At 64.1% G+C, this 55,015-nt stretch carries 56 protein-coding genes (2 of these 56 cut by a window edge); 29 read left to right on the top strand and 27 right to left on the bottom strand.

The window, feature by feature from the left end; genetic code table 11:
- The 9 genes from E8F06_RS24045 to E8F06_RS24005 form a co-directional block, all read right to left on the bottom strand.
- Positions 1 to 24 carry the 5' portion of a Rieske 2Fe-2S domain-containing protein gene (locus E8F06_RS24045; protein ID WP_179058877.1) on the bottom strand. Its footprint begins 993 nt before the window's first position, so only the first 24 of its 1,017 coding nucleotides appear in the window; its start codon is at positions 22 to 24; its stop codon lies beyond the left edge, outside the window.
- Positions 25 to 59: 35 nt separating this feature from the next.
- Positions 60 to 875, bottom strand: coding sequence for an SDR family NAD(P)-dependent oxidoreductase (locus tag E8F06_RS24040; RefSeq protein ID WP_280371749.1), 816 nt, complete (start codon positions 873 to 875; stop codon positions 60 to 62).
- A 25-nt stretch (positions 876 to 900) separates the two neighbouring features.
- On the bottom strand, positions 901 to 1,317 hold the full coding sequence (locus E8F06_RS24035; protein WP_199824582.1) for a VOC family protein: 417 nt from the start codon (positions 1,315 to 1,317) through the stop codon (positions 901 to 903).
- A 28-nt stretch (positions 1,318 to 1,345) separates the two neighbouring features.
- Positions 1,346 to 2,419, bottom strand: coding sequence for a C45 family autoproteolytic acyltransferase/hydolase (locus tag E8F06_RS24030; protein WP_280371747.1), 1,074 nt, complete (start codon positions 2,417 to 2,419; stop codon positions 1,346 to 1,348).
- Positions 2,419 to 3,255, bottom strand: a complete 837-nt coding sequence (locus E8F06_RS24025; protein WP_280371745.1) for a polysaccharide deacetylase — start codon at positions 3,253 to 3,255, stop codon at positions 2,419 to 2,421. Before E8F06_RS24025 ends, E8F06_RS24030 begins: the two co-directional genes overlap by 1 nt.
- A gap of 29 nt (positions 3,256 to 3,284) precedes the next feature.
- Positions 3,285 to 4,700: an APC family permease gene (locus E8F06_RS24020; RefSeq protein ID WP_280371892.1), complete on the bottom strand. Its 1,416-nt coding sequence runs from the start codon at positions 4,698 to 4,700 to the stop codon at positions 3,285 to 3,287.
- 458 nt (positions 4,701 to 5,158) lie between these two features.
- The gene (locus E8F06_RS24015; protein WP_280371743.1) at positions 5,159 to 5,629 is read right to left on the bottom strand and encodes an Lrp/AsnC family transcriptional regulator; all 471 of its coding nucleotides are present in this window, start codon (positions 5,627 to 5,629) and stop codon (positions 5,159 to 5,161) included.
- Positions 5,630 to 5,851: 222 nt separating this feature from the next.
- The gene (locus tag E8F06_RS24010; protein WP_280371741.1) at positions 5,852 to 6,664 is read right to left on the bottom strand and encodes a class I SAM-dependent methyltransferase; all 813 of its coding nucleotides are present in this window, start codon (positions 6,662 to 6,664) and stop codon (positions 5,852 to 5,854) included.
- A gap of 8 nt (positions 6,665 to 6,672) precedes the next feature.
- Entirely contained in the window at positions 6,673 to 6,945 is a 273-nt protein-coding gene (locus tag E8F06_RS24005; RefSeq protein ID WP_280371739.1) for a DUF4242 domain-containing protein, read from the bottom strand.
- Between the two features lie 221 nt (positions 6,946 to 7,166).
- On the opposite strand from E8F06_RS24005, the gene E8F06_RS24000 reads away from it, so the two are divergent.
- Positions 7,167 to 8,150, top strand: coding sequence for an AraC family transcriptional regulator (locus E8F06_RS24000; protein WP_280371738.1), 984 nt, complete (start codon positions 7,167 to 7,169; stop codon positions 8,148 to 8,150).
- Here the strand turns inward: E8F06_RS24000 and E8F06_RS23995 are convergent.
- From E8F06_RS23995 to E8F06_RS23975, 5 genes are all read right to left on the bottom strand, one after another.
- The gene (locus tag E8F06_RS23995) at positions 8,140 to 9,681 is read right to left on the bottom strand and encodes a DHA2 family efflux MFS transporter permease subunit (RefSeq protein ID WP_280371736.1); all 1,542 of its coding nucleotides are present in this window, start codon (positions 9,679 to 9,681) and stop codon (positions 8,140 to 8,142) included. The genes E8F06_RS24000 and E8F06_RS23995 overlap by 11 nt on opposite strands.
- A gap of 5 nt (positions 9,682 to 9,686) precedes the next feature.
- On the bottom strand, positions 9,687 to 10,760 hold the full coding sequence (locus E8F06_RS23990) for an HlyD family secretion protein (RefSeq protein WP_280371734.1): 1,074 nt from the start codon (positions 10,758 to 10,760) through the stop codon (positions 9,687 to 9,689).
- A 19-nt stretch (positions 10,761 to 10,779) separates the two neighbouring features.
- The gene (locus tag E8F06_RS23985; RefSeq protein ID WP_280371732.1) at positions 10,780 to 11,208 is read right to left on the bottom strand and encodes a MarR family transcriptional regulator; all 429 of its coding nucleotides are present in this window, start codon (positions 11,206 to 11,208) and stop codon (positions 10,780 to 10,782) included.
- A gap of 582 nt (positions 11,209 to 11,790) precedes the next feature.
- Complete coding sequence (locus E8F06_RS23980) at positions 11,791 to 12,210, bottom strand: group II truncated hemoglobin (protein ID WP_280371730.1); 420 nt, start codon at positions 12,208 to 12,210, stop codon at positions 11,791 to 11,793.
- A 31-nt stretch (positions 12,211 to 12,241) separates the two neighbouring features.
- A complete protein-coding gene (locus E8F06_RS23975) occupies positions 12,242 to 14,185 on the bottom strand; it encodes an alkaline phosphatase D family protein (RefSeq protein ID WP_280371728.1) in 1,944 nt (647 codons plus the stop codon).
- Positions 14,186 to 14,588: 403 nt separating this feature from the next.
- Between E8F06_RS23975 and E8F06_RS23970 the strand changes: the two genes are divergently transcribed.
- The 8 genes from E8F06_RS23970 to E8F06_RS23935 all read left to right on the top strand — a co-directional run bounded on the left by E8F06_RS23970 (position 14,589) and on the right by E8F06_RS23935 (position 22,147).
- A complete protein-coding gene (locus E8F06_RS23970) occupies positions 14,589 to 15,071 on the top strand; it encodes a 2Fe-2S iron-sulfur cluster-binding protein (protein ID WP_280371726.1) in 483 nt (160 codons plus the stop codon).
- Positions 15,068 to 17,236 (top strand): xanthine dehydrogenase family protein molybdopterin-binding subunit, encoded by a 2,169-nt coding sequence (locus E8F06_RS23965; protein ID WP_280371724.1) that lies wholly within the window; start codon positions 15,068 to 15,070, stop codon positions 17,234 to 17,236. The genes E8F06_RS23970 and E8F06_RS23965 overlap by 4 nt, the downstream gene beginning before the upstream one ends.
- A 229-nt stretch (positions 17,237 to 17,465) precedes the next feature.
- A complete protein-coding gene (locus tag E8F06_RS23960; protein WP_280371722.1) occupies positions 17,466 to 17,822 on the top strand; it encodes an OB-fold domain-containing protein in 357 nt (118 codons plus the stop codon).
- On the top strand, positions 17,819 to 18,964 hold the full coding sequence (locus E8F06_RS23955) for a thiolase family protein (RefSeq protein ID WP_280371720.1): 1,146 nt from the start codon (positions 17,819 to 17,821) through the stop codon (positions 18,962 to 18,964). Before E8F06_RS23960 ends, E8F06_RS23955 begins: the two co-directional genes overlap by 4 nt.
- 1 nt (position 18,965) lies before the next feature.
- Positions 18,966 to 19,730: an SDR family NAD(P)-dependent oxidoreductase gene (locus E8F06_RS23950; protein WP_280371719.1), complete on the top strand. Its 765-nt coding sequence runs from the start codon at positions 18,966 to 18,968 to the stop codon at positions 19,728 to 19,730.
- 10 nt (positions 19,731 to 19,740) lie between these two features.
- A complete protein-coding gene (locus tag E8F06_RS23945) occupies positions 19,741 to 20,547 on the top strand; it encodes an enoyl-CoA hydratase-related protein (protein WP_280371717.1) in 807 nt (268 codons plus the stop codon).
- 18 nt (positions 20,548 to 20,565) lie between these two features.
- Positions 20,566 to 20,961 (top strand): PaaI family thioesterase, encoded by a 396-nt coding sequence (locus E8F06_RS23940; protein WP_280371716.1) that lies wholly within the window; start codon positions 20,566 to 20,568, stop codon positions 20,959 to 20,961.
- Positions 20,951 to 22,147, top strand: a complete 1,197-nt coding sequence (locus tag E8F06_RS23935) for a CoA transferase (RefSeq protein WP_280371714.1) — start codon at positions 20,951 to 20,953, stop codon at positions 22,145 to 22,147. Before E8F06_RS23940 ends, E8F06_RS23935 begins: the two co-directional genes overlap by 11 nt.
- Before the next feature lie 157 nt (positions 22,148 to 22,304).
- On the opposite strand, the gene E8F06_RS23930 is transcribed toward E8F06_RS23935, so the two are convergent.
- Together E8F06_RS23930 and gcvA are read right to left on the bottom strand one after the other, a co-directional pair.
- On the bottom strand, positions 22,305 to 23,195 hold the full coding sequence (locus tag E8F06_RS23930; RefSeq protein ID WP_280371712.1) for an NAD(P)-dependent oxidoreductase: 891 nt from the start codon (positions 23,193 to 23,195) through the stop codon (positions 22,305 to 22,307).
- Between the two features lie 119 nt (positions 23,196 to 23,314).
- The gene (gene gcvA, locus E8F06_RS23925; protein ID WP_280371710.1) at positions 23,315 to 24,220 is read right to left on the bottom strand and encodes a transcriptional regulator GcvA; all 906 of its coding nucleotides are present in this window, start codon (positions 24,218 to 24,220) and stop codon (positions 23,315 to 23,317) included.
- 263 nt (positions 24,221 to 24,483) lie between these two features.
- On the opposite strand from gcvA, the gene E8F06_RS23920 reads away from it, so the two are divergent.
- A complete protein-coding gene (locus E8F06_RS23920; RefSeq protein ID WP_280371890.1) occupies positions 24,484 to 25,665 on the top strand; it encodes an OprD family porin in 1,182 nt (393 codons plus the stop codon).
- 259 nt (positions 25,666 to 25,924) lie between these two features.
- Here the strand turns inward: E8F06_RS23920 and E8F06_RS23915 are convergent, their stop codons facing one another.
- The gene (locus E8F06_RS23915; RefSeq protein WP_280371708.1) at positions 25,925 to 27,361 is read right to left on the bottom strand and encodes an aldehyde dehydrogenase family protein; all 1,437 of its coding nucleotides are present in this window, start codon (positions 27,359 to 27,361) and stop codon (positions 25,925 to 25,927) included.
- Positions 27,362 to 27,679: 318 nt separating this feature from the next.
- Between E8F06_RS23915 and E8F06_RS23910 the strand changes: the two genes are divergently transcribed.
- Positions 27,680 to 29,023 carry an MFS transporter gene (locus E8F06_RS23910; RefSeq protein ID WP_179058852.1) on the top strand — a complete coding sequence of 448 codons (1,344 nt, stop codon included), beginning with the start codon at positions 27,680 to 27,682 and terminating at the stop codon, positions 29,021 to 29,023.
- 169 nt (positions 29,024 to 29,192) lie between these two features.
- Here E8F06_RS23910 and E8F06_RS23905 read toward each other — a convergent pair whose 3' ends face one another.
- The gene (locus tag E8F06_RS23905) at positions 29,193 to 30,089 is read right to left on the bottom strand and encodes a LysR family transcriptional regulator (protein WP_280371706.1); all 897 of its coding nucleotides are present in this window, start codon (positions 30,087 to 30,089) and stop codon (positions 29,193 to 29,195) included.
- Between the two features lie 152 nt (positions 30,090 to 30,241).
- On the opposite strand from E8F06_RS23905, the gene E8F06_RS23900 reads away from it, so the two are divergent.
- The gene (locus tag E8F06_RS23900) at positions 30,242 to 31,042 is read left to right on the top strand and encodes a lipase family protein (protein ID WP_280371704.1); all 801 of its coding nucleotides are present in this window, start codon (positions 30,242 to 30,244) and stop codon (positions 31,040 to 31,042) included.
- Between the two features lie 7 nt (positions 31,043 to 31,049).
- Here E8F06_RS23900 and E8F06_RS23895 read toward each other — a convergent pair whose 3' ends face one another.
- Positions 31,050 to 31,739 (bottom strand): alpha/beta hydrolase, encoded by a 690-nt coding sequence (locus tag E8F06_RS23895; protein WP_280371702.1) that lies wholly within the window; start codon positions 31,737 to 31,739, stop codon positions 31,050 to 31,052.
- Between the two features lie 188 nt (positions 31,740 to 31,927).
- Between E8F06_RS23895 and E8F06_RS23890 the strand changes: the two genes are divergently transcribed.
- Positions 31,928 to 32,821, top strand: a complete 894-nt coding sequence (locus E8F06_RS23890; RefSeq protein ID WP_280371700.1) for a hypothetical protein — start codon at positions 31,928 to 31,930, stop codon at positions 32,819 to 32,821.
- 6 nt (positions 32,822 to 32,827) lie between these two features.
- On the opposite strand, the gene E8F06_RS23885 is transcribed toward E8F06_RS23890, so the two are convergent.
- From E8F06_RS23885 to E8F06_RS23875, 3 genes are all read right to left on the bottom strand, one after another.
- Positions 32,828 to 33,727 (bottom strand): bestrophin family protein, encoded by a 900-nt coding sequence (locus tag E8F06_RS23885; RefSeq protein WP_280371698.1) that lies wholly within the window; start codon positions 33,725 to 33,727, stop codon positions 32,828 to 32,830.
- 197 nt (positions 33,728 to 33,924) lie between these two features.
- The gene (locus tag E8F06_RS23880; RefSeq protein ID WP_190833631.1) at positions 33,925 to 34,404 is read right to left on the bottom strand and encodes a nuclear transport factor 2 family protein; all 480 of its coding nucleotides are present in this window, start codon (positions 34,402 to 34,404) and stop codon (positions 33,925 to 33,927) included.
- 59 nt (positions 34,405 to 34,463) lie between these two features.
- The gene (locus tag E8F06_RS23875) at positions 34,464 to 35,027 is read right to left on the bottom strand and encodes a TetR/AcrR family transcriptional regulator (RefSeq protein WP_280371888.1); all 564 of its coding nucleotides are present in this window, start codon (positions 35,025 to 35,027) and stop codon (positions 34,464 to 34,466) included.
- Positions 35,028 to 35,349: 322 nt separating this feature from the next.
- Here E8F06_RS23875 and E8F06_RS23870 point away from each other — a divergent pair, with 322 nt between their 5' ends.
- Genes E8F06_RS23870 through E8F06_RS23850 form a run of 5 tightly spaced genes read left to right on the top strand, consistent with a single transcriptional unit; the run spans position 35,350 to position 40,339 of the window.
- Entirely contained in the window at positions 35,350 to 36,804 is a 1,455-nt protein-coding gene (locus E8F06_RS23870) for a c-type cytochrome (protein ID WP_280371696.1), read from the top strand.
- Between the two features lie 35 nt (positions 36,805 to 36,839).
- The gene (gene ctaD, locus E8F06_RS23865; protein ID WP_280371695.1) at positions 36,840 to 38,615 is read left to right on the top strand and encodes a cytochrome c oxidase subunit I; all 1,776 of its coding nucleotides are present in this window, start codon (positions 36,840 to 36,842) and stop codon (positions 38,613 to 38,615) included.
- Positions 38,612 to 39,301, top strand: coding sequence for a cytochrome c oxidase subunit 3 (locus tag E8F06_RS23860; RefSeq protein WP_280371693.1), 690 nt, complete (start codon positions 38,612 to 38,614; stop codon positions 39,299 to 39,301). Before ctaD ends, E8F06_RS23860 begins: the two co-directional genes overlap by 4 nt.
- Positions 39,302 to 39,305: 4 nt before the next feature.
- On the top strand, positions 39,306 to 40,004 hold the full coding sequence (locus E8F06_RS23855) for a heme-copper oxidase subunit III family protein (RefSeq protein WP_280371691.1): 699 nt from the start codon (positions 39,306 to 39,308) through the stop codon (positions 40,002 to 40,004).
- Positions 40,005 to 40,021: 17 nt separating this feature from the next.
- The gene (locus tag E8F06_RS23850) at positions 40,022 to 40,339 is read left to right on the top strand and encodes a cytochrome C oxidase subunit IV family protein (protein ID WP_190833640.1); all 318 of its coding nucleotides are present in this window, start codon (positions 40,022 to 40,024) and stop codon (positions 40,337 to 40,339) included.
- 168 nt (positions 40,340 to 40,507) lie between these two features.
- Here the strand turns inward: E8F06_RS23850 and E8F06_RS23845 are convergent, their stop codons facing one another.
- Positions 40,508 to 41,062, bottom strand: a complete 555-nt coding sequence (locus E8F06_RS23845) for a magnesium transporter (RefSeq protein WP_280371687.1) — start codon at positions 41,060 to 41,062, stop codon at positions 40,508 to 40,510.
- 262 nt (positions 41,063 to 41,324) lie between these two features.
- Between E8F06_RS23845 and E8F06_RS23840 the strand changes: the two genes are divergently transcribed.
- Positions 41,325 to 41,666, top strand: a complete 342-nt coding sequence (locus tag E8F06_RS23840) for a hypothetical protein (RefSeq protein WP_280371685.1) — start codon at positions 41,325 to 41,327, stop codon at positions 41,664 to 41,666.
- A 68-nt stretch (positions 41,667 to 41,734) separates the two neighbouring features.
- On the opposite strand, the gene grxC is transcribed toward E8F06_RS23840, so the two are convergent.
- The gene (grxC, locus tag E8F06_RS23835; RefSeq protein WP_280371684.1) at positions 41,735 to 41,989 is read right to left on the bottom strand and encodes a glutaredoxin 3; all 255 of its coding nucleotides are present in this window, start codon (positions 41,987 to 41,989) and stop codon (positions 41,735 to 41,737) included.
- 134 nt (positions 41,990 to 42,123) lie between these two features.
- Between grxC and E8F06_RS23830 the strand changes: the two genes are divergently transcribed.
- From E8F06_RS23830 to E8F06_RS23820, 3 genes are all read left to right on the top strand, one after another.
- On the top strand, positions 42,124 to 42,960 hold the full coding sequence (locus E8F06_RS23830; RefSeq protein WP_280371682.1) for an AraC family transcriptional regulator: 837 nt from the start codon (positions 42,124 to 42,126) through the stop codon (positions 42,958 to 42,960).
- A gap of 74 nt (positions 42,961 to 43,034) precedes the next feature.
- The gene (locus tag E8F06_RS23825) at positions 43,035 to 44,078 is read left to right on the top strand and encodes a sensor domain-containing diguanylate cyclase (RefSeq protein WP_280371680.1); all 1,044 of its coding nucleotides are present in this window, start codon (positions 43,035 to 43,037) and stop codon (positions 44,076 to 44,078) included.
- Positions 44,079 to 44,251: 173 nt separating this feature from the next.
- Complete coding sequence (locus tag E8F06_RS23820; protein WP_280371679.1) at positions 44,252 to 44,683, top strand: cupin domain-containing protein; 432 nt, start codon at positions 44,252 to 44,254, stop codon at positions 44,681 to 44,683.
- Between the two features lie 128 nt (positions 44,684 to 44,811).
- Here E8F06_RS23820 and sulP read toward each other — a convergent pair whose 3' ends face one another.
- Complete coding sequence (gene sulP / locus E8F06_RS23815; protein WP_280371677.1) at positions 44,812 to 46,572, bottom strand: sulfate permease; 1,761 nt, start codon at positions 46,570 to 46,572, stop codon at positions 44,812 to 44,814.
- Positions 46,573 to 46,883: 311 nt separating this feature from the next.
- Between sulP and E8F06_RS23810 the strand changes: the two genes are divergently transcribed.
- Positions 46,884 to 47,357 (top strand): ATP-dependent zinc protease, encoded by a 474-nt coding sequence (locus E8F06_RS23810; protein WP_280371886.1) that lies wholly within the window; start codon positions 46,884 to 46,886, stop codon positions 47,355 to 47,357.
- A 56-nt stretch (positions 47,358 to 47,413) separates the two neighbouring features.
- Here the strand turns inward: E8F06_RS23810 and E8F06_RS23805 are convergent, their stop codons facing one another.
- Together E8F06_RS23805 and E8F06_RS23800 are read right to left on the bottom strand one after the other, a co-directional pair.
- Complete coding sequence (locus tag E8F06_RS23805) at positions 47,414 to 48,469, bottom strand: 3-keto-5-aminohexanoate cleavage protein (RefSeq protein ID WP_280371675.1); 1,056 nt, start codon at positions 48,467 to 48,469, stop codon at positions 47,414 to 47,416.
- Between the two features lie 49 nt (positions 48,470 to 48,518).
- Positions 48,519 to 49,367, bottom strand: a complete 849-nt coding sequence (locus E8F06_RS23800) for a TauD/TfdA family dioxygenase (RefSeq protein ID WP_280371673.1) — start codon at positions 49,365 to 49,367, stop codon at positions 48,519 to 48,521.
- Positions 49,368 to 49,670: 303 nt separating this feature from the next.
- Here E8F06_RS23800 and E8F06_RS23795 point away from each other — a divergent pair, with 303 nt between their 5' ends.
- The 6 genes from E8F06_RS23795 to E8F06_RS23770 all read left to right on the top strand — a co-directional run.
- Complete coding sequence (locus E8F06_RS23795) at positions 49,671 to 50,048, top strand: LuxR C-terminal-related transcriptional regulator (protein WP_280371671.1); 378 nt, start codon at positions 49,671 to 49,673, stop codon at positions 50,046 to 50,048.
- 115 nt (positions 50,049 to 50,163) lie between these two features.
- On the top strand, positions 50,164 to 51,999 hold the full coding sequence (locus tag E8F06_RS23790; RefSeq protein WP_280371669.1) for a sensor histidine kinase: 1,836 nt from the start codon (positions 50,164 to 50,166) through the stop codon (positions 51,997 to 51,999).
- 6 nt (positions 52,000 to 52,005) lie between these two features.
- Positions 52,006 to 52,386 (top strand): response regulator transcription factor, encoded by a 381-nt coding sequence (locus E8F06_RS23785; RefSeq protein ID WP_077524628.1) that lies wholly within the window; start codon positions 52,006 to 52,008, stop codon positions 52,384 to 52,386.
- 4 nt (positions 52,387 to 52,390) lie between these two features.
- Complete coding sequence (locus tag E8F06_RS23780) at positions 52,391 to 52,585, top strand: hypothetical protein (protein ID WP_280371666.1); 195 nt, start codon at positions 52,391 to 52,393, stop codon at positions 52,583 to 52,585.
- A complete protein-coding gene (locus E8F06_RS23775; RefSeq protein WP_280371664.1) occupies positions 52,569 to 54,251 on the top strand; it encodes a GspE/PulE family protein in 1,683 nt (560 codons plus the stop codon). The genes E8F06_RS23780 and E8F06_RS23775 overlap by 17 nt, the downstream gene beginning before the upstream one ends.
- 139 nt (positions 54,252 to 54,390) lie before the next feature.
- Positions 54,391 to 55,015, top strand: partial view of a patatin-like phospholipase family protein gene (locus E8F06_RS23770; protein ID WP_280371662.1) — the 5' portion only. The gene runs 587 nt beyond the window's last position; only the first 625 of its 1,212 coding nucleotides appear in the window; it begins with the start codon at positions 54,391 to 54,393; its stop codon lies beyond the right edge, outside the window.

The raw sequence follows: 55,015 nt of genomic DNA, 5'->3' as shown, positions 1-55,015 counted from the left end.
GCGCTGGGGGAGTGCAGTAGTCATGGGTGAATCCTCACGGCGTAATTCTTGTTGTGGGGTCAGATGCCGACGACCAGGGCGCCACCATTCACCGGCAGAGCCTGGCCGGTGATGAACGCGGCTTCGTCGGAGGCGAGGAAGGCCACGGCGGCGGCGATTTCCTCGGGGTGGACCAGGCGGCCCAGCGGGATGTTGGCCTTCTCGCCCTGGATGTATTCCTCGGGGACCATGCGGGTGAGGATGGCGCCGGGGGTGATGGCGTTGACCAGGATTCCTTCGCTGACGAATTCCTTGGCCATGGTCTTCATCAGGCCTAGCTGCGCGGCCTTGCCCACCATGTAGCCGTAGGAGTGGCCATCCGGCACCTGGCCCCATTGCGAGTTGATGAAGATCACCCGCGGGGCGCGGCTCTTGCGCAGGTGCGGCAGGGCGGCGCGGGTGAGGTAGAGCGGGGCGTGGACGTTGATCGCCAGCAGGCGGTCGAAGTTGGCGTCATCGGTGTCGGCGAGCCCTTTGAGCGAGTACATCATCCCGGCGTTGTGCACGAGGATGTCGATCCCGCCGAGGGTTTCGGCCACCTCGGCCACCAGGCGTTCGGCCAGATTGCGCTCGGTGATATCGGCCACCAGGGCGATGGCGCGGCCACCGGCGGCTTCGATTTCAGCAGCGGTGGCGCGGGCCACGTCTTCGTCGATATCGACAATGGCCACCGCCGCGCCACGGGACGCCAGCAGGCGGGCGTGGGCACGGCCGGCGCCACGGCCGGCTCCGGTGATGAGGGCGACACGGCCTTCCAGGCGTTGGGCGGCCGGCGACAGGGCGAGCACCGCCTCGGGCGCCTGGGTAGCCAGGGCCCCTTGGGTTGCAGCAGTCATGGGATTTCTCCGGTGGTTGAGGCGGTCAGACGGTCTTGTGCGGTTCGGTGACGTAGAGCATGTTGCCGTCCGGGTCGAACATCGGGCGGTAGCGGTAGTGGGTGCCGTTGGGATGCTGCCACTCGATGGGCTCGGCGGTGACCCATTCCACTTTGCCGTGGAGGTAGTCGAGGGCGGCGTCGAGGCTCTCCACCTCGAAGGCGAAGGAGTCGAAGCCCGGTTTGTCTTCCAGGTTCACGGCGGTGCGACGTTCCACAGGCGTCGTATCGGTGGTGTGGAAGATGTACAGGGTGACGTTGCCCATCTCGATGGCGGCCCACTTCTCTTCGGCCACGTAAGGCAGGAAGAAACCGAGGCCCAGGGTGCCGTGGTAGAAGTCCACCAGGCGCTGAACGTCGTTGGTGAGGATGTCCATGTTGTCGAGGCGTTTGAGCTTGAGCATGGGATGGCTCCTTTGTTGTTGTCTGGGTTCAGTGGTTGTCGAGCCAGTCCGGATGGCCACAAGGGCCGCCGGGCAGGGCGGTGAGGGTGCCGTTGGCGACATCGATGACGATGCTCGCCAGGGTGGCGTACTGGCCTGCAGCCGGTTGCGCCGGGTCCGGGTGGCAGCACAGGGCGGCACCGCCACCGAGGTGGCTGTTCAGTGCGGCCAGCAGCTTCTGCGGCGTCAGGCCCTGGCGGCCGGACAGGCGACGCACCAGCAGGTCGTGGCGAATCAGGGTGTCCGGGTAGGCGGCGGGTTCGGTGTCGAACTCCCGCGCCGGGCTGGAAAGGAAATGGTTGGTGTGCACCAGTAGGCCATCGGCATCGGGGAACACCAGGCCCGGACCGCCGGGGTGGAGTTCCACCGAGACGGCAGCGCTGGACTGGTCCTTCGCGGCGATCAACGTCAGGGAGCTGGATGCCGATACCTTGGCCGAGCCCAGTAGTTGCAGGGCCTGGTTGATGTCGTTGCAGCTGTCCAGCATCCAGCGCGAGGCCACGTGCACCGGCACACCGATTCCCTGGCCGTCGTGGGCGTGATGAAGGATGTTGAAGTGCACGCCCAGGCCACGGCTGTTGACCCCCGCCTTGCCGACGATGCCGAACTCGGTGACGGTGGTGGTCAGGCTGCCGTCCGCGTGGGGGATTTCCCAGGTCAGCCAGTGGTCGGCGAACTCCGCGTACCAGTCCCAGGTTTGCGCCGTTGCCGGTGTGCCGCTGAACGGCTCCAGGCGGACCACGGTGGAGCATTCGCCACGCAGCTGGGCACCCAGGAAGGCGAGGATCTCCGTCCTCGCATTGATGGCGCCCAGGTACGACGGCTCGATTGCGGCGCCTTCGGCCATGGCGAGGATTTCGTCATACAGCGGCGGGGCGAACGCGGCGATGCGCACCAATGCCTGGCTGCCCAGGGCACGCAGGTCGTAGGGGCGGGTGGCAACCCGCTCGAACAGCGCGTGGTAGCGTTCGACGGTTGCCTGGATCTTCTCGGCATGCGCGCGGCCGAATTCCAGGCCACGGGCAGCAGGCGCGACGGCGGTTGAACGGAAGCGAATGCTCATCAGGCCACCTTCTTCAGTTGCGGGGCCACGTGCTTCGCCACGTCGTCCAGGCGGGCGAACCAGACATCGCCGTCACTCACCAGGCGCTCGACGAAACGCTCCAGCTGCTCGAAGCGCGCGGCGCGGCCAATCACCTCCGGGTGCATGGTGAAGCTGGTGTGGCGACCGTCACGACGGGCCGATTCGTACTCGGCCAGCCAGGTGTCGGCGAGGGTGCGCGGATGGGTGAAATTGCCGCCGTTGTCGATGCCCCAGCCAAACATGGGCCAGTCGTCCAGGGACCAATGCACCGGCAGTTCGAGGATCGACTGGCCGTTCCAGGTCTCGTAGTAGGGGCGGTCGTCGCCCATGCAGCTGGAGTCGTAGGCGAAGCCCTTGGCCAGGACCAGCTCGAAGGTTTCCGGGGTCAGTTCCCAGGACGAGGAACGGTAGCCGGCGGGTTTCGGCGCGCCGGCTCGGGCCAGGGCTTCCAGGCCCCGTTCCATTTCATCGATCTGCTCGGCGCTGGAGATGCGGTCGCTGCGCAGGTGCATGTGACCGTGGTGGCCGACTTCGTGACCGTCTTCAAGCAACTGCTCGATCAGCCCGGGGTGAAGGTCGGCGGTATGACCGGGCACGAAGAAGGACGCCGGAATCTTGTGGCGGCGCAGCAATTCGAGGATGCGCGGCACGCCACGGGTGACGCCGAAGCGGCCCTCGGAAAGGCTGGTCAGGCGTCGGGCGAAATTCGGACTGTCACCCAGCAGGCCAGCTTCCGCGTCCACGTCGAAGGTCAGTGAAACGGCAACAGGGCGCTTGTTTGGCCACGCAAGGCGGGCCTTGTTATCGATGCTCATCAGGGCGGTTCCTTCTGGCGTTATCAGGATCAGTGAAAGGGCGCGGTGGCGGGCAGGGTGCGGTCCTGCAGGCGGCGCAGACGGAACAGCACCTGGGAAATGGCGAGCACGGCGATGGCGATGCCGACTTCCTTAAGGCCGCCGTAGCCGGTGATGGAGGCGCTGGTGGTGCCGACCACGAGGATCAGTCCATCGAACAGGGCGAGGCCGGTGGCGATGGCGATCCAGCCACGACCCAGGCGGATCGGGCGGGCGGCATCCGGACGGTCCTTGCGCAGCACCACGAAACCGGCCACCGCCAGCAGGTGGGCCAATACGTAGCCGACGTTGCCGGCGACGATCACCGCCAGGGCGTTACCCACGAAAAGCACCAGGGCGATGTTGATCAGCAACTGCACGGTGACGGCGCGGGCCGGCACGCCGGAGCGGTTGAGGGTGCCGAACTGGCGGATGGTCAGGCCGTCCAGCGAACTCTGGTAGAGGGCGCGGCCGGCGTCGGCGGTACCCATCACCGAGAGCACCAGGATGCCGGCGATCAGCACCAGGGTGATCAGCGCGGCACCACCACCCAGCAGCGTCTGGGCACCGATCTGGAGGAAGCCGTAGGGGTGGTCGGCAAGCACCTGCTCACCGAGCAGGCCGGCCAGGCCCAGCGGCGTGAGGGTGAACACCAGCAGCAGGATCAAGGCGGAAATACGCAGGGCCTTGCGGGTATCGCGCACGGTGTCGCGGAACTCGGGAATGAAGGACGCGGCGGCTTCCACGGCGTAGGCCGACCAGGCCATGACGAACAGCCAGGCGAACACGGTGCGTAGGCCCTCGGCGTCGCCGCTGATGCGCCAGGTGAAGCTGCCGGTATTCCAGCCGCTGGCCAGGAGGCTGCCACCGAAGATCAGTACCGGAATCATCAGCAACACGCCGGCGGCAGTGATGATGATCATGGTGAAGCGCAGGTTGACCATGCTCAGCGCCCAGGAAAACAGCGCCACGCCCAGGGCGATCAACTGCGGCAGGTCGAGTTGCATCACGCCCAGGTCCAGGCTGTAGCTGGCGTTGGGGAAGAACTGCTCGGTGAGGATCTGCGCCACTGCCAGGCCCCAGATGGCGGGAGCCGTGGCCCAGGCAAACCAGTAGGCGTAGGTGGCGAGCGGCCCTAAGCAGGGAATGCGCTGGCTCCAGGCTTCATTGACGTAGAGCGCGATGCCGCCGGACTTCTCGCAGAACATGGCGCCCATTTCCGAATAGACCCAGTTATGCAGGACCGCCACGGCGGCGATGGCCGCCCAGAGTGCCAGTGCCGCCCAGGCACCGATGGCGCCGATGGAGTAGCCGAGGCCGACGAAAAGGGCCGCTGGCAGGCTCAGGGTGATGGCCACCCCGTCCCACCAGCGAATGGTTTTTGCGAGTGCCGCCGAATGTTCGGAGCCTGGATTGGCCTGGTGCATGTGCATCGCCCTCATCTTGTCTTGTGTTTGTAGGAAGGTCGCGCGATGAGTGGATGCTAAGTCGTTTATTTGCGCATGTATACGTTTATGTCGATTGAAAATACGCATTGCGCAATCATGACTTAATAAAAATACGCATTGCGCCACAATGGCACGCCTGATGCACCAAGGCGGAATCCGGCTGGAAAGGCCCGTGCTAAAGCGGGTGGCGGCGAGAGAGGGGGCGGATCAGTGGATGCGATGCGCGAAAATGGCGCGGAGAGAAATGCGCAATGCGCGAAGAGTTGCAGCGTGAAATGCGCAAAGTGCGGACGAATGGTCGAGCGAATTGTGGCGTTGCAGAGGGGGTTCAACCCGTAGGGTGCGCCATGCGCACCGGTTCGGCGTCAATTGACGGGGCAGGAGTAGACCCAAACATCGCTGGTGCGCGCGGCGCACCCTACGAGTCTGAATTCAGCTCACTCTTCGGCCGGCTGCGCCGAAGGAATGGTGAAGCGGATCTTGTGCACCTTCACTTCCTGCATCATCTGCACGTCCTGCACGCCGGGCAGGCTGCGTACTTTCTGTTGCAGGCCCCAGAGCGTCTCGTCGTCACGGCAGAGCACCTGCACGCAGATATCGGCTGAACCGAGGGTGGTGGAGAGGTAGCTGACTTCACTCCAGCGGCCGAGGGTGTCGACGACGCGGTCGTGGTCCTGCGGGGCGACGGTGACGAAGAACAGTGCGAGCTTTGCCTGACCCAGCTTGGAGGGGTTGGTGAAGGCGAGGATTTGCAGGATGCCCTGGTCCTGCAGCCGCTTCACTCGGGTTCGGACCGTGGCTTCGGGGACCGACAGGTTGCGCGCGACTTCGCGGAAGGCCCGGCGCCCGTCCTCCTGCAGCTCGCGAACGATTTCATAGTCCAGTGGGTCGAGAATCGAGGTGGGCATGGGTCCTGGGCTTCCATGGCTGGGCCGGTACGGCGGAAAGCCCCGAGGCTACCAGAAATGCGCCGATTCAGAAGCGGGTCCTGCCTCGTCGGGCTCGCAAGATCGTGGGGGGGAATTCATTCGCTAACCGGACCGAGGGGACGGCCCTCGAAATCTCAGGGGGACGCTGCGCGTCCCTTTGCGAATGAATTCGCCCCCACAGGAGCAAGTACGACCTTCACCTCAGCGGCGGGTGATCACCACCTCCAGGTATTCGCTGGGCACGATGAGCGACTCGGGCCCGGCGCGGTTGTAGCGCTCCAGCAGCTCGGTCAGGTCCCGTTCGAGGGCGGTGGCGGCGTCAGCGGGGAGGGCCGCGAAGGCCTTGTGCACCGGGCCGTACCATTTTCGGAACACCTCGATGAAGTGCGCTGGCGATTGGTAGCGGAAGTTGAACAGGCGCCGTGCCACGGAAATCTCGCGGGCGGTGTCGTCGAACAGTTCGCGCAGGTGGCTCTCCACGCCCCAGAGCGACGGCGGCTGCACGCCGGGCGGCGGCGGCAGGTGGCGGCCGAGGGTCTTGAACACCTGGCCGATGAACCCGTCCGGGGTCCAGTTGGCCAGGCCGATGCGCCCACCGGGTCGGCAGACCCTGGCCAGCTCGGAGGCGGCCTTGGCCTGGTCGGGGGTGAACATCACGCCGAAGGTGGAGAGCACGACGTCGAAGCTGGCGTCAGCGAAGGGCAGGTTCTCGGCATCGGCCGCCTGGAAGGTCACCTCCAGCCGCTCGGCACGGGCGCGTTCCTGGCCACGTTCCAGCAGGGCCTCTACATAGTCGGTCGAGGTTACCCGTCCACCTCGGCGCGCAGCGGCCAGGGTGGCATTGCCGTTGCCGGCCGCGACATCCAGCACGGTCTCGCCGTTGCGCAGGTCGCAGGCTTCGGCGAGCAGTTCGCCGACCAGTTGCAGGGTGGTACCGACGACGGCGTAGTCGCCGCTGGCCCAAGAGGCCATCTGCTTACTTTTAAGTACGTTCAGATCAATAGCGGAAGTCATTTCAGGGCTCATTCGGCGGTGGTCGGGTCGATGATCGAGCTGATGCGGGAGATGCGGTTGACCGGGAAACCGCCCTGGTGGGCGTGCTCCCTGACCTGCTCCTCGCTGGCGGCGATGTAGACGCAGTACAGCTTGTCGTCGGTGACGTAGCTCTGTATCCACTGCACCTCTGGTCCGAGCTCTCTGAGCACCCGGCAGGACTTCTGTGAAATGGCTTTGAGGTCTCGCTCCGTGAGTTTTCCAGCTTCCGGTATCTCTCTTTCAATGAGGAACTTGGGCATGGTGACCTCGTTTTCTTGGCTTTCTGGGTAGTGCGGACACGCCGTCGTTCGATTGGGCAGAAGCGGCGTGCAGGGGAACTATCCGCCCGTTCCGGCATGCCGTCCTGCCCGAGCGTCGGCAAGGGCTGTCCGATCGTCCGCGCACCACCGCTTATCCGACGATCCGCTGCGAAATTCATACGCCGCCCAGAATTTCAGGAATGCGCCGGAGGTGAGGACTGATGGACGCTTTGTCGGAAACCCTGCGCGTCGTCCGCCTTGTCGGCGCGATCTTCATCAACGCGCGCTTCAGTGCGCCCTGGTGCTACCAGTCGCCCCGCGCCGATTCGGTGGCGCCCCTGCTGGAGCCCGGTGCTGAGCGCGTGGTGATCTTCCATCTCATCACCCAGGGCGAGTGCTTCGTCGAACTCGGCCGTGACCGGCCCGTGCACCTGGTGGCCGGAGACGTGGTGATTTTTCCCCAGGGCGACGCCCATCGCATGACCTCCCAACCCGGCCTGCCACCGGCCAAGGGCGGGCGCCTGGAAGACGTACTGTCGCGCCGGCCCCGGCAACTGGCCTATGGCGGCGGTGGTGCGATCACCCGTCTGGTCTGTGGTTACCTGGCCTGCGATGCGCGGCTGGCGGATATGTTGCTGGCCGGGCTGCCGTCACTGGTGCGGGTCAACGTGCGCGACTCCAGCGCCGGGCCCTGGCTGGAAGCTTCGGTGCGCTATGCCCTGTCCGAGGCGAAGTCGCCCCGGCCGGGCGGCGAAGGGGTGCTGGCCAAACTGGCCGAGGTGCTTTTCATCGAGGTGTTGCGCCTGTACATGAACGAACAGGCCGAAGGGCGCACCGGCTGGCTGGCGGGGCTGGGGGACCGGATCGTCGGTTCTGCGCTCAATGCCCTGCACAGGTGCCCGGCCCAGGCCTGGACGCTGGAGGAGCTGGCGCGCACTGCCGGCACTTCACGTTCCGTTCTGGCCGAGCGTTTCCAGCAACTGGTGGGGAGCTCGCCCATGCAGTACCTGACCCAGTGGCGGATGCTGCTGGCGGCCAACCTGCTGTGCCGCAGCAACGCGCCACTGGCGCGCATTGCCGAAGACGTCGGTTACCAGACCGATACCGCGTTCAGCCGCGCCTTTCGCCGTGAGTTCGGTGCGCCGCCGGCGGCCTGGCGGCGCAATCAGCTGCGACGCCAGCCGGCGGGCCAGTTCAGTCCATGACCGCGTGGGGGTTCGGTGCGCCGGTCGTTTTCGGCGGCTTGCGCAGAAGCATCAGCAAGGGCAGGGAAGCGAGGGTGACGAACATCATCAGGCGGAAGTCCTGGAGGTACGCCAGGATCGAGGCCTGGCGCGTCACTTCCAGGTTCAACGCCACCAGCCCGGCGGGACTGGACAGGTCGACTGCGCCTGTTTCGGTCGCCTGGGTCAGCGCCTGATTGAACGGCGTTATGAAGTCGCTGAAGGCGGCGTGGTTGATCTGCGTGCGCTGGGCCAGGTAGCTGATCACCAGGGAGATGCCGATGCCGCTGCCGACGTTGCGCATCAGGCTGAACAGGGCGGTGCCTTCATTGCGGTAGCGCGGCGCCAGGGTGGAGAAGGTCAGGGTCGACAGCGGCACGAAGATCAACCCGAGGCCCAGGCCCTGGACTACGCCGCTGCGGACGATGGCGAAGCTGCTGACTTCAGCGGTGAACAGCGTCATCTCCCACATCGACAGGGCGGTGAGCAGCAGCCCAAGGCCGATCATCCAGCGCGGGTCGACACGGGTGATCAGCCGGCCCACCAGTATCATCGCCACCATGGTGCCCACGCCGCGCGGGGCCATCAGGTAACCCACATCGAGCACCGGGTAGCCCATCAGGTTCTGCATGAAGGGCGGCAGCAACGTCATGCTGGCGAACAGCATGATGCCCACCATGAAAATGAACAGCAGGCCGATGCTGAGGTTGCGGTCCTTGAACATGGCCGGGTCGATGAAGGGCTCGCGGTGGTTCAGCGCATGGACGATGAAGAGGTAGAGGCCGAGGCCGGCGAGCACCGCTTCGATGAGGATTTCCGGGCTATGGAACCAGTCCTGGGATTCGCCCCGATCCAGCATCAGTTGCAGCGCGCCGATGGCCAGGGCGAGCAGGGAGAAGCCGAGCAGGTCGAAGCGGCGCTCCCGTTCGATTGGGGTTTCCTTGAGGAAGGCGGTCAGGCCGAACCAAGCCAGTACGCCGAATGGCAGGTTGATGTAGAACACCCAGCGCCAGTTGTAGTACTCGGTGAGCCAGCCGCCCAGGCTGGGGCCGAGAATGGGGCCGACCATCACACCTACACCCCAGATGGCCATGGCCGAGCCGTGCTGTTCGGTGGGGTAGGAGTCCAGCAGCACCGCCTGGGAGAGGGGCACCAGGCTGGCGCCGAACACGCCCTGGAGCAGGCGGAACAGGACGATCTGCTCCAGGCTCTGGGCCGCGCCACAGAGCATGGAGGCGATGGTGAAGCCGATGATCGACCAGATGAACAGCCGCTTGCGGCCGAATCGCGCGGCGATGAATCCGGTCAGCGGCATGCAGATCGCTGCCGCGACGATGTACGAGGTCAGCACCCAACTGATCTGGTCCTGGGTGGTGCCCATGCTGCCCTGCATATGCGGCAGGGCGACGTTGGCGATGGTGGTGTCCAGCGCCTGCATGATGGTCGCCAGCATCACCGAGAGGGTGATCAGCCGGCGATGGTTGCCGGCGCTCCGGGCGGCTTTCGTGTTCATGGCGATCAGGGCAGCAGGCTGGCGAGGCTGCGGCGGTGGCCGGTGTCGATTTCCACGACTGCGCTGAGACCGGCACGCAGCGGCGGCAGCTTGGCGTCGGGTTGCAGGTGGATGCGCACCGGCACCCGCTGCGCCACTTTCACCCAGTTACCGGTGGCGTTCTGCGCCGGCAGCACCGAGAACTCGGAGCCGGTGGCCGGGCTCAGGCTTTCCACTTCGCCGTGCCAGAGGTTGTCCGGGTAGATGTCGAAGCGCACGTCTACTGCCTGACCGGGCCGTACATAGGTCAGGTCCTTCTCCGGGAAGTTGGCTTCCACCCAGAGGTTGTCGTCCACCACCAGGGTCATCGCGGTATTGCCGGCGCTGATGTACTGGCCGGGTTGCGGCACCTTGCTGATGCTGCCGGGTAGCGACGCGCGCACTTCGGAGCGCTGCAGGTCGAGCCGCGCCTGCTCCAGTTCGGCCTGGGCGCTGAGGTAGCTGGGATGGCGCTCGATGGGCAGCTCGGGGCTGCCGCCGAGGTTCTCGGCGATGCGCTTGAGGTCGTGCTCACGGGCGTCGATCTCTTGTGCGGCGACCTGGGTCGCCTGGCGGGATTCGTCGAGCCGGGCAGGGGAGAGATAACCCTTCTGTGCGAGGTTGGCCTGGCGTTGCAGGTCCTTCTCGGCGAAGGCATGACGGGTGCGGGCCAGGGCCAGTTCGGAGGATTTCTCCAGGTAGTTGGCCTTGAGCGCTGCCAGGTCCGTGCGGACCTGGGCCAACCGCGCCTCGGCCCTGGCGACGCCAATGCGGAAGCTGGCCGGATCGATGCGGAACAGCAGCTGCCCGGCATCGACGCGGTCGTTCTCCCGCACCTGCACTTCGGTGATGGTGCCGGACACATCGGCGCTGATCGGCACCTTGTCAGCCTTGGCGTAGGCGTTATCGGTTTCGACAAAGCGGCCGCCGTGGAGGTAGGCGAACAAGCCCAGCACCACTGCCAGCAGCGGCACGCCCCCCATCAGCAGCAGGCGCTTGAGGCGGGGGCTGGCGGTGGATTCCGTTGCCTGTTCCGGATCTATGACCGTATGGGTGTTCATGGCGCGGGTCCCGGGAAATTCAGCGTGAGGAAAGGTTCGCGCGCATCTTGCGCAAGGCGTTGGTCAGGGCGGCTTCTTCTTCCTCGCTGATGCCCTGCAGGGCTTCGGCAAGGATGGCGGCCCCGGCGGTGCGGATGTCCGCCAGGGCCTGATCGGCTTGTGCACACAGATGGAGGCGGTAAGCGCGGCGGTCGTCCGGATCGGGACGACGTTCCACCAGCCCGGCCTGTTCCAACTGGTCCAGCAGGCGGGCGAGGGTAATGGGCTTGACCTCCAGCTGCTCGGCCAGTTCCACCTGACGGCAACCTTCATTGCGTGCCACATGGGCTAGCGCGCGGGCCTGGCTGAGGGTCAGGTTGCTGCCGGTGATCTGCCGCTCGAAAGCGCGTCGCATCAGACGGGAGGCGTCAGCGAGGAGGAAGCCGAGGCTCTCTTCAAGGATGGCCATGGTGTGTGGTCCATATAATAAGCGTTGCTTACTATATGGCCGTGACTGACCGGTCGTCAAAGGCTGGATGAGTGGCCTGTAGGGGCGAATTCAATCGCCGAGGGCGGGGCAACTGCCCCAGTCTGGGTTGCAGGGCGAACCTTCGGTCCGCATAGCGATTGAAATCGCCCCCACAGAGATAGGGCCCGGCCCAGGGTTGAAACGGCACCCGGGCTGCTGCTTTTCCTGTGGGGGCGAATTCATTCGCGAAGGGCGGGGCAACTGCCCCGGTCCGGGGTGCAGGGTGAACCTTCGGTCCGCATGGCGATTGAAATCGCCCCCACATAGGTGGAGCCCGGCCCTGGATTGAAACGGCACGCGGGCTGCTGCTTTTTCTGTGGGGGCGAATTCATTCGCGAAGGGCGGGGCAACTGCCCCGGTCCGGGGTGCAGGGCGAACCTTCGGTTCGCATAGCGATTGAAATCGCCCCCACAGAGATAGGGCCCGGCCCAGGGTTGAAACAGCACGCGGGCTGCTGCTTTTCCTGTAGGGGCGAATTCATTCGCGAAGGGCAGCGCAGCTGCCCCGACAGGTAGTTGGCCCTTACCCGTGCCGAGCCCGGCTGGCCTGCACCACGCGATGGGCCGGAACCCGCAGCTGCGCCAGCAGGTACTCGGCGAACTCCGGCGAGAAGGGTTGCAGGGCGATGGCGCGTTCCATACACCCCAGCCAGGCGCCGCTGAGGGCTTCGTCGATGGGCCATTGGGCGTGGAAGGAGGGAATGGCGATGGAGCCGTATTTCTCGCTGAACAGCTTCGGCCCACCCAGCCAGCCGCTGAGGAAACAGGTCAGCTTGTCGCGGGACTGCTCCAGGCTTTCCGGGTGCAGGCGGCGGAGGTCGGCGGCTACGGGCAGTTCGTCCATCAGCCGGTAGAAGTCATCCACCAGCCGGCGCAGGCCGTCGATGCCGCCAGCGGCCTGGTAGGAAGCGTCGCCGGTACCGAAGGGAGGTGGGGTGCTCATGGGCAAGCTCTAGCGGGAACAGGGGCCGGCATCATATCCGCCTGGCCACGGGTTGTCCGGCCGGTTGGTCGTCTCGATCCTCAAGAAACTCGGTCGGCTCGGAGCCATCGGCGTTGAGCTGGAAGATGCGCGAAGGCCGTCCTTCGGGATCGAAAAATACCTGGCCGAGACCTGCGGAGTTCCACAGACGTTCACCAGCCTTGCTGTGTTCCGGCGTGCGTGGCACCACCTTCATCGGGCGGCGCTTGGTGAACCAGTTCAGCGGAGATCGCGGCGAGTAGAGCCAGCGATTCAGGCGGTCGAACACATCCAGCAGGCGCCGGGGGAATTCGTTCTTGATGCCGCTGCTGGTGATCTGCCAGATCTTCGGCCCCTGCTGGCGGTGGCGGATCAGCACCTCGTAGACGAAGGAGTAGTGCACGTCGCCGGAGAGGATCACGTAGGAGCCCGGCGTGCGAGAGTGGCGGAAGATGTTGAGGATCACCTGGGCAGCACCGCGGTGGGCCATCCAGTTTTCCGCATCCACCAGCAGTGGATGGCCGAAGGCGCTGAACACCCGTTGCACGGTTTCGATCAGCTTGACCCCGAACACCGGCGCCGGGGAAACGATGATGGCCGAGGGATGGTCCAGCAATTCCTGTTGCAGCTCGCTCAGCGCCTCCCAGTCCAGCAGGCCGGAGGGGCGCTTGAGGTCGATCTCGCTGCGCCAGCGACGGGTACGGGTGTCCAGCACCACCAATGCCGGGGTGGTGGGCAGCACGTACTGCCAGCGATTGAATGCGATCAGGCGGTCGATCAGCCGGTCCAGGGCAGGGCTGTCGAGATGGTTGTCACCCGCCGCGCTGGCGGCGAGCGCCTCGGCCTGCGCCAGCACTTCGGTGAAGGCATCGGGGTCGTTACCCCAGCCCTGGCAGAGCAGGTAGGCGAGCAGGGCGTTGCCGATGATGCGCTTGGAAAACGGATGGCCGTAGGCGGTCAGCTCCCACTGGGCGGAGAGGTTCCAGTCGTCGGTGATGTCATGGTCATCGAAGATCATCAGCGTCGGCAGGTGAGCGAATACCCGCGCCGCACCCGGCAGTCCCTCACGAAAGCCCAGCAGACGCGTCTCTTCCAGGCGATAGCGCTCGGTTTCCTTCGGTGCCAGCGGCGGCATTTGCGGCGCCACCAGTGTCCAGGGCACCGGCGACCAGACCAGCAGGTACATGGCCATGACCTCGGCCAGGGTCACCAGGTGGTTCTCCGCATTGCTGCTGGTGAAGATGGGTTTGCGTGCACCACCGAAGAAGCGCTCGCGCAGGGTTTCGTTGCTTTCCAGCGCGGGCAGCAGGTCAGCCCGGCGGTAGTAGCCGGCCGGGTGCGAGTACAGCCCGGCGCTGTCGCTCACCACGGCGCCTTCCAGGCGCTCGTCGAACAGGCCGAGCCGGTCCACCAACTGGTGGATGGCCCGCAGCATGGGCCCGGCCACGTCATCGGCGTAGACCTGGTCGCCGCTCAGCATCAGCAGTGCCGGTCGCTGTTCCGGCGTGGGGTTGGCGGCCAGCAGGCGGTCGGCGCAGAGCAGGCCATCGTTGGCCGGATAGTGAGGTTTCCGGCAGGAACCGTGGAGCATCTGGTCGATGCGTGAGCGCAGGACGAAGCTGGGGCACGTTGCGTGCGCGTGGATCAGGTGCGGTGCCCACTGGGAAATACCTTCGCCGTCGATCAGCAGGTCATAGTCGATCTGCTGGTCGAGGGGGAGGGAGGTTTTCAGACGCAGGTCGATCAGGTGCAGGAAGGCATGGCGGCCGAGGGGGATTACCCGGCAGCTGTCCTCACCCAGGGAATAATCGATGCCACCTTCCAGCGACAGCCGCAGCACCGGCGACAGCCTGCGCGAACCCACCAGCCAGAACACAAGGCGGCGGGATTCGATGCGGCGCAACATGGGGCCGGCAAGCACTACGGGAAGGGTTTCCTGGGAAGCGGCAACGGACATCGGGACAACGGGCCTGTGCGAATGAGCGCAACAGGATAACGCGAGCGGCGTGCAGGGCTCCGTAACCGCTTGAAAAAAACTCAGCCGAGTCGTGCGTTTAAATCGATTGGCAGACTGCGCCGGGGGCTTCTAGCATCCATTGTCTGACCCCGCGCTGGCGCCTTGGAGTCGCCGGCCGCCCAGCCCTGATGGAACGGCCTGCCCACGGAGGCAACCATGCTTCAGGTTCCGCTCGATGGCGCTCCGCCATTCTCACCAGGCACACCTGCCGAAGCTCATTCAGGCTCGCCCTGATCCATTCCTTTACCTGCCTTGGATTCCGGGGCTGCCGTATCGCCCCGGCCAACCGTGAAGCGCCCGCGTTGGCGGGTTTCTGTCCTGATGAAATCATCCGGGAGGCGATATGGCTCTCAGCCTGAAGATCAATGGCGCCGAGCACAGCGTCGATGTGGACCCCGACACGCCGCTGCTCTGGGTATTGCGCGACGTGCTGGGGATGACCGGAACCAAGTTCGGTTGCGGCATGGCCCTGTGCGGCGCCTGTACCGTGCACATGAATGGCGCTGCCGTGCGCTCCTGCGTGATGCCGGTGAGCAGCATGGTCGGTGCGGAAATCACCACCATCGAAGGCATTGGCGATACCGACGTCGGCAAGCGCGTGCAAGAGGCCTGGCTGGCCAAGGAAGTGGTGCAGTGCGGCTACTGTCAGTCGGGGCAGATCATGTCGGCCAGCGCGCTGTTGGCCAGCAATGGCAACCCCAGCGATGCGGAAATCGACGGCGCCATGTCCGGCAATATCTGCCGCTGCGGCACCTACCTGCGCATCCGTGAAGCCATCAAGGTGGCGGCCCAGGCACAGCCGGCCAAGGTGGAGGGCGCAGCATGAACGACATGACTTCCTTCGCCGGTCCCAGCTTCAGCCGCCGAGGCTTCCTCAAGGCTGGCGCTGCGGTGGGCGGTGGCCTGCTGATCAGCTTCGCGCTGCCGGGCGTGATGGGCGACGCCCAGGCCGCCGAGGGCGAGTTCAGCCCCAACGCGTACATTCGTATCGACCGTAGCGGCAAGGTGTTCCTGATCATCCAGCCGGTGGAAATGGGCCAGGCCACCTACACCTCCATGCCGGCGCTGATCGCCGAGGAACTGGAAGTGTCCCTCGATCAGGTGGTGATCGAACACGCTCCAGCCGACGACAAGCGCTACGCCAATCCCATGCTGGGCTTCCAGGTCACTGGCGGCTCGACGTCGGTGCCCGCCAACTGGATACCGCTGCGCCAGGCCGGCGCCACCGCGCGCACCCTGTTGGTGACGGCAGCCGCGCAACAGTGGTCGGTGCCGGTGGAAAGCTGCAAGGCCGAGAACGGCGCCGTGCTGCACACGGAGAGCGGTCGCAAGCTCGGTTACGGCGAACTGGTGGATGCCGCCGCGAAGTTGCCGGTCCCAGCTGAGGTGCCCCTCAAGGACCCGGCCCAGTTCAAGCTGATCGGCACGCCAGCCAAGCGCACTGACGGCCCCGCCAAGGTCACCGGTAAGGCGATGTTCGGTATCGATGCCCGTCCCGAGGGGGTGAAGGTTGCCGCGATCACCATCTGCCCTGTCATCGGCGGCACCCTGGCTGAAGTGGACGAGGCGCCGGCCATGGCGGTCAAGGGCGTACACAAGGTGGTGCGCACCCAGGATGCGGTGGCGGTGGTCGCTGATCATATGGGGGCTGCACGCAAGGGCCTGGCGGCGCTGCAGATCAAGTGGAACGAAGGCGAGAACGCCAAGGTTTCCAGCGCCGAGATGCTGAAGAATATCCAGGAGGCGTCGAAGGGTGAGGGCGTGCAGTCCCGCGCCGAAGGCGATGTGCCGGCTGCCATGGCCAAGGCGGCGAAGAAGGTCGAGGTGACCTATCAGGTGCCCTTCCTGGCCCATGCCTGCATGGAGCCAGTCAACTGCACCGCTCACGTGCGCAAGGACGGCTGCGACCTCTGGCTCGGCATCCAGGTGCCCGCGCGGGCCAAGACCCTCGCCGCCGAGCTCACCGGCCTGCCCGAAGACAAGGTGGTGGTGCACAACCAGCTGCTCGGCGGTGGCTTTGGCCGGCGCCTGGAAACGGACTTCGTCGGCCATGCGGTGGAAGTCGCCAAGCAGGTGGATTACCCGGTGAAGGTCATTTACTCCCGCGAGGAAGACACCCGTCACAGCACCCTGCGGCCGTTCCACTACAACCACCTGTCCGCTGGCCTGGATGAACAGGGACGCCCCATTGCCTGGACCCACAAGGTCACCGGCGGGTCCATCATCGCGCGCTGGGCGCCGAACCGATTCATGAACGGGATCGACGGCGATGCCGTGCGCGATGCCTGCGGGCCCTACGGCTTCCCCAACCTTGCGGTGCACTACGTGCGCCACGAACCGCCAAAGGGCATCACCCCGGCTTTCTGGCGCGGGGTTGGCCATACGCAGAACGCCTTCATGGTGGAGGGCTTCATGGACGAGCTGGCGGCCATGAACAAGGTCGATCCATTCACCTACCGCGCGCCGCTGCTGGAGAAACACCCTCGCGCGCTGAAGGTGCTGGAAACCCTGCGGGAGAAATCCGGCTGGGACTCGCCACTTCCGAGCGGGCAAGGTCGCGGCCTGGCGCTGACGTACTGCTTCGGCACCTACGCGGCGCAGGTGGCGGAAGTCAGCGTGGATGCCAGTGGTGCGGTGAAGGTGAACAAGGTCACCTGCGTGGTGGATTGCGGCATTCCCATCAACCCGGACTCGGTGGTGGCGCAGATGCAGGGCGGCACCATCTTCGGTCTGACGGCGACGCTGTTCGGCAACATCACCTTCAAGGACGGCCGGGTGGAACAGGCCAACTTCGACAGCTATCGGTTGCTGCGCCTGAACGAGGTTCCGCCCATCGAGACCCACATTATCAACAGCGGCGAATCCCCTGGTGGCCTGGGCGAAGTCTCCACCGTGGTCATCGCTCCGGCGGTGGTCAACGCCATCTACGCCGCGACCGGCAAGCGCCTGCGTAGCCTGCCCATCGATCCGGCGCAGCTCAAGCAAGCCTGACGAGTCTTCTGATAGCCCCTCTCACCGCGTGGAGAGGGGCTGCTTCTTCATTCCCGAACCTGCCTTGCTACTGCTGGTAAGTGCCCACCCGGCGGGGCACAGCACGCCATACGCTTGCAAAAAACTCAATCAGCCGCGGTCTTTATATCGTTTGTCGGGCTCCCACCTGATGTCGACCATAGCCTCAGTCCAGAGCCGTTTACGCGGCTGAAAACAACAGGAGGTCGATATGAACCCACTGCCATCCCTATGGGGCGACGCCAGTCCCTCGCGTCTGCTTGGCTCCCGCCACATCGCCACGGGCGAACTGGTTTTCCCGGCGCTGCCCGCGCATTCGCCGCTGGCCGATCAGTACCGCACCGAGACGTTGGCCGGCGCGGGCGAGCTGTACAGCTTCACCATCATCCATCCTGGCTCGAAGAGCGGCCTGGCTCCCTTTGCCCTGGGCTATCTGGACCTCGAAGGTCCGGTCCGCCTGTTCGGCCGCATCAACGGCAGCGAGCGTCCGGTGATCGGCGCCAGCTACCGCGTCGTGCCCAATGAAACCTATGGCTATCTGTTCGAATCCGTGGAGGCCCGCCCATGAGCCAGATGCATGTAATGGGCGGCGCCATGACCCGCTTCGGTCGCCACCAGGGCGTGATGGCGCCGGAACTGGCCCAGCAGGCGATCCTCGCTGCCGTGACTGACTCGGGCCTCGCGCTGAAGGATATCCAGGCGATCTACTGCGCCAATGTGCTCGGCGGCATGATCCTCGGCCAGGTGATCCTGCGGGACCTGGGTCTGGACGGCATCCCCGTCTACAACGTCGAGAACGCTTGCGCCAGCGGCGCCACGGCCGTGCACCTGGCGCGCCACGCGCTGCTGGCCGGGCAGTACGAGCGCGTGCTGGTGTTCGGCATCGAACAGCTGACCCAGCTGGGTGGCGGCACCATCCCGATGCAGCGCAATGACGAGAAGACTGACCTTTTCGCCAAGGCCGGCATGGTGCTGCCGGCGGTCTACGCAATGCGTGCCACCCGTTTCATCCACGAGCGCGGCGCCACGCCGGCCGACCTCGCCCGCGTGGCGGTGAAGAACCGCCATCACGGCTCCCTCAACGAGTACGCCCAGCAGCGCAGCGAAGTGACCCTGGAAGAGGTACTGGGGTCGCGCATGATCGCCGATCCGCTGACGCTGCTGCAGTGCTGTCCGTCCCAGGTCGATGGCGCCGCTGCCCTGGTGCTCGGCAACAAACCCGGCCCCCATGCTCAGGACGTGCGCGTGCTCGGCTCCATCGTCGTATCCGGTCTGCGCGAAGGCGCCCGTGACGACATCCTCGATGCTGAAATCACCGCCCGCGCCGCACGCCTGGCTTACGAGCAGGCAGGTGTCGACCCTCGTGACGTCGGCGTGGTGGAGCTGCACGACGCCTTCACCATCGCCGAACTCCTCTACTACGAAGCCCTCGGTCTCGCACCTCACGGTGAAGCGGTCGCATTGCTGCATTCCGGCGCTACCGCACTGGGTGGGCGAGTGCCGGTAAATCCCAGCGGCGGCCTGCTCGCCAAGGGACATCCACTTGGCGCCACCGGCGTGGCGCAGATGGTCGAGCTGATGTGGCAACTACAGGGCCGCGCCACGGGACGCCAGGCCGACAACCCGCGCATCGGCGTTGCCCAGTGCACTGGTGGCGGCATTGCCGGCGTGGACCACGCCGCGTCGTCCGTCCATGTGCTGGGGGTGTGAAATGACTGCACAACGTTTCCATGAAGGCCAGGTGGCCGCCGTGACTGGCGCCGCCCGTGGCATTGGCCTGGGCATCGCCACTCGCCTGGCGCGCCAGGGCGTCACCGTCTACCTGCTGGACCGCGATGCAGCGGTCTTGCTGGAGGCCGTCAAGCAGTTGCAGGAGGAGGGGTACGATGCCCACGGCATCTCCCTGGACCTGACCCAGGGGGCCGACGTTGAGGGTGCCTTCGCGAAGATGCGGGAAATCTCCGGGCGCCTGGACTTCCTCGTGAACAACGCCGGTGTGGTGCGGGACAAGCGCTTCCTGAAGATGACGGAGGACGACTGGGACCTGGTGGTGGATACCAACCTGCGCGCACAGTTCCTCTGCTGCAAGGCGGCATTGCCGTTGATGCTGGAGGCGGGCTTCGGACGCATCGTCAACCTGTCCTCGCGCGCCTGGCTGGGCGGCTTCGGCCAAGCCAACTACTCCGCCGCCAAGGGCGGTGTGGTGAGCCTGACCCGCAGCCTGGCCATCGAGTTCGCCGCCAAGGGCATCACCGTCAACACCATCGCGCCCGGCATCGTCGATACGCCGCTGTTCCAGGCCTTCGAACCGGACGTGCAGGCACGCCTGAAGGACACCGTTCCGGTCAAGCGGATCGGCTCGCCGGATGATATCGCCAACGCGGTGGAGTTCTTCCTCGACCCAGCCAGTTCCTACGTCACCGGCCAGACGCTCTACGTCTGCGGCGGGCGTAGTCTGTCGTCGGCCAGCGTCTGAGGAGGTCATCATGCCGGTACACATGGCAATCCAGGGGGCGATCGCGGTCATCCGCCTCGATCGCCCCGACGCCCTCAACGCGCTGGACATCGACTCCCTGCGTGCCCTTCGCGGGCACCTGGTGGACGTTCGGGACAACCGTGATATTCGCGCCGCGATCATTAGCGGCGAGGGTGATCGTGCCTTCTGCGTCGGTGCCGATCTGAAGAGCACGCGCGCCTCCCACGCGTCTTACGCCGAGGCGCTGTTCCTCGACAAGGAACTGGCTGCCGATGACGGGCTGTACATCCGTCTGATGGACCTTTCCGACCTCGACCTGCGCAAGCCGCTAATCGCTGCCATCAACGGCCACTGCCTCGGCGGTGGCCTGGAACTGGCACTGCAATGCGACCTGCGCATCGCCTCCAACAACGCCAGCTTCGGCCTGCCGGAAGCGGTGGTGGGCTCCATACCGGCAGTGTCCGGCCTGCATCGTCTGCTCAAGGCGGTTCCCCAGGCCCATGCGATGCAGATGGCCCTGACCGGCCAGCGCATCGATGCCGCCAAGGCACTGGGCATCGGGCTGGTTTCGGAGCTGGTGCAAACGCCCGAGGCATTGCTGCAACGCGCTCTGGAACTGGGTGAGCGGATTGCCGTGGCGGCGCCGCTGGCGATCCAGGCCCTGCAATCGCTGGCGCGGCAGACGGCGCACTTGTCCGATGCCGACGCCCAGCGCCTGACTGAACTCTACTGGGGCGTTCTGCGCGACACCGAGGACCGCCTGGAAGGCCGCGCGGCGTTCGCCGAGAAGCGCCCGCCGCAGTACAAAGGGCGCTAGGCGCCGGGGAGGATCACCATGCAACTGCGCAATCCATTCCTGCAGAGCCTTGGCGTCGAACTGGTCCATTGGGCCGCCGGCGCCGCGGAGTTCCGCATGCCCATCGAGGCTCGCCACCTGAACCGGCAGGGCATGCTCCATGGCGGGCTGGTCGCGACCCTGCTGGATGCCGCCTGCGGTTACGCCGGGCTGCACGCGTCCGAAGACGAGGAAGAAATTCATGGAGTGACCGTGATGCTGAACATCGCCTATCTGAAGGCGGCGCGTTCCGGCATCGTCATCGCCCGAGGCCGGGTCAATCGCAGTGGCCGCAGTCTCTACTTCGCCGAGGCATCACTGGAAACGCTGGACGGCGAGCTGCTGGCCACCGCCCAGGGGACCTTCAAGCAGGGAGAGCGCCGTCATGTTGCGTAATGCCTTGCAAGGCCTGACGGTGCTGGACTTTACCCAGATCGCCGCCGGCCCCACCTGCACCATGCTGCTGGCCGACATGGGCGCGCGGGTAATCAAGGTCGAGCCGCCGGAAGGCGACCTTGGCCGCACCCTCGGGCCAGCTTGGGTCGGTGATTCCAGCGCCCTTTACCACGGGTTCAACCGGGGCAAGCAGGGTCTCTGCCTGGACCTGAAGAACCCACAGGGATTGGCCGTGGCCCGGCGCCTGGTGAAAGAAGCAGATGTGCTCATCGAAAGCATGCGACCCGGCGTGATGGCGCGGCTTGGCCTCGGATTCGAGGCGGTGCAGGCGATCAATCCGTCGCTGGTCTACTGCTCCATATCCGCCTATGGCCAGGACGGTCCTTATGCTGACCGCGCCGGGGTGGATGGCATCCTCCAGGCGGATTCCGGCCTGATGAGCCTGATCGGCACGCCCGGCGCGCCGCCTTGCAAGGTGCAGGCACCGGTGGTGGATGTGGTGACCGGCTACATGGCCTGCATGGCCATCCTCGCGAAGCTTCAAGCCCGTCATCGGGACGGGCAGGGCGGCCACCTGGACGTGAGCCTGATGAACTCGGCGCTGGCGCTGCAGCAATCGTCCATCAGCAGCTACCTGCGCGACGGCGAGCTGCCCACGCCCATTGGCAGTGCCGCGCCGTACTCGGCGCCCAATGAAGCGTTCCAGACGGAGGATGGCTGGCTGATGGTGGCGGCGTACAACGGAAACCGCTGGGAGCGCCTGTGCACGGTACTAGGCAATCCGCAATGGACGAACGACCCGCGCTTTGTCACCTCCGCCCAGCGCGTAGTGCATCGGGCCGAGATGCAGGCAGCGCTCAATGGAATCTTCCGCACCCACAGCACTGCCCATTGGCTGGAACGGCTGCGCGAGGCGGACATCCTCTGCGCTCGGGTAGCCGACTACAGCGACCTGCTGGAACACCCGCAACTGGCCAGCAACGGCATGCTCGCGACCATTGAGCATCCCAGGCACGGTGCGCTGAGGGTCCCGGGCTTCCCGGTGAATAGTGCGGAAGCAGCGCAGCAGCCCTACTCGCCAGCGCCAGACAAGGGCGAGCACTCCCGCGAGCTGCTGATGGAGATGGGCTTCAGTGAGCTGGAAGTGGGGCAGATGCTGGAAAACGGTGCGGTGGTCGCGGCGTAGTGCAGGAGCGAGCTTGCTCGCGAATGGCCGAGCTCAGGAGCTTCGCCAGCAAGCTGGCTCCTACAGCGATGGTGCGGGCTTTATGTAGGAGCGAGCTTGCTCGCGAAAGGCCGGGCTCAGGAGCTTCGCCAGCAAGCTGGCTCCTACAGGTTGATCGTTACCCGATCCTCGCTCCGGCCAGGCCTTCCAATACCTGCACCACACGGGTCATGTCACGGGTTGGTTCGCCGCTGTTGATGGCCTGGTCGAAGAGCTGCTTGACCACGGCACAGGTCAGCGCGGGCGTTCCGTTGGCTTCGGCCTCGGCCAGGAACAGGCGGATGTCCTTGCGCATCAGGTCGAGGCGGAACCCGAAGTCGAATTCACGCTTGAGCACGGTGCCCGCCAGGATCTGTTCGCTGGTGTAGCTGCGTGCCGTGCTGGCATTGAGGATGTCCAGCATCAGCCCTGGTTCGAGGCCGGCCTTGATGCCGAACAGCAGCGCCTCGCTGGTGGCGACCAGGGTGGCGCCGACGATCATGTTGTTCACCAGCTTGAGGCTCTGGCCGAGGCCGGGGGTGTCTCCGAGGTGAACCACCTTGCGGCCGAACGCGGCGAACACCGGCTGGCAGCGCGCATAGGCCTCGGCAGGGCCGCCTACCATCACCGACAGGGTGCCGGCTTCGGCACCGGCGACGCCGCCGGCCAGTGGGGCGTCCAGTGTCGCGATGCCGCGCGCCTTGAGTGCCTGGTCAAGGCGGCGGGCGACGCTCGGGCCGGTGGTGGAATGGTCCACCAGCACGCGCACGCGCTCGCCGTGGATCACACCGTTCTCGCCCAGCACTACCTGTTCGACGATCTCCGGTGTCGGCACACAGACCAGCACGATTTGCGCGGCATCGGCCACCGCCCGTGGTGAGGCGTGACTGCGGGCGCCGCGTTGCAGCAGCGGTTCGAGGGCTTGGGGGTTGCTGTCGCAGAGTTCCAGGCCGAAGCCATGGTCGAGCAGGTGACGCGCCATTCTCTGGCCCATGGCGCCGAGGCCGATGAAACCGATGCTCTCGTTCATTCTTGTCGCTCCAGTTCAACGGATGGGTCCTCACCCCTGTTCGGGTGAAGAGGGCCATCCTAGAAAGCCGCGAGCGACGCGGACAAAGCACTTTTGAGCCTGGGAGCGTTGAGGAAAACTCAAGCGGCCTGACGGGTCTGGCGTGCCTGCTCCAGCAACCAGAGGCGGAAGGTGGACATGTCCTCGCTTTCCGGCCGGTGTCTCGGCGTGAGCAGGTAATAGGTGTAGGCGCCCATGTCGACGGTCTGTGGGAATGGGCGCACCAGCGTGCCTTCGCGCAATTCCTTCTCCACCAGGAACAGCTGGGCAATGGCGATGCCCTGGCCGCCGGTGGCCGCCGCATAGGCCATCGACGAGCTCTGGTAGGTCATGCCGGCCCGTGCATCCACTGCGCTACCGACGCCGGCGGCCTGCAACCAGTGACTCCAGTCGTCCGGGCGAGCGATGGAATGCAGCATGGTGTACTCGGCCACATCCGCCGGCTCCTGCAGCCCGGGGCCGATGTCGAGCAGCGTGGGGCTGCACACCGGGGCGAGAATGTTGTCGCTGAGGACATGGCAATTGCAGTTGGGCCAGTCGCCGTTGCCGAGGCGGATGGCGGCGTCCAGGTCGTCCTTGTGAAAGTCCACCGGGTCCAGGGACGCGGTCAGCAGCACCTCGATCTTGGGATTCTCCTGATGGAAGCTGGCCAGTCGGGGAATCAGCCATTGCATGGCGAAGGTGGTATAGGCGCGCACCTTGATCTGCCGGCGCTTGGCTGGGCGCTTGAGCTTGCGGGTGGCACTGCGCAGTTCTTCGATGATCCGCGCCACCGCCTTGAAGTACTGCTCGCCCGCTGGGGTAAGGGTGATCTGCCGGTGCCCACGGAGGAACAGCGGCTGCTCCATGTATTCCTCCAGCGCGCGTATCTGCCGGGAAACAGCACCGGGCGTGACGTTCAGTTCATCGGCGGCAAGGGTGATGCTGAGATGCCGGGCAACGGCCTCGAAAGCCCGCACGGCGTTGAGTGGCGGCAGTCTGTCCATGTTCCGGATCTTCTTGTCTGAGAGGTGAAATGGCGCGGAATCTTACTCTAGTTCTGATTGAGTAAATCTCAAGCGAAAGGGCTATTTTAATCGTTTGTCGCGGCCTCCGGCGGGTTCCTAGCATCGGCTCCGGACGTACCACAACAACAAGAGAGAGCCGCTCCATGACCACTCCCAACCGGACCACTCGCATGGGTCCGCAAACCCTGTTTGCGCTCTTCGGTCTGACCCTGGGTGCCAACGGCACCGCCAGCGCCGATTTCATGAAGGATTCCAAGGCCAGCCTGGAATTGCGCAACTTCTACTTCAACCGTGACTTCCGCCAGGACAGCGCGCCGCAGAGCAAGGCCGAGGAATGGGCGCAGGGATTCCTGCTGCGTTACGAATCGGGCTTTACCGAGGGGCCGGTCGGCGTCGGGGTCGACGCACTGGGCTTGTTCGGCGTGAAGCTCGATTCCAGCCCGGACCGCACCGGCACCGGCCTGCTGCAATCCGATCGCGAAAAGCCCCATCGGGCCCAGGACGAGTACGGCGAGCTGGGACTGACCGCCAAGTTGCGCGCGTCCCAGAGCCTGCTGAAGGTCGGCACCCTTCAGCCGAAGCTTCCCATTGCGCTGTCCAACGATAGCCGCCTTCTGCCGCAGACTTTCCGGGGTGCCTGGCTAAGCAGCGCCGAGGTGCAGAACCTGAGCCTGGACCTCGGCCGGATCGACCGCGTGAACCTGCGCAACTCCTCCGATAACGAGGACATGCAGGTGTTCAATGGCGGGGCGCGGAACATCGTCCTGGGCGGCCACAAGACCAGCGATGCGCTGGACTTCGCCGGCGCCACCTACAAATGGACGCCGGCCCTGGCCACCTCCTATCACTACGGCGCACTGGACGGTATATACCGGCAGCACTACTTCACCTTTGGCCACCTGCTGGACCTGGGCGAGGCCGGCTCCATCAAGTCGGACCTGCGCTGGGCGCAGAGCCAGGACGACGGCGGCAGCAACGTCGACAACCGCGCGCTGGGGGCGATGTTCACGTACAAGCGTGGCCCCCATGCACTCGGGCTCGGCTACCAGCGAATGTCCGGCGACACCGGTTTTGCCTACGTCAGCGGCGCCGATGGTTACCTGGTGAACCTGGTGCAGGTGAACGACTTCGGCAACGAGGACGAACGCTCGTGGCAGGCGCGCTATGACTTCGACTTCGCCTCCCTCGGCGCACCCGGACTGACCTTCATGACCCGCTATCTATCGGGCGACGGCGTGGCCGTGAACGGGCGAGTGGAGGAGGGCAAGGAGTGGGAGCGGGATACCGACATCGCTTATGTGGTGCAGGGCGGGCCGCTGAAGAACCTCGGTCTCAAATGGCGCAACGCGACGGTGCGCAGCAACTTCGGTCCGGATATCGACGAGAACCGGTTGATCGTGACCTACACCTTGCCGCTCTGGTGATACAGGCTCGGATGCAATGGTCGATGTAGGGTGGAAGTCGCTCTTCACTTCCACCGTTGCCCCCATCGCGACATAGAGATGGGTATCGCAGGCTCCACCCATCCTACGAATGGCCCTCAAGCATGGCCCGTAGGATGTGGTAGAGCGCAGCGAAACCCATCATCACAAAGCGATGGTTGTTTCAGGATCAACCACATTCCACGAACTGAAATAAAAGAAACCCCGCACGAGGCGGGGTTCTTCTTTTGGCGAGCCAGCTTCAGAGCCGGATGATCACCGACTTCAACTGGGTGTAGTGGGAAAGGGCGTCGATGCCTTGCTCGCGGCCATAGCCGCTTTGCTTGAAACCGCCGCACGGCGTCTGGACGAAGCCGCCGCTGTACTCGTTGACGACGATGCGCCCGGCTTCCAGGCCTGCCGCCATGCGATGCACGCGGCCGATGTCGCGGCTCCAGATGCCGGCGCCCAGGCCGAACTCGCTGTCATTGGCGATACGCAGGGCATCGGCCTCGTCCCTGAAGGGAATGACGCAGAGGATGGGGCCGAAGATTTCTTCCCGGGCCAGGGTCATGTCGTTGGTCACGCCGGTGTAGACGGTTGGCTCGATGTACCAGCCCTTGCCCAGGTTTTCGCCGCTGGCCACCTTGCCGCCGATGGCCGGTTTCAGGCCCTCGCGTTCGGCGATCTCGAAGTAGCTCTGGATCTTCTCGAACTGCGCCTTCGTGGTGATCGGCCCGGAGGTGGAGTGGAAGTCCGGACCGACACGCAGGGCGGCAACCTCGGCCACCAGCTTCTCGACGAAGCGGTCGTGGATGTTCTCATGCACCAGCAGGCGGGTACCGGCGCAGCACCATTGGCCGCTGTTCCAGGTAAAAGCGGTGGTGGCGCCCTTGGCGGCGGCGTCGAGGTCGGCGTCGTCGAAGACGATATTGGCCGACTTGCCACCCAGCTCCAGGGTCAACGGCAGGATGCGTTCGGCGGCGATGCGGCCCAGCTCCTGGCCCGCCGTGATGCCGCCGGTGAAGGAGATCTTGCGCATCAGCGGATGGCGCGCCATCACCGGGCCGATGACGCTGCCCTTGCCGACGATCACGTTGAACACACCGGCAGGCAGGCCGGCTTCTTCCACGGCAATGCGCGCCAGTTCCACCAGCGATGCGGAGGTGTGTTCAGAAGGCTTGGCGACCACGGTGTTGCCGGTGGCCAGGGCCGGGGCGATAGCCCGCGCGGCCTGATGCAGCGGGGCGTTCCAGGGCAGGATGGCGCCGATCACGCCGAATGGGTCGCGGCGGGTGTAGACGTGGTAGTTCGGGCCCTGGTTGATCACTTCCCCGTCCATGGCGTTGACCAGCCCGGCATAGAACTCAAAGTACTGCGCGGTGAGGTCCATGAGCGTGGCCATCTCGCGGCCGGGCTTGCCGGTCTCGGCGCTCTCCAGCTTGCCCAGGCGGTCTTCGCTACGGCGCACGATGCGCGCCAGCTCGATCAGGATGCGGCCACGTTCGGAAGGGCGCATGTCACGCCAGGCGGGCAGCGCGTCCTGGGCGGACTGGATGGCGAGCTCCACGTCCTCGGGGCCGCTGTTGGCGACTTCGCCCAGCTTCTCGCTGGTGCGCGGGTCGAATTTGTCGACGTAGCGACCACCAGCCGGCGCCAGGCAGCGTCCACCGATGTAGCTCTCAACTTTCAGGAACATGCTTCGAGTCTCCTCAGTTCAAGGCCCGGATCATGAGTGGGTGCAGTTCTTGTTTGTCGACCCGGGCGTTGGGGGCAGGTTGGGCATTCGGCGCTGTGCCTTCAAAGGAGTTTTCAGCTTCCGTGGTTTGAAAAAATATCAAGCGTCACCTGGCCTGCACCGGGCGCCGCCCCTGCGCTGTAGCTTGCGTTTAACTCAAGCGAACAGCGCGGAAATCTCGCTTCACCGGCCCTTCGTGGCGCTGCATCTTGCTCGCTAACCAGAAGAGAACGCCTTCGGGCGATCAACAACAAAAAGTGTGCTCACGGGAGCGATGCAATGCATAACGACAATAGTGCGATTGGTGGTCTCATGCCGGATATCAGCCCAGCCGCCACGGCCGCCGAAGGCCACAAACTGACGCGCACCGAGAAGAAGGCCATCGTGGCCGCCACGCTGGGCACCATAGTCGAGTACACCGACTGGGTGATCTACGCCACCTTCTCGTCCATCCTCGCCAAGCAGTTCTTCCCGGCGGGCAACAGCCTGACCGCGCTGCTCTCGGTGCTGGCCGTATTCGCCGTCGGTTTCCTCATGCGGCCCATCGGCGGCGCGGTGCTCGGCGTGTTCGCCGACCGCTACGGCCGCAAGAAGGGCCTGACCCTGTCGATCTTGCTGATGTCGGTGGCCTCGCTGGTGATCGGCCTCTGCCCCAACTACGAAAGCATCGGCATCGCGGCACCGATCATCCTGATTCTGGCGCGCCTGACCCAGGGCTTCTCCGCCGGTGGTGAGTTCGGTTCCGCGTCGGCCTTCCTGATCGAGTCCGCGCCCTCCAATCGTCGCGCCTTCGCTGGCTCCTGGCAGTGGTTCGCAATCAACGCCGGCACCCTGGTGTCCTTCCTGCTCGGCGTGGTGCTGGCTTCGGTGGGCAGTGATACGGCCCTGGAAGACTGGGGTTGGCGCGTGGCGTTCGTCATCGCTGCGCTGATGGGCGTGCTGACCCTCTGGATTCGTCTGTCGGTGAAGGAGACAGAGGTATTCAAGTCCCGCGTGGCGAAGGCGGCGGTCGAGAAACGTCCGATCCGCGACATCTTCACCAAGCACCGCAAGGACGTGCTGCGAGTGATCGGCGTGGCCATGGCGGGCAACCTGCTCAATTACGTGTGGATGGTGAGCTACCCCTCGCAGGTTCATCTGGTGACCGGCATGCCGATCCGCGAAACGCTGCTGGCCGGGGTCTTCGCCGTGGGTGTGTCGCTGCTGTTGCTGCCGCTGGCCGGGATGCTGGCTGACCGCATTGGTCGCCGGCCGATGCTGATCGCCTTCGCCGCCGCGTCGATCCTCTGGGCCTGGCCGAGTTTCGGCCTGCTGTACCAGGGCATCAGCCTGGCGGAAGTGGCCCTGCTGCAGACTGTCTCCATGGTGATCATGACCGGCTTCGGCGCCGCCTCGGCCGTGACCATGGCCGAGCAGTTCCCGGCTGAGGTGCGGGTCACCGGCATCGCCTTGCCCTATGCATTGTCGGTCACCCTGTTCGGCGGCACCTCGCCGTACATCATGACCGCCATCTCGGGCGCCGGTTACGGCCATCTGTTCTGGATCTACCTGGTGGCGGTGAGCCTGGTGAGCCTGGTGGTCTACATCCGCATGCCGGAAATGAAGGGCCAGCCGTTGCGCTGATCGGCGGATGTCATGTAGCCGTGTAGGGTGGACCACGTTTCACCGGTCCACCATCGGTGGCTGGGGTGGGATCGAATGGTGGAAATGAAAAGCGATTTCCACCCTACGGACTGATCGATCGATTTGCAGAAGGCCGAGCCTCCGGGCTCGGCCTCTCTGTTTCGCACCATCAGGATTGCCGCGCCGCCCGCGCGAACTCGATGAAGGCCTTGAGCACCGCCGGTACCTGGCGCCGGCTGGGGTAATAGAGGTGCAGGCCGGAGTAGTAGGGGCACCAGTCTTCCAGTACCTGCACGAGACGTCCTTCAGCGATGTACTCGGCCACCATCTCTTCGAACACGTAAGCCAGCCCAACGCCTTGCAACGCCGGGCCGACCATCAGACCGACGTCGCCGAGGGTGAGGGGGCCGTCCACTTCGATCTCCAGTTGCATGGCGCCGCGCTCGAATTCCCAGCGGTAGAAGTTGCCGCTGGGAAATCGATGGCGGATGCAGGGCAGACCGTGGAGGTCCTCGGGTTTGCGTGGCACGGGATGGTGTTCGAAGAAGTCCGGTGACGCCACCACCACCGAACGCATGTAGGGCCCGATGGGCAGGGACACCATATCGGCCTCCAGCCGCTCGCCGAAGCGCACGCCCGCGTCGTAGCCGGCGGAGACCACATCCACCAGCGCATCATCGGCGGAGACTTCCAGGGTCACATCCGGGTACGCCGCCAGAAAACGACTCGCCAGCGGCAGCAGTACCAGTTGCGCAGCAGCGCGGCCGGCACTGATGCGCAGGGTACCGGACGGCGTGTCGCGGAACTGGTTGAGGTCCTCCAGGGCGTCGTCGATATCGCGGAAGGCCGGTTTGATGCGGGCGTACAGGCGTTCGCCGGCCTCGGTGAGGGCGACGCTGCGGGTGGTGCGGTTGAACAGGCGCACCCCGAGTCGCTCTTCCAGGGCGCGCAGGGCGTGGCTGAGGGCTGAAGGGGAAAGCCCGAGTTCGACAGCCGCGCGGCTGAAGCTGAGGTGGGCGGCGATGCTGAGGAAGACGTTCAGGTCGGCGGCGGATACGGGCTTCATTACTGAATCCTGCTCTAGGATTCAGGCGATTCTAGTGATGGCTGCACAGGAGTAAAGGCGTTGCCGGTGGTCACCCTGTGCCAGGGCGCGGCTTTACGTCAGCCGGGCATCGACTAGAGTGGGTAGCCATTCCCACAGGCAAGGAGGCCATCATGCCCAGTCTTCCGATGTACTTCCCCTCTGCGTTTTCCCTTTCCCAGGCCCTGCAATGCGCCGACCTGGTGGAGGCGGCCTACGACCAGTACGAGCAATGGCTGCAACAGGACAAACCGCGCAAACCTTCGGACTTCAACTGGCAGGCGCCGAGCATGAGCGGGTGGAGTTTCTCCGCGCCGGTCTGGAGCATTCTCAGCGAGCTGAAATACATCAACGAGTCCGAGCCTTTCGGCTTTGCTGCCAGCGATCCCACGGGAGCGGTCTACCTGGTATTTCGTGGCACCGAATCGGCCCAGGATTGGGTGGATGACCTGGACGCCAAGCAGGCTGCCTATCCGTGGCAGCCGGGCGTCGGCCAGGTGCACGCGGGGTTCCTGAAGCTCTACACCTCCCTGCGCGATCAGGCCCTGCAAGCGCTGGATGGCCTTCAGCCCGGCGGCAATCTTTGGGTCTGCGGCCACAGCCTGGGCAGCGCGCTGTCCAGCCTGGCGGTGCTCGACCTGCACACCCAGTGGCCGGACCAGCCGCTGCAGCACTACAACTTCGCCAGCCCGCGAGTGGTCGACCCCAGCTTCGCCGCCTACTACAACGGCGTGAACATCCCCACCTACCGGGTGGTCAACGACAGCGACCTGGTGCCCGAAGTCCCGCCGGGCGTGACCGATTCCTGGGTCTACCAGCACCTGGGGCTGGCCGTGACCTTCACAGCCAGCTACTCCAGCTTTGCGGGTGACCACAGCATGGCGGACTGTTACCTCTATGCGATCAACAATCCCGATGCGCCGATGAATGGGTGAAGCGCGGCTACAGCGATTTCGCCGCTTCTTCGATCAACGCGAATATCTCCCCGGGCCGCGATGCCAGCGATGCGTGGCTGGCATCCAGGGTGATGGTTTTCCTCGCCTGGATGCGTTCGGCCATCCAGGCCTGGGTAGCAGGCGGGATCATGTGGTCGCCTGAGGACACCTGATACCAGCTGGGTTTGCCGCGCCAGGCCGGCGCTCCGGCCTTGTCTTCGAAGCAGCGCGCGGCAATGGGTTTCTGGGTGACCGCCATGACTTGGGCGTCCCGCTCGGGCAGGTCTGCGCAGAAGTTGGCGTGGAAGCTATCGCCCGCCAACCAGAGGAAGCCTTCCGGATCAGGGCGGATGCCGCCGGCGCCTTGCGGCGGTTCGGCTCGGGCGAAGATTCCGCCCAGGCTGTCACCTTCATCCGGCGCGAAGGCGGCCACGAATACCAGACCGACCACATTGGCCGCGTGTCCGGCTCCCGAGATCACCGCACCGCCATAGGAATGGCCCACCAACAACGTCGGTCCGCCGAGGGATTCGGCCAGCTTGCGGGTGCGCGCCACGTCGTCGGCCAGGGAGGTGAGCGGGTTCTGCACCGCGCGGACCGGGTATCCGGCGTCGAGCAGCAGGGGTATCAGGTAGCGCCAGTGCGAGGCATCGCCCCAGGCGCCGTGGACCAGCAGGATATTGGGCTTGGCAGGCATGGCAGGCGTCCTCGAAAAATGGGTTGGGCAATCGCCAAGCCTAGTCGGATGGGAAGCTGTTGCCGGCTTGCTGGCGACCAGCCGTCGGTGGCGTTGTTCTGATCCGTATTTCGCCCCCGACTCTGCCGCTGTTTTCGTCCGCGACCTGCTTCTAGAGTCCAGACTCCGCCGACCCAGGATGGAGTCCTATGTACAGCACACTCGCCACCCCCTTGGAACCCCACGTTTTTCAGTCACGCATCTACGCCGGGGAGATCCTGCGCTTCGAACGCTTGCCGGCCATGGCAGCGCTGGTGGCTTTCAGCCAGGAGCTGCTGGAGGCCCGGTTGCAGCCGTTCCGTCCGGAGGAGATTCATCTGCACCTGTCACACGCCGAGCAGGCGCGTTGGTTCGAACGATGCCAGCGGGAGTTCGCGACGTCGCCCGAGGTGCGCCGGCTGTGGTGTGAGTTGCTGGCAGGCATGGGCTTCGACCCGGATCGATTGGCCTGCGACCGCTTGCATCTGCGCTTCCAGCCTCACCAGGAGCCCGGTCAGCCGGTGCCCCGAGCGCGGACCACCGCCACCATTGCCTTCCACCGGGACACCTGGGGTTCCAATCTCTACAGCCAGACCAACTGGTGGGCGCCCATCTACCCGATCACGGAGGAGCGCACCTTCGCGATCTATCCCGGCCTGTGGCGCAAACCATTGCCGAACACCAGCGCGGGTTTCGACATGCAGGCGATCCTGCAGCGCTCCCATCGCGACGGGCGCAACTCGGTCGATGCCGATGAGGCCATTCCGCATCTGCTGGCGGAACCGGAGGAGCAGGGCGTGCCGGTGCTGATCGAGCCCGGTGAGCTGATCGCGTTCTCCGGTGCCCACGCTCACGCAGGCGTGGGCAACAGCAGCGGACTCACGCGGATCTCATTCGAGACCCGCACGCTGTTGATCCAGGATCTCAAGGACGGACGCGGGGCGCCCAATGTGGATGGACATGCACCCTGGATGACGCCTGGACTGTTTCGCCGCCTGAGCGACGGCAAGCGCCTGGATGAGCTGCTGGGCTGCTGGTTCATCGAGCCCTACGTGGCGCCCTGAGCAGCATCAGGTGAGGACATGGTCCACCGGTTCCAGCGGCGGCGGCAGGTCACGCTGACCGAGCGCATCGAGGATTTCCCGCTCCAGGGTGCGCACCATCGAGTCTGTGGCCAGGTCGTTCTCATCGCGTCCGAACGGGTCTTCAAGCTGATCGCCGATGGCATCCAGGCCGAAGAAGGTGTAGGCGACGATGATGGTGATGATCGGCGTCAGCCAGCCAAGGGTCCCGGCCATGGCGAAGGGCAGCAGCAGGCAGAAGATGTAGCTGGTGCGGTGGAGCAGCAGCGTATAGGGGAAGGGGAGCGGCGTGTTCTTGATCCGCTCGCAGGTGGCCTGGGCGCAGCTGAGGCCGGACAGGCGCGTTTCGAGCAAGGTGTAGCGCCACTCGTTGATCTGTCCCTGGCTGGCCAGTTGAGCGCATTGGCCGCCGATCCGCCGCAGCAGGCCGTCACTGGTGTTGATCCCATAGGCGTCAGGCGTGTCGCTCAGCCACGGTAGTGCGGCAGCCAGTTCATCTTCGCCGCGAAGTCGGGCATTGAGCGCGTGGGCGAATCCACACAGTTCGCGCAGCAGTGCTTCGCGCGCGTGCGCATCGTTGATGGCCACGCTCTGGCGGATGAAGGAACGGACTTCGATGATGATCTGTCCCCAGGCTTTTCGGCCCTCCCACCAACGGTCGTAGCACGCGTTGTTGCGAAAGCTGAGGAAGATCGACAACGCCAGCCCGAGCAGGGTGAAGGGCATGGCGTTGATCCTGGTGAACCAGCCTGGATGCAGGCGCTCGACGACCACGATGAGGCAGGAGAGCAGGGTGATCAGCAATGTGCGCAGGGCAATGTGCCGTGCGATGGAGCCCTTCAGCGCGGTGAGGATTATCAGCAGGTTGGGTTTGGGACGGACGATCATCGGATAGGGACGCCAGGCGATTCGTGAAGCGAAAGCTAAGGCTGCGGCGGGCGTTACGTCCAATCGCTATGGATGACCGGGTCATCGATGCTGTTTATCGGCGCGTGCGTGGAGTGAGGGATTCTGTGCAGCAGGCATAGACGGCATCGATGAAGAAACGCGGCACCTGTTGGGCGCCGCGTCCGCTAGCGGGGAGGTCAGAGACCCAGTTCGGACAGCCCCGGGTGATCGTCAGGGCGACGGCCCAGGGGCCAGCGGAACTTGCGCTCGGATTCCTTGATGGGCAGGTCGTTGATGCAGGCGTAGCGGTTGAACATCAGGCCGTTCTCGTCGAACTCCCAGTTCTCGTTGCCGTAGGAGCGGAACCAGTTGCCCGAGTCGTCATGCCATTCATAGGCATAACGCACGGCGATGCGGGTGTCGGAGTGGGCCCAGAGTTCCTTGATCAGCCGGTACTCGTGTTCCTTGGCCCACTTGCGGGTGAGGAAGGCCTTGGCTTCGGCGCGGTTGAAGGCGAACTCCGCGCGGTTGCGCCACTTGGTGTCCAGGGTATAGGCGAGCGAGACCTTCTCCGGATCGCGGCTGTTCCAGCCATCCTCGGCCAGGCGCACTTTCAGGATGGCCGAATCACGGGTGAAAGGTGGAAGCGGCGGACGAACTTCAGCGTTAGAGGACATGGATAGTCTCCAATACAGATAGAGGTTCAAAGTTTGAAGTTGCCCGCTCGATAACTTTCTTACTTCACCAGAAGAGTGCGCGCTACTTCCTTCGCACTATCTGCGGAAGTGAAATCACCGAGAACATGGGCAACGGTAATGGCTCCGTCGATCAGGACCAGTAACTGCCTGGCCAGGGCATCCGGATCGGCGGCGCCATATTGCTGGCAAATCTCCTGTACGAAACCGAGCAACTTCTCTTTGTGCTCTTTGGCAACCAGGCGGACAGGGTCCTGCGGATCACCCGTCTCACCTGCGGTATTGATGAAGGCGCAGCCCCGGAAGCCGCTCGACTCGAACCAGCCCTTGAGCACGCTGAAGATCTCCAGCAGTCGTGCCTCGGGCGTTTCGGCCCTTTCGACTTCGGTCCTGAACCAGTCCATCCAGCGCTCGTCGCGCTTTCTCAATACCTCTGCTACCAGTTCGTCCTTGGTTCCGAAGTATTTATAGATACTCTTCCTCGAAACACCTGAAGTCTTGACCAGGAGATCCATGCCAGTGGCGTGGATACCATTCCTGTAGATCAGGTCTTCGGTGGTTTCGAGAAGTCTTTCTCTGACATCGGAAGTTGATTTGCTGTCCATGTGAGAGATGGTAGAACGATCGTTCTCCACGAGCAAGCCTCTTTTCTGAAAAAGGTATGAACGGTCTTTTGATAGATGAAGGAAATGAGCTTATTGCGTTCATCTATCAGCGCCGGAGTGTAACCCAGTGCTCGACCAGAAATAGGTTTGGAAGGGCAGGCAGGTCTGCGCCAGCGACTATACTTGCCACCAACTTTGCCATTTGGGGGACAGGCACCGAACTTCCGGCACGACCGGAGGCCGGAATGTGAAGCACATGCACTGCCGATGACCGTCGCACGCCCCACCCGCGCACGAGCATCAGGAACGAGGCGACGGGAACATGGCGATTGCAATCATCTTGGCTCTCATCGTTGTCGTTTCCATCCTCTTTCATCTCCTGGCGCCCTGGCACCTGACCCCGGCCGCGTCCAATTGGGGCTCCATCGACACCACGCTATTCATCACCCTGGTCATCTGCGGCGTGTTCTTCGTTGCCATCGTCGGCTTCATGGTGGTGGCGATCATCCGTTTCCGACACCGCGAAGGCCGGCGTGCCCGCTACGAGCCGGAGAGCCGCAAGCTGGAGTTGTGGCTGATCGTCGCCACCTCGATCGGCATCATCGGCATGCTGGCGCCGGGGCTGGTGGTGTACAGCGATTTCGTCCACGTTCCCAAGGATGCCTACCCACTGGAGGTGGTCGCCCAGCAATGGCAGTGGGCCTTCCGCTTTCCCGGCCAGGACGGCCAGCTCGGCCGTGCCGACGTGAAGTGGGTCGACGCCGGCAACCCCCTCGGGCTGGACCCTGACGACCCGCTCGGCCAGGACGATGTGCTGATCCGCAGCAATGAGGTACGCCTGCCCCTGGACCGTCCGGTGAAGGTGCTGCTGCGCTCGAAGGATGTGCTGCACAACTTCTACATCCCGCAGATACGCGGAAAGATGGACATGGTCCCCGGCATGGTTTCGCACTTCTGGTTTACCCCGACGGTGGTCGGCCAGTACGAGATTCTCTGCGCCGAGTTCTGCGGAGTCGGGCACTTCAACATGCGCGGGATGATGCGGGTCGAGCCGGTGCAGGCCTTCGACCAGTGGCTGGCTGCGCAGCCCACCTTCGCCCAGACCCTGGCCAGCGCCAGTAAATCCGACCAGGGCGGCCTGGCCGAGAAGGGCCGACAACTGGCGGAAACCCACGGCTGTCGTGCCTGTCACAGCCAGGATGGAAGCGAGAGTCTCGGGCCGGGCTGGAAAGACCTCTACGGCCGCGAGGAAAAGATGGCGGACGGCAGCAGCGTGAAGGTGGATGACGCCTACCTGAAGGAGTCCATCCTCGACCCCCGCGCCCGGCTTGTGCAGGGCTTTCCGCCGGTGATGGTGCCCTATACTTTCACCCAGGATGAGCTGGCCGCCCTGGTCGCTTTCATCCAGTCGCTGAGCGCAGCCGGGCAGCCCGCGCAGGGCGTTTCCGGGGCGGGTGGCGATGCCGTGGAGCAGGGCCAGCAACTTGCCCAGTCTCTCGGTTGCCTGGCTTGCCACAGCCTCGACGGCAGCAAGGGCGTGGGCCCCAGCTGGCAAGGCCTGTATGGACACCGCGTGACCCTGGCCGATGGCAGCCAGGTCGAGGCGGACGACGCCTACCTCCAGGAGTCCGTACGGGCTCCCGCCGCCAAGCTCGTCCAGGGGTTCGCGCCGGTGATGCCGGCCTTCACCCCCAGCGACCAGGAACTGGCCGCACTGATCGCCTTCATCAAGTCCAGGGCGAATTCCGACGCCAAGAACCAGGAACAGGCGCCGTAAACCCAGAGGGACTCCGAATTTACGGAGGTAGTCCGATGGCCCATGTCGAGCACGCCGAAGCCGATGTCCTGCACGAGCCCAAGAGTTTCCTGACCCGCTACATCTGGAGCCAGGACCACAAGGTCATCGCCATCCAGTATTCGCTGACCGCGATCTTTGTCGGTCTGATCGCGCTGGTGCTGTCCGGCCTGATGCGCATGCAGATCGGATTCCCCGGCAGCCTGGAGTTCATGGACCCCAGCACCTACTACCAAGCGATGACCATGCACGGGATGATCATGGTGATCTACCTGCTCACGGCGCTGTTCCTCGGCGGTTTCGGCAATTACCTGATCCCGCTGATGGTGGGCGCGCGGGACATGGTCTTTCCCTACGTCAACATGCTCAGCTACTGGTTCTACCTGGTTTCGGTGCTGATCCTGCTGGCCAGTTTCTTCGTGCCGGGCGGGCCTACCGGCGCGGGCTGGACCCTCTATCCACCCCAGTCCATCACCCAGGGCACGCCGGGCACAGAGTGGGGCATCGTGCTGATGCTGGTGTCCCTGGCGGTGTTCATCGTCGCCGCCACCATGGGCGGCCTGAACTACGTGACCACCGTGCTGCAGGCGCGCACCCACGGCATGACGCTGTTCCGCATGCCGCTTTCGGTGTGGGGCATCTTCATGGCGACCATCCTCGCGCTGCTGGCCTTCCCGGCCTTGTTTGTCAGCGCGGTGATGATGCTCTTCGACCGGCTACTGGGGACCAGCTTCTTCATGCCGGCGCTGATCTCCATGGGGCAGCCGATGAACCACCAGGGCGGTAGCCCGATCCTGTTCCAGCACCTCTTCTGGTTCTTCGGCCACCCGGAGGTGTACATCGTCGCCTTGCCGGCGTTCGGGCTGGTCTCGGACCTGATCAGTACCCACGCCCGCAAGAACATCTTCGGCTACCGCATGATGGTCTGGGCGATCATCGCCATCGGCGTGCTCAGTTTCGTGGTCTGGGCGCACCACATGTACGTCAGCGGCATGAACCCGTACTTCGGCTTCTTCTTCGCCATCACCACCCTGGTGATCGCCGTGCCCACCGCCCTCAAGGTCTACAACTGGACCCTGACCCTCTGGCATGGCGACATCCACCTGACGGTGCCGATGCTCTTCGCCCTGGCCTTCATCGTCACCTTCCTGGTGGGAGGTCTGACCGGGCTGTTCCTCGGCAACGTGATCGTCGACATCCCGCTCTCGGACACCTACTTCGTGGTGGCGCACTTCCACATGGTGATGGGCGTGGCGCCGATCCTGGTGGTGTTCGGCTCCATCTACCACTGGTACCCGAAAATCACCGGGCGGATGCTTGACGACCGGATCGGCAAGCTGCACTTCTGGATCACCTTCCTCGGCACCTACGCCATCTACTTCCCCATGCACTACCTGGGGTTCCTCGGCATGCCGCGGCGTTACTACGCCTACCCGGACTATCAGTTCATCCCGCAATCGGCCCAGGACCTGAATGCCTTCATCACGGTGGCGGCGCTGATCGTCGGTGCGGCGCAGCTGCTGTTCCTCTTCAACCTGGCCTGGAGTCTGTTCAAGGGACGTCCCTCCGGGGGCAACCCGTGGAAGGCCACCAGCCTCGAATGGCAGACCCCAAACACGCCGCCAGTGCACGGCAATTGGGGCGAAAAACTGCCGGTGGTGCACCGCTGGGCCTATGACTACAGTGTGCCTGGCGTGGAGCAGGACTTCGTGCCGCAGACGGTTTCGGAAGAGGAACTGCAGAGCCTGCGCGAAGCCAATGGCAAGGCGACGACTACGGAGAAACGGCCATGAGCACGCAACTCTGGAAGCATGCCGACGGCGGTGGGACGGGCGGCTGGAATCCGGGTGAGGCTCAGCAGCCGGAAGCGCCCATTCAGGATCGTGACCGCACCGCCAGAATCGGCCTGGGTGTCTTCCTTGGCGTGGTGACGTCGCTGTTCCTGTTGTTCCTGCTGGCCTTCATCGCCCGTTCCCAGGTGTCGGACTGGCGCCCGCTGACCGATCCTCTGGCGCCCCTGGCCCATCCCTGGATGCTCTGGGTGAATACCGCGTTGCTGGGCATCGGCAGTGCCTGCCTGCAATGGGCCAAGGTGGCCATGGCCCGCGAGCGCATGGGCGACGCCACACTGGCATTCCTGCTCGGTGGCGTGTTCGCCCTGGCCTTCCTCGGTGGCCAGTTGTGGGTCTGGCAGCAGTTCGCCGCCTGGGGCTTCAAGGTGTCGGGGAACCCGGCCAACAGCTTCTTCTACCTGCTTACCGGCCTGCATGGCCTGCACCTGGCCGGCGGCCTGGTGGCCTGGGCGATGGTGGCCCGGCGCATGCTGCGCTTTGGGGCGGGTGAAAAGCTGCAGACCGGCATGGCGCTCTGTGCCTTCTACTGGCACTACCTGCTGGGGCTGTGGCTGGTGCTCTTCGCGGTGCTCACCAGCACGCCGGAAACCTACCAGGCCATCGCGGCCTTCTGCGGGCTGAGGTGATGCCATGGCCATCACGACACGGGAGACCCCGGCGGCAAATACATCACCCAATCCATCGCCCTGGCGCGCCATAGCGCAGGACTGGTCCTCGGATCGCGACGCCTTCAAGCAGGTGCCCTGGGGCAAGGCGATGATGTGGATCTTCCTGCTCAGCGACACCTTCATCTTCTCCTGCTTCCTCACCGGCTATATGTCGGTCCGTATCAGCACCACTGCCACCTGGCCGAACCCCAGCGAGGTCTTCGCGCTGACCATCGGTGGCGCGAGCATCCCGTTGATCCTCATCGCCATCATGACCTTCGTGCTCATCAGCAGCAGCGGCACCATGGCCATGGCGGTGAACTTCGCCTATCGCCGCGACCGCGTGCGTTGCGCGGCGTTGATGCTGGCCACTGCAGCCTTCGGCGCCACTTTCGTTAGCATGCAGGCCTTCGAGTGGAGCAAGCTGATCGCCGAAGGCGTGCGGCCCTGGGGTAACCCCATGGGGGCGGCGCAATTCGGTGCCTGTTTCTTCATGATCACCGGCTTCCACGGGTTGCACGTCTCGATTGGGGTGATCTATCTCAGCATTGTGGCGTTCAAGGTGCTGCGGGGGGATTACGAGAAGCGCGGGAACTACCAGATCGTCGAAATCGCCGGGCTCTACTGGCACTTCGTGGACTTGGTCTGGGTATTCATCTTCGCGTTCTTCTACCTGTGGTAGAGCAGGGGAGAGATGAGATGGCGCACGCGGAAGGTCAACAACACCCGATCAGCCTGTACCTCAAGATTTGGGGGCTGCTGTTCGTCCTCAGCACCCTGTCGTACCTGGTGGACTACTTCCACTTCACCGGGTACTTCCGCTGGTCGATGATCGTCATCCTGATGCTGCTGAAGGCAGGGCTGATCGTCTCGATCTTCATGCACATGGCCTGGGAGCGCCTGGCACTGGTCTACGCCATCCTGGTGCCGCCCTTGTGCCTGCTGGTGCTGGTGGGGCTGATGGTCGCCGAGGCGGACTACGTGTTCTTCAGCCGGGGAATGTTCCTGGGGCAGTAGGGCCGCGATCCATTCGCTATTGGTCAACGAAGCTGGCCCGTAGGGTGGATGGCGCTTTTTCCATCCACCGGCTCTGCGGTGTTGGGCCTCGTTCCTCGGACCAACCTACGGCAGGACGTGCGTGTGGATCATCCCTCTCCCTTGGGGGAGAGGGATGGGAGGGGTGGTTTAGATGGTGCGCTTGAACTGGTGCCAGCGATGCAGCCAGGCGACTATCCAGTGCGGTGAGGCCGAGCCCGTGCCGGCCAATTGCAGTTGCGGGTGGTGATTGATGACGCGGTCGAGGATGGATTCCTGGTCCGGGTCCACATCCACGAAGAAGATATGTTCACCTTCCTTCATCTTCTCCTTCAGGTTGCGGAAGTGCGCATTGGGCACCTGGATGCCGAAGAACCCGCCTTCCCAGATGCAGAACCCCAGCACCACGATGGCCAGGAACACAAACGGAACCCAGCCTGCCGGTGTCTCGGTCCAGCCCGCCAGCCAGGCTCCGAGGAGGATCAGGGCGGCAAGCGGTACACCGATCACCGCGCCGACTTCACCGGAGTGGACGACATCCTGCTTCATGAAGGAATTCACATCGTGGAGATGGTGCTGTTCCACATCGGCATCCTTGTCGCTCAGCACGTGGATCTGCTCGGTATTGATGCCGTTGGCCTCGAGTTCGGATTCGAGGGTTTCCAGGTCATCGAGGTTGTTGCTGATGTAGTAATGCCGATTCATGACACACCTCCGGATTCTTGTTCGAAGTGGTATGCCGTCTCCCGTAACAGCTGGGTTTATGCCTGCTGGTTATGTTGGAACCATGGGTGAAAATTCATGGTTCTTTCACTGGAAAATTATAGCATCTGAAACTTTTGTGAATGCCTGAAGCCCTTGCGGTACGCGGCTTTGGTCGATCACTGACGCATTCTCCCGGCGGGCTTTGTCTAAACTGCTGATTGAACATCTGGTGCGGCAACGCCCCATGTCAGGAGGTTGTCAGATGAATACCTTGACCATTAAAAGCTGGTGCAAACCCCAGGGTGCGGAAAAGTCCATTCCGATGGGGGAGCTGCACTTCCACGTCAACGACGCCGACCATTTGCGGCTCGAAGAAGCGGAGGAGCGACTGCAAAAGACCCATGAGCCGGACATGATGTTCGACGCCGACATGGAACACATGGAGCTGGTCACGCCGTCAGAGTGCGGCACGCTTTCGGACCTGCAATTCCGCGTCTACCTGAGCAAGGGCGACGAACGCGGCCACTTCCACCTGGTGGGGCATCGTGAGAGCGACGGCAGCCTGGTGTACACCAACTCGGTGATGATCGATCAGCTGGGCTAGGCAGAATCAGACCATTCTGCAGGGGTGAAAAAAGGCGGAGGTGAAGCAGCTTCACCTCCGCCGTGTCGTTAATGGGCCAGCAGTGCTGTCAATTCGCCCTGGCGCTCCAGCGCGGCCAGGTCGTCGAAGCCGCCGACGTGGCAATCGCCAATGAATATCTGTGGCACCGTGCGGCGCCCGGTCCTTTCCATCATCTCCAACAGCAGACGCGGGTCGGACTCGATATCGATCTCGGTGGCGGCCGCCCCCTTGCGTGCCAGCAGGGCCTTGGCGTTCCGGCAGTAAGGGCAGTGGCTGGTGGTGTACATCGTGACGGTGCTCATGGGGATTCTCCATCAGGTAGCGGGCTGGGGCTGCCGTTAAGGCCTGGAGGGAATGCTACGGAGATGAGCTGGTGCTTTGGATTCAAATCGTCCAAGTTATGCAACAGATCGTCTAAATGTATGAGGAGTGGCCCATGGACCGACTGTCAGCGCTGCTGGGGTACTTCAGCCTGCATGCCTCGACGTTCCAAAGCGGCAGGTTCTGCGGCGTCGCCTCGTACGGGGCAGACGAACCTCGTGGCTATGTGCATTTGCTGCGTTCCGGGCGCGCGACCCTGGATTCGGAAGAGGGCGGCAGCATTGGCATCGAAGTGCCGAGCCTGGTACTGATCGGCGGGCCCTTTGCCCACCGATTGACCGCCACCGAAGATGATCACGCCGATCTGGTGTGTGCCACCCTGGACTTCGACGGCGGAATCGACAACCCGCTGTCGCGGGCACTGCCGGCGCACATGCTGTTGCCCCTCGGCGCCGTGCCCAGCGTGAATGGCATCGTCGACTGGCTGTTCAGCGAGGCGTTCGGCGACGACTGCGGCAAGGAAGCCATCCTCAACCGGCTGTTCGAGCTGATGGTCATCCAGTTGCTGCGGCACCTGATGGATACCGGTGGCATTTCCAGCGGCATGCTGGCGGGGCTGGCGAATCCGCGCCTGGCGCGGGCGATCACCCAGATGCACGACAGCCCGGCCAAACCCTGGTCAGTGGCCGAGCTGGCCGAGGTAGCGAACATGTCGCGTGCCAGCTTCGCTGCGCAGTTCCGCGAGGTAGTGGGCATCACTCCGGCGGACTACCTGGTGAGCTGGCGCGTGAGCCTTGCGCAGAAGCGCCTGCGCGAGGGGCGCCCCATTGCCCTGATTGCCGACGAGGTGGGTTACGAGAGCCCGTCGGCCCTGGCGCGGGCCTTCCGCCGCAAGGTGGGCGCGAGCCCCAGGGAGTGGCTGAATCGGGGCGGACCTGAATTGTTTTCCTGAACCTGGTCGCTGTTCAGAGGGTCAGTGTTCTGATAACAATCCAACCCTTATCAGCCGGTTACCGAAGCCTCTGCATGGATCAGATACTTTCCTTCCTTTCCGAGACCGTTCCCAAGGCCCAGACCGTAGAGCAGCTCACGCGGCCGCTGCTGACTCTGCTTGGCAGGGTGACCGGCATGGAGTCGACCTACCTGACCACCATCGACACCGAGCAAGGCGTACAGCGTGTCGAGTACGCGCGCAACGTCGGTGAGATGGAGATTCCCGAGGGGCTGGTGGTGCCCTGGGCCGATACGCTGTGCAAGCGTGCCCTCGACGAGAACCGCCTGTACTCGGACGACGTTGCCGAATGCTGGGGCGACTCGGACGCCGCCAGGGCGCTCGGCATCAAGACCTATGTGAGTGCCCCGATCAAAGCCCACGATGGCCGCGTGCTGGGCACCGTCTGTGCCGCAAGCTCCGCCCAGGTCGCCCGCTCCCCGGAGGTCGAGCCCATCATGCGGCTGCTTTCCGGACTGGTGGGCTATCTGCTCGAACGGGAGATGCTGGTGGATCGCTTGCAGGAGGCGAACACCGAATTGGCCAAGCTGGCATTGACCGATGCCCTGACCGGACTGTCCAACCGACGCGCCATCCTGAGCGAACTGCCGCGCCTGCTCGCGCTGGCCAAGCGCGAGCAGAAGTACGTCCTGGTCGGCGTGATCGACCTGGATGGCTTCAAGCTCATCAATGACACCTACGGCCATCAGGCTGGCGACGAGTTCCTCAAGGGTGTTTCCGCTCAGTTGAAGGACAGCCTGCGTACCAGCGACGTGCTCGGGCGTTCCGGTGGGGATGAGTTCATCGTGGTCGCGCTTGGCTCGGCAATCGGGCAGCTGGACCCTTCGGCCGACATGCGCAATGCCGTCGACCTGTTGCAGGCACGGCTGACGAAGGCCACGGAAGGGCAGTACGACCTGGGTGAGGGAAGCGGGAGCATCCACTACCGTGGCGCCAGCGTCGGCGTGGTGGCGGTGCTGCCGGGAACCGTGGACGCGGAAGAAGCCATCAAGCTGGCGGACCACGAGATGTACGAGGTGAAGCAGCAGCGCAAGGGCGCCGGTTCACTGTCTCGCTGATCCGGGTGCATCGGGCCCTCTGGAGTCCTCCAGCGGGCCTTCCTTGTAAGTTCGTGTGTCGGTCTCGCGCTCTGACATGCGAGCTTGCAAAACCCACGGATTCCGACACAACGCCGGCAGATGCCGGGGATAGGGTGAAGCCTCCATCACTGCTCTAACGAGAGGCCCCGTCCATGTCGCATTCAGTTTTCATCACCACCGCTGCTGCCCTGCTTGCTTTCGCGGGTCTCGTGCAGGCCGGGGAGACCCAGCCGCAATCCGGGGCCGGCAAGGTGAGCTGGCAGAACGGAATTCACCGTACTGACCTGGCGCGCCACGACCTGGAGGTGCCCGGTTACGAAGCCATCCAGGCGCGTGTGGATATCGATCCGGGTGTGGCGTCCCCCAGGCACTCCCATCCGGGCGCGGAAGTCGCCCATGTGCTGTCCGGCACTTTCGAATACCAGCTGGAAGGCCGCGCGCCGATCGTGCTCAAGGCGGGTGACTCCCTGTTCATCCCCGCAGGCACGCCCCATGTGGCGAAGAACGTTGGCAGCGTCACCGCTTCCGAACTGGCGACCTACACGGTGAACAAGAGCCAGCCGCTGTTGAAACTGGAGGAGTGACGCTGTAGGGGCAGCCCTTCGGCCTGCTCAGCGATTGAAATCGCCCCCACAAGAGCGCAGGGCCAAGGCTCCGCGCTTCCTGTAGGGGCGAATTCATTCGCCAAGGGCAACGCAGTTGCCCCAGTCGCTCAAGGCGTCCAGTCCACCCCATGCTCTTCCAGATAGGCATCTACCGCCGCCCCGACGGTTGGCTGGAAGATCTCGTCGCCAGCGCCGATACGGGCAAGCACCTCCAGGTACCCGAGCTTGTCCTTCACCGGGTCTTTCATCTCGGCGAAGCGCAGTTCCACGCCGGCGCTTCGCAGGCTCTGTTCCAGTTCCACGAGCATGTCCGCCGAGGTCACGTCCACGCTGGTGACCGGCTCCGCGGCGATCACTATGCGGTTCACCTTGCCCGGCGCCTGGGCCACGGCGCCCAGCACGCAGTTCTGGAACAGCTCGGCGTTGGCGAAGAACAGCGGGGCATCCCAGCGGAACAACACCAGGCCGGGAACCACGCGGGCGTGGGGATAGCGACTGATGTCGTGATAGCCGCGAATGCCGTCGACCCGGCCCAGCACCGCGTAGTGAGGACGCCAGCCATCCCAGAGGAATTCGATCACCGCCACGACCACGGCCAGGCCAATCCCCGGGACGGCGCCCAGCACCGCCACACCGACGAAGCAGGTCATCGACAGCCAGAACTCCCATTGCTGGATGCGGTAGATGCGCTTGAGATCCTTGAACTCGAACAGGCCGATGGCGGCGGCGATCACCACGGCGGCCAATGCGCTGTTGGGCAGGTGCTGGAGCAGGTCAGGGGCGAGCAGCAGCAACAGGGAAACCCCCAGCGCGCCGAACACGCCGGTGAGTTGGGTCTTCGACCCGGCCGCTTCGGCCACCGGAGTGCGCGACGAGCTGCTGCTGATGGGGAACCCCTGGAAGAGCCCGGTGGCCAGGTTGGCGGCGCCGAGGCCGACCATTTCCTGGTTCCGGTCCACCGCCGTGCGGGTTTTGGCCGCATAGGTGCGGGACAGCACGCTGGTATCGGCGAAGGAAACGAGCGCCACGGCGATTCCGCCGACCAGGACGGTGACCAGGTCACCCGGATGCAGCCAGGGCACGGCGAAACCCGGAAGTCCCTGCGGCATCGCGCCCAGCACCTTGACGCCGTGGGTGGCGGAGAGATCCAGGCCGCCCACCACCAGGGTCGCGCCGATCACCGCAATGAGGATGCCCGGCACCCGCTCGAAGCGTTTCAGCAGCAGGATCACCACCAGCGTGCCGGCGCCCACGGCAAAGGACGCCCAGTTGGCCTGGTTGGCTAGCAACGCCTGGCCCAGTTCCCAGATATCGCGAAGTGGCCCCGCGCTGTCGACGGAAACGCCGAACAGCTTGGGCGTCTGGCTGATCAGGACGGTGAACGCGATGCCATTCATGTAGCCATAGCGGATCGGCTTGGACAGCAACTCGGTGATGAAGCCCAGGCGCAACAGGCCGGCGGCGATGCAGACCAGCCCGGAAACCAGGGCCATGGCGCTGGCCAGGGCGATGGCGCGCATCGGGTCGCCTCCCGACAGCTGCATCACCACGGCAAGGATGATGGCGGCCAGCGCCGAATCCGGGCCGAGCACGAGGATGCGGCTGGGGCCGAAGAGGGCGTAGGCCAGCAACGGCACGATGGTGGCGTACAGGCCATAGATGCCCGGCACGCCCGAAGCCTCGGCGTAGGCGATACCCACCGGCACCAGCATGGTAGTCAGGACCAGGCCCGCGACCAGGTCCCTGGGCAGCCAGGCCGGCTGGTATTCCTGCAACAGCTTCAGTCCGGGCAGCCAGCGCCGCCAACCCGATTGCCGCGTTGTGGCGAGGGTGGCTTGCGGAGGGAGATCGGACTGGGTGTTTTTCATCGGGGCTCCAAAGCGGTCAGGCGGGGTCAAGAAGATGGGCGGGCACAAGCATGAGGATAGACAGCCGGCGGGGGCGTGCCCTATGTCAATCGGGAGGCGGCCCCAGCCGTGACTGCACTGAAGCGCGCAACGTTCTCGACGCTTGTGGAGGCGATTTCAATCGCAAGAACGGTTGTGGGACTGCCCTTGGGAGGCGGTCATGTCTTCACACAACCTTGACGACGCCGGGAGCAGAGTGGGGGCCTTACCCAGCGAAGGAGCCATTCATGGCCCGCCACAAAGTACGTCTGCTCGCACTGCTCGCGAGCTTGATGATGATCCCCGCCGCGTTCTCCGCCACCCAGAGTCCGGCGAAGGTGTTCGGCTGGGTGGAAGAGGGTCTGCTGCTTCCCGAAAAAGTCTCGGTGAAGATCAAGCTGGACACCGGCGCGCTGACGTCCTCCATGGACGCCAAGGACCTGGAACGCTTCGAGAAGGACGGCAAGAAGTGGGTTCGCTTCAACGTCGAAGTGAAGGACAGCGAAACCGGCAAAATGGTGAACATTCCCTTCGAACGCCCGGTGGAACGGAACGTCAAGGTTCGCGGCGCGGGCGGCGCCGAGCACCGTCCGGTGGTGAAGCTGCAGATGTGCATCGGCGATCGCGTCTACAACGAAGAATTCTCCCTGAAGAACCGCGGCAAGATGCTCTACCCGGTGCTGATCGGTCGCCGCACCCTGGAACACCTGGGCGCCGTGGACGTATCCCGCACGTTCACCACCGAGCCCAAATGCACGCTGCCGTGATCGGCAGCGTGCGTCGAGTAATGGTCGGTCAGTTGCATTGCTGACCGACCGGAGCATCAGGTGTGCTGCGTGAAGCCGACCTGACCCGGCTTGCGGTTGGGCGCGAAGCCGTTCCTGGCCAGGGTCTCGTCGGCGTCCTTGTAGAAGGTCCCGATCTTGTAGATCTTGCGGGCTTCCTCGCCGTTGGCCACTTCACGGCCGAACTCGCGGGAGATGCGCACCAGCTGCTCGATCTGCTCGACGGTCGTCATCTTGGCGGTCTGGCGCTGGTTCCAGATGTTGTCCTCGATGCCGCAGCGTACGTGGAGGCCGAGAGCGATGGCCATCATGTTCAGCGGCAGCACATTGCGCATGCTGGTTTCCAGCGTCAGCACCGAACCGTCCGGGCAGGCGCGCACGAAGTTGGCCAGGTCGTACGGATTCGGCGAGTCGAAGCCGCCGCCGATAGCGACCCAGGTGAGGATCAGCGGCACATTGCACGCGCCGCGGCGCATCATGCGCTCGACGGTATTGAGTTGGGTGATATTGGCCAGCTGGAAGTGAGTCTGGATGCCGTTGGCGGAAAGGCGGCGAATGTGTTCCTCGACCCAGGCAGGACCGGCCGGGATGGTCATTTCCTGGTAGGCCTTGAGCATCACCGGGTCTTCCAGCGAGGTGCCGCGAATGTCGGCGGCGGTCATCTGCTCGCAGACGTTCATCTGGTTGGTGTTGATCGCGATGGTCACCTGATCCGGGGTCGGGGTCAGCTCGGCCAGCATGTGGCGGGTGTCGTCGGACAGCCACTTGGCAACGTCGCCGTCGTTCTCGGGTGCAAAGGAAATCGAACCGCCGACCTGGAGGATGATCCCCGGGCAGGCTTCACGGATACCTGCCAGCAGTTCGTTGAATTTGGACAGGCGCTTGGAGCCCTTGCCGTCTTCTTCACGCACGTGGACGTGCAGCACGGTGGCGCCGGCGTTGTAGCAGTCCACGGCTTTCTGGATCTGCGCGTCCATGCTGACCGGGATGTCTTCCGGGAAGTCGGACGGCATCCACTCCGGGCCATAGGGGGCGGCGGTGATGACCAGCTTTTCCATGTTTTCGACAAACAGGGAACCATCGATGAAGTTCATGACTTACTCCTGGGATCGGCGATCTAGTGGTTGTTGTGCGGTTCGATGATCAGAAGGGCTTGTCGCCGATGATTCCGGCGCGTTCCATCTTGCGGACGCAGGGCGGGTAATCCATCGCGGCGTAGTGCTGGGTAGAGCGGTTGTCCCAGATGGCCATGCTGTTCTTCTTCCAGCGCCAGCGGACCTGGTATTCCGGGATGTAGGCCTGGCTGACCAGGTAGCGCATCAGGTCGCTGCCGCCCATGCTGTAGTCCTGGCCGTAGCGCACGCGCTCGGGCGTGTGGAAGTTGGTGAAGTGGGTAGTGAACGCATTGACGAAGAGGATCTTTTCGCCGGTTTCCGGGTGGGTGCGCACCACTGGGTGCTCGGGGTCCGGGTACATGGCCTTGATCGCCAGGCGCTTCTCGATAGGCATGGCCGCGCCGAAGCTCGCTTCGATGCTGTGGCGGGCGCGCAGGCCCTCGATGCGCTGCTTCACGTCTTCCGGCAGCTTCTTGTAGGCCAACGCCATGTTCGCCCACAGGGTGTCACCGCCTACCGACGGCCCTTCCACGCAGCGCAGCACGCAACCCATGGGAGGGGAGTCGCGCCAGGTGGCGTCGGTGTGCCAGGCATTCTCGTAGCGGTCGTTGGGCTGGCCCGGTTCCTTGTAGATGCGCACCAGGCCCGGATGCTCGGGGTCGCTGCCGGCCACCGGGTGGTCTTCCAGCTCGCCGAAGCGGCGGGCAAAAGCCACATGCTCGGCACGGCTGATGTCCTGGTCGCGCAGGAACAGCACCTTGTGCTGGAGCAGGAGTTGGCGGATTTCGGCGAAGAGGCCGTCATCGTAAGCCGCATCCGCGAGGTTCACGCCGATCAGCTCGGCCCCGATACTGCAAGTCAGTTGTTCTACGCGCATCTTGTTGTTCTCCTCTGGCGAAGTTTGTTCGGCCGGGCGAGCTGCTGGGGAGCGGGGCCCTCAGCTCAGGCCGCGAGGAGAAATCTAGGGATGGAGAGGGGGGAGGCGACCATTCATTTGGTGACAGGGTTTTCGCAGTTCATGTCAGGATCCCGGCCTCCGGTGCAGGATCTTGTGTGCCATTGATCTGGGTCAGTTTTTTGCAGGGGGACGCCTTCAAACGAGGGAGCACGTTGCAGGGTGAGGTGATTGCCTATGCTTTGAGCACCTGACGGACGAGCCGGAAAGGAAACTACGGCTACGGTGTTCATCGCCGACGCCACGCCGATAGTACGTGGCGCGCTGCGCGACCTGTTGGAGGAGATGGGGCACCAGGAGGTGTGGAAGGCTGCTGACGTACCCACGGTGCTGACACTGGCGCGCGAGTCGGCCGTGCTGCAGTTGATCGCCGAAGGGAAGACCAATCTGCGCATCGCTGAAGAGCTGCGGATCAGTTTCAAGACCGTCAGCACCTACAAGGCGCACCCACTGGAAAAGCTCGACGTTAGCTCGAATGTCGAACCGGCCGAAATCGCTCGCCGAAATGGTCTGGTGGTCGGGCCGGCATTTCGTGCAAAGCCGACTAGATTGATGAAGGGCCTCCTCCAGAAATACTCGCCCCGTGAATTTGCCGGTTCCTGACTTCAATGCTTCTTCCCCCCGGCAGTGGGCAGACGTTTGGCGAGGGCTTCCGCTCGGAGCCGGGCAAGTGCAGAAGTTCGACACACGGAATCCTAGACTCGACGGACCTTTCCGGATGCTCCAGAAAACTCTCGACAATGACGAATTTTCCAGCGATGCGCGGCTTATGCGGGGTCTGGCTCGCCTGCGCGGTACTGTGGTTCTGTCTGTGCTGCTGTGGTTACTCGTCGTGGCTATGGTCGCCTGGTTGCATGGCCGACGTCAGCTCGAAGATGAAGTCGCGGAGCTTGCCACTGATACGGCGCTATACCGCGACTCTGCAGTGCGCATCGCCAACCAGAATTTCCTCGAGCTGAGCAAGATTACGGCGTTGCTCACCGTGCGTGCCGACGTGCTCGCCCTTTCTGAAAAATACAGTGCATTTGGCCGAAGCTTTGCCGACCTCGCAGTAGCGCAGCGCATTGCGCAGCTCAAGGATGACGCGCAGGTTCAGTCGACCAGTGCGAGGCTGCAGGAAATCGTTGGCGACTTACGCTACGACCTGATCTTCGTCGAGGATCGCTTCGGAACCATCATCGCCAGCAGCGACGCCAATAAACCGGACACCGTGCTGGGGCTGAACTTCGCTGATCGCCCCTCATTCCAGGAGGCGATGAAGAACGAGGAAGGCTCGATGTTCGTCGTCGGGCGCACCTCCCGAGAGCTTGGCCTGAATTTCAGCTCGCGGATCGGCGAGTCCCAAAGCGAGGCAACCGGTGCCGTCGTGGCCCGGCTGCCCGTGGAGCGATTCGTCGAGCATCTGTCGCGCAAGGGCTACGAGTTCATCATCATCGACAGCTACGGCATGATCGTGGCTTCAGGAGATCCCGGTTTGTTGCTCAACCATGTCGGGCCTCTGTCCCCCAGGCGCCCCGATGATGAGCGACTGAAAACGTACTACCGGCAGGACCAGCTCAAGGCCATCGATCTGGCCCCCTATGAAGGCCGCTTGCATGACCTGCACTGGGCTCTCAACGGAAAGCCGATCCTGCTGAGCCTGGCGAGCCTTGGCAACAAGGGCTACCAGCTCGGGGTTTTCAGCAGTCTTCACGAAAAGGACGAAATCGACCGCGCCTATTTCGTCATTGGCTTGCTCGTCGGCTTCATGGGTATTCCCATCGGCATCGCGCTGTATTCCCTCTTTGCCGGGCAGATGCGTCGCGCTGCCTCCGGACGACGCCTGAAGGCCGTCAATGCGCAGTTGGAGCGCGCCAACGCAGAGAAGAATCGCTACCTGGGTATTGCCGCACATGATCTGCGCAATCCCCTCAGCTCCTTGCGCGGGCTAAGCCAGCTGATGCTGGAAATGGATTTGCCGGAGGAGCAGAGGCTCCAGTTCGTCAACGTCATCCACCGCACCAGCGACGAGCTGCTAAACCTCGTTAACGACCTGCTGGATGTCTCCCATATCGAAGCCGGGCGTATCGAGTTGTCGCTATCGCCTGTCGATCTTCCTGCGCTTATTCGCGAACGCCTTGAGCACCTGACGCTCCAGGCCTCCCGCAAGCAGATCCGTATCGACCTTATCACCGGCGACATGGCGGCGACGCCACTGGATAAACGCCGCTTCGGACAGGTAATCGACAACCTCGCCAGCAACGCCATCAAGTTCTCCCCACTGGGCTCGGTCGTCACCGTGCGTGCCGCGGACAACAGCGATGGGGTGGAATTTTCGGTCGAGGATGAGGGGCCCGGGATCGGCGAAGTCGATCGCGAACTGCTGTTCAAGAGCTTCCAGAAGCTGAGCGCCAAGCCGACCGCCGGGGAAAAGAGCACCGGACTGGGCCTTTCCATCGTCAAGAACATCGTCGAGGCCCATGGCGGGCGTATCGACGTTGAAAAGGCCCCGAGCGGGGGCGCGCGGTTCGTTGTATTGCTGCCGCGCTCCCTAACGACTGCCGAGGAGACCTGATGCGAAATGAAGAACGTCAAGACACTGATCGCTGACGACGAGGATCATATTCGCCTGTTCGTGAAGACCCTGCTCATGGGCATGGGGTGTGACGTCGTCGCCGAAGCGCGTAACGGGCAGGAGGCCATTGCGCTGTTCGAGCAGCACCATCCCGACCTCGTTCTGCTCGACATCAACATGCCGATCCTCGACGGTCGCGCGGCCCTGCGCGCCCTGCGTGCGCAGTCTGATGATGTGACCATCATCATGCTTTCCTCCCTGGCCGGCGCCGATGTCGTCGAAGACTGCCTCGATGCCGGGGCGGATTATCTGCTGCGCAAGGACTTGCCGCTGGAGGACCTGCGTCGCGAAATCGCGCAGATCTGGCAGTCCCGAGAAGAGGGCTAGCGCGGTGAAATACGACCTCAACCAGATGCTCGAAGACATTCGTCGGGACGAGCCCCCGGAGCCGTCGTCGCCCGACCGGAACATTCTGAGCCAGGACGAGATCCGCAAACTGGCTGCGTCGCGCAGGCGCCGAGGGCGAGCAGCCGCGGCCACGCTCGAGGCTGCGCCGGAGCAGGAAAAAAATGAGCGCGATTCCTAACCCCGGCTTTGTCCTGCAGATGCTGGAGCGTGGTCTGGTCGACCGGGACGAGATGCGGCGCCTCATGGGCGGCGAAGAAGATGCTCTGCCGCTGGTTCGGCATCTGCTCGCCGTCAATCGGCTGCCGTCACAGGAATGCATGATGGCCTGGGCCGAAGGGTTCGGACACACCTGGATCGACCTGGGCGCGACGCTGGTGGACCACGCCGTGATGTCGCTCTTGCCGCGCGAGCTCGCGGAAAGCCAGTGCGTCATGCCGATTTACCAGCTCGGAGGAAAGGTGACCGCCGTCATCGCCAATCCAGACGACAGAGCTCTTGTGGCGAAGGTTGCTGCGATCATCAAGACACCGCTCAGCCTCGTCGTGGCACTGCCGGAAGCAATTGCCGAAGCGGTGCAACTCAACTATCCCACCGAAGCAGATATTTCTAATCTCGAGTCGTCGGCACTGCAGACGGACACGGTGGGCAAGACCGAGGAGGACATCAATGCCGCCGCCAAGTCGGAAGAAATCATCCGCCTCACCGATGCACTCATAACCCTGGCGATCAAGGAGCGAGCAAGCGACATCCACATTACGCCGCGCGAGACCGATGCAGCCGTCCGCTTTCGCGTCGACGGCGTCTTGGCGACGCGTTTCGTGCTGGCACACGTGGTTCAGCAGCGCGTTGCGGCGCGCATCAAGGTGCTGGCCAAGATGAACATCGCCGAGCGGCGGTTGCCACAGGATGGACGCCTCGCCATCGACCTGCCGACACGGCGGGTGGAATTCCGGGTGTCATCCGTTCCCAGTCTGTTCGGTGAGAACCTGGTGCTTCGCATCATCGCGACCTCGGCCGGGCGCGATATCCCGAAGTTGAGAGACCTCGATCTCAGCGCGGACAACCTGCGTGCCCTGGAGACCATGCTGACTCGGCGCGCCGGACTGATCCTGGTAGTGGGACCTACCGGCGCTGGCAAGACCACAACACTGTTCTCGGCCCTCAACAGCCTGGATGCCACTCAGCAGAACATCCTCACCGTCGAGGAGCCAGTCGAGTACGTCTTGCCTGGCGCGACCCAGGTTGCGGTCAATCGGGGCGTCGGCCTCGGTTTCGTCGAGGTCCTGCGTGCCTTCGTGCGGCAGGACCCGGACATCATCATGATCGGGGAAATACGTGATCGCGAGACGCTGACGATTGGTTTCGAAGCGGCGCTGACCGGGCACTTGGTGCTGGCATCGATTCACGGAAACAACGCGGTGCAGTCGCTGATCCGACTGCGCCAGCTCGGCGCGCAGGACGAGTGGCTGGCCAGTGCGCTATTGGGCGTCGTCGCGCAACGGATTGTCCGCCGCATCTGTCGCGCGTGCCGAACCCCCTATACCCCTTCGTATGAAGAGCTCGCCCGGTATTTCGACTTCGAGGGAAACCCGTCTGTCAGCTTCTACCGTGGTGTCGGATGCGAGAAATGTCGGCATACCGGGTACAGAGGTCGGATTGCGATTCATGAAGTGGCGGAACTCCTGCCCGAGGTACAGGATCTTGTGATTTCCGGGGCAAAACCCTCGGAGATTTTCGCAGCGGCTTCGCGATTGGGGCTGCGCCCGCTGCGCTACGACGGACTCAAGAAAGTCCTGCGCGGCATGACAACCATCGACGAACTGGACAGGGAAATCCCGCCCTGACCGGAGGTCGCTACCGTTACACCCGGTTGGGGCGAAGGACCGGAGGGATTGAAACGGGTCTGCCTACGACGAGACCTTGTGCGGCGGGATGTTCAAACAACGCGTCTCATACGATACAGGCACAGCGAGAGAGTCGACCATGAAAGCCACCAACCTGATCGTGGCCCTGTTGATACTGTTACAGGGCTGCACCATGACGCCGACACGCCTGCCGGCGGTACCGAACGACCTGACGGCGAGAGCGGAAATTCCCGGCATGCCTGGGGTGCGTTATGTCGGGGGTGGTGATATGACAGAGTTCACACGAATCGGCATTCAAGCGCTGCAGCGGGAGCAGGCTTACCTTGCAAAGCAAGGGCACAAAGGCCCCCTGCCGCCAGCGGTATATCTGGCCATTTCGGGCGGCGGTGACAATGGGGCGTTCGCCGTTGGCGTGTTAAATGGCTGGACGGCTACAGGTACGCGCCCGGAATTCAAACTCGTTACCGGCATCAGCACGGGCGCACTGATCGCGCCTTTCGCATTTCTGGGGCCGAAGTACGACGCAACGCTGAAAAAGTTCTATACCACGCTGTCACCGAAAGACGTCCTCGAGCCGCGCAGTTTTCTCGAGGGCGTTTTGGGTGATGCAATGTCAGACAACGCACCGCTGTTGAAGCTGACACGCGAATCGTTGAATGAACAGATACTCAAGGAAATCGCCGCCGAGTACGCCAAGGGCCGCTTTCTGTTAGTCGCCACTGCAGACCTCGATGCGCGACGCC

It is taken from the genome of Pseudomonas sp. BN411 (assembly GCF_029871235.1).
Taxonomy (GTDB): Bacteria; Pseudomonadota; Gammaproteobacteria; order Pseudomonadales; family Pseudomonadaceae; genus Metapseudomonas.
The sequence above is the reverse complement of the archived record's forward strand: the minus strand, read 5'-3'. Positions and strand labels throughout refer to the sequence as shown.

Coding starts and splice junctions, on each gene's coding strand:
- E8F06_RS23930 (WP_280371712.1), bottom strand. CDS start 23,195: ATGAACGAGAGCATCGGTTTCATCGGCCTCGGCGCCATGGGCCAGAGA.
- E8F06_RS23890 (WP_280371700.1), top strand. CDS start 31,928: ATGTACAGCACACTCGCCACCCCCTTGGAACCCCACGTTTTTCAGTCA.
- E8F06_RS24000 (WP_280371738.1), top strand. CDS start 7,167: ATGGACGCTTTGTCGGAAACCCTGCGCGTCGTCCGCCTTGTCGGCGCG.
- E8F06_RS23960 (WP_280371722.1), top strand. CDS start 17,466: ATGAACCCACTGCCATCCCTATGGGGCGACGCCAGTCCCTCGCGTCTG.
- E8F06_RS23945 (WP_280371717.1), top strand. CDS start 19,741: ATGCCGGTACACATGGCAATCCAGGGGGCGATCGCGGTCATCCGCCTC.
- E8F06_RS24015 (WP_280371743.1), bottom strand. CDS start 5,629: ATGCCCACCTCGATTCTCGACCCACTGGACTATGAAATCGTTCGCGAG.
- gcvA (WP_280371710.1), bottom strand. CDS start 24,220: ATGGACAGACTGCCGCCACTCAACGCCGTGCGGGCTTTCGAGGCCGTT.
- E8F06_RS23870 (WP_280371696.1), top strand. CDS start 35,350: ATGGCGATTGCAATCATCTTGGCTCTCATCGTTGTCGTTTCCATCCTC.
- E8F06_RS24020 (WP_280371892.1), bottom strand. CDS start 4,700: ATGCACCAGGCCAATCCAGGCTCCGAACATTCGGCGGCACTCGCAAAA.
- E8F06_RS23955 (WP_280371720.1), top strand. CDS start 17,819: ATGAGCCAGATGCATGTAATGGGCGGCGCCATGACCCGCTTCGGTCGC.
- sulP (WP_280371677.1), bottom strand. CDS start 46,572: ATGAAAAACACCCAGTCCGATCTCCCTCCGCAAGCCACCCTCGCCACA.
- E8F06_RS23825 (WP_280371680.1), top strand. CDS start 43,035: ATGGATCAGATACTTTCCTTCCTTTCCGAGACCGTTCCCAAGGCCCAG.
- E8F06_RS23895 (WP_280371702.1), bottom strand. CDS start 31,739: ATGCCTGCCAAGCCCAATATCCTGCTGGTCCACGGCGCCTGGGGCGAT.
- E8F06_RS23785 (WP_077524628.1), top strand. CDS start 52,006: ATGAAGAACGTCAAGACACTGATCGCTGACGACGAGGATCATATTCGC.
- E8F06_RS23840 (WP_280371685.1), top strand. CDS start 41,325: ATGAATACCTTGACCATTAAAAGCTGGTGCAAACCCCAGGGTGCGGAA.
- E8F06_RS23965 (WP_280371724.1), top strand. CDS start 15,068: ATGAACGACATGACTTCCTTCGCCGGTCCCAGCTTCAGCCGCCGAGGC.
- E8F06_RS24010 (WP_280371741.1), bottom strand. CDS start 6,664: ATGACTTCCGCTATTGATCTGAACGTACTTAAAAGTAAGCAGATGGCC.
- E8F06_RS23950 (WP_280371719.1), top strand. CDS start 18,966: ATGACTGCACAACGTTTCCATGAAGGCCAGGTGGCCGCCGTGACTGGC.
- E8F06_RS23905 (WP_280371706.1), bottom strand. CDS start 30,089: ATGAAGCCCGTATCCGCCGCCGACCTGAACGTCTTCCTCAGCATCGCC.
- E8F06_RS24040 (WP_280371749.1), bottom strand. CDS start 875: ATGACTGCTGCAACCCAAGGGGCCCTGGCTACCCAGGCGCCCGAGGCG.
- E8F06_RS23940 (WP_280371716.1), top strand. CDS start 20,566: ATGCAACTGCGCAATCCATTCCTGCAGAGCCTTGGCGTCGAACTGGTC.
- E8F06_RS23850 (WP_190833640.1), top strand. CDS start 40,022: ATGGCGCACGCGGAAGGTCAACAACACCCGATCAGCCTGTACCTCAAG.
- E8F06_RS23830 (WP_280371682.1), top strand. CDS start 42,124: ATGGACCGACTGTCAGCGCTGCTGGGGTACTTCAGCCTGCATGCCTCG.
- E8F06_RS23900 (WP_280371704.1), top strand. CDS start 30,242: ATGCCCAGTCTTCCGATGTACTTCCCCTCTGCGTTTTCCCTTTCCCAG.
- E8F06_RS23970 (WP_280371726.1), top strand. CDS start 14,589: ATGGCTCTCAGCCTGAAGATCAATGGCGCCGAGCACAGCGTCGATGTG.
- E8F06_RS23980 (WP_280371730.1), bottom strand. CDS start 12,210: ATGAGCACCCCACCTCCCTTCGGTACCGGCGACGCTTCCTACCAGGCC.
- E8F06_RS23855 (WP_280371691.1), top strand. CDS start 39,306: ATGGCCATCACGACACGGGAGACCCCGGCGGCAAATACATCACCCAAT.
- E8F06_RS23805 (WP_280371675.1), bottom strand. CDS start 48,469: ATGAACTTCATCGATGGTTCCCTGTTTGTCGAAAACATGGAAAAGCTG.
- E8F06_RS24025 (WP_280371745.1), bottom strand. CDS start 3,255: ATGAGCATCGATAACAAGGCCCGCCTTGCGTGGCCAAACAAGCGCCCT.
- E8F06_RS23800 (WP_280371673.1), bottom strand. CDS start 49,367: ATGCGCGTAGAACAACTGACTTGCAGTATCGGGGCCGAGCTGATCGGC.
- E8F06_RS23920 (WP_280371890.1), top strand. CDS start 24,484: ATGAAGGATTCCAAGGCCAGCCTGGAATTGCGCAACTTCTACTTCAAC.
- E8F06_RS23860 (WP_280371693.1), top strand. CDS start 38,612: ATGAGCACGCAACTCTGGAAGCATGCCGACGGCGGTGGGACGGGCGGC.
- E8F06_RS23975 (WP_280371728.1), bottom strand. CDS start 14,185: ATGTCCGTTGCCGCTTCCCAGGAAACCCTTCCCGTAGTGCTTGCCGGC.
- ctaD (WP_280371695.1), top strand. CDS start 36,840: ATGGCCCATGTCGAGCACGCCGAAGCCGATGTCCTGCACGAGCCCAAG.
- E8F06_RS23935 (WP_280371714.1), top strand. CDS start 20,951: ATGTTGCGTAATGCCTTGCAAGGCCTGACGGTGCTGGACTTTACCCAG.
- E8F06_RS23985 (WP_280371732.1), bottom strand. CDS start 11,208: ATGGCCATCCTTGAAGAGAGCCTCGGCTTCCTCCTCGCTGACGCCTCC.
- E8F06_RS23790 (WP_280371669.1), top strand. CDS start 50,164: ATGCTCCAGAAAACTCTCGACAATGACGAATTTTCCAGCGATGCGCGG.
- E8F06_RS23775 (WP_280371664.1), top strand. CDS start 52,569: ATGAGCGCGATTCCTAACCCCGGCTTTGTCCTGCAGATGCTGGAGCGT.
- E8F06_RS24035 (WP_199824582.1), bottom strand. CDS start 1,317: ATGCTCAAGCTCAAACGCCTCGACAACATGGACATCCTCACCAACGAC.
- E8F06_RS24005 (WP_280371739.1), bottom strand. CDS start 6,945: ATGCCCAAGTTCCTCATTGAAAGAGAGATACCGGAAGCTGGAAAACTC.
- E8F06_RS23810 (WP_280371886.1), top strand. CDS start 46,884: ATGATGATCCCCGCCGCGTTCTCCGCCACCCAGAGTCCGGCGAAGGTG.
- E8F06_RS23845 (WP_280371687.1), bottom strand. CDS start 41,062: ATGAATCGGCATTACTACATCAGCAACAACCTCGATGACCTGGAAACC.
- E8F06_RS23875 (WP_280371888.1), bottom strand. CDS start 35,027: ATGGACAGCAAATCAACTTCCGATGTCAGAGAAAGACTTCTCGAAACC.
- grxC (WP_280371684.1), bottom strand. CDS start 41,989: ATGAGCACCGTCACGATGTACACCACCAGCCACTGCCCTTACTGCCGG.
- E8F06_RS23885 (WP_280371698.1), bottom strand. CDS start 33,727: ATGATCGTCCGTCCCAAACCCAACCTGCTGATAATCCTCACCGCGCTG.
- E8F06_RS23995 (WP_280371736.1), bottom strand. CDS start 9,681: ATGAACACGAAAGCCGCCCGGAGCGCCGGCAACCATCGCCGGCTGATC.
- E8F06_RS23820 (WP_280371679.1), top strand. CDS start 44,252: ATGTCGCATTCAGTTTTCATCACCACCGCTGCTGCCCTGCTTGCTTTC.
- E8F06_RS23910 (WP_179058852.1), top strand. CDS start 27,680: ATGCATAACGACAATAGTGCGATTGGTGGTCTCATGCCGGATATCAGC.
- E8F06_RS23990 (WP_280371734.1), bottom strand. CDS start 10,760: ATGAACACCCATACGGTCATAGATCCGGAACAGGCAACGGAATCCACC.
- E8F06_RS23880 (WP_190833631.1), bottom strand. CDS start 34,404: ATGTCCTCTAACGCTGAAGTTCGTCCGCCGCTTCCACCTTTCACCCGT.
- E8F06_RS24030 (WP_280371747.1), bottom strand. CDS start 2,419: ATGAGCATTCGCTTCCGTTCAACCGCCGTCGCGCCTGCTGCCCGTGGC.
- E8F06_RS23915 (WP_280371708.1), bottom strand. CDS start 27,361: ATGTTCCTGAAAGTTGAGAGCTACATCGGTGGACGCTGCCTGGCGCCG.